Genomic DNA, 56,990 nt, shown 5'->3' with positions numbered 1-56,990 from the left:
AATTCTTTTTTTCTCGTAATATGAGAAACTGTCATTGTCACCGCTTTGGGTGTCCCGAGTTTGGGATGGGCTTTGGGGTGCTTGCTTCCAGTTAGACGGCAGGGTTTGGTTTTTTGTTGTATTTCCACAAAACCAGTGTTGGTGACCGATTGCCAGCGAGAGTTAAAGCAAGTTCTTAAGATAGTTTTGGCTTTAGCTTGCTAATTATCATCCTTGGCAGAGGCGGCTTGGAAAGCCGCTATAAGTGGGTTTTTGTTGTGTATAGCCAACAGGCTGTGTACAAAGATTCACGTTTCCGAAGGGTTTCGTAGTCAAGCGACGGGAATTTTGATGCAATAGCGTTAACTTCCCATCGCGGAGTTAGAAAGAGCAGCAGCACTGTTGTAGTTGGGCTGCTCTGATTTACTCAAATCTACGGAGATTTCTTACATGAAAAAGACTCTGCTCGCTGCTGCTCTGATGGCCGGCTTCGCTGGCGTCGCACACGCAGAAACGTCTGTCACCCTGTACGGTATTCTGGACGGTGGTATCGGTTACCAAAAATTCAAAGGCACTGAAACCTACACCTCGAACGGTAACGGTACTTCTTACGAACAGAAGAAAACCGGTATGATCAACGGCATCCAGTCGGGTAACCGCTGGGGCTTGAAGGGTTCCGAAGATCTGGGCGATGGCCTGCGCGCTGTATTCCAACTGGAAAGCGGCTTTGATCTGTCCACCGGTAATTCCGCTCAAGGTGGTCGTCTGTTCGGTCGTCACGCCACTCTGGGTCTGGCTGGCGACAGCTGGGGTCAATTGGACTTCGGTCGTCAAACTAACATCGCCTCCAAATACTTGCCAGGCGTAGCCGATCCTTTCGGCGGTGGTTTCGATCAAGCTAACATCGGTGGTGCTTTCACATCCGCTAACACCGTTCGTTACGACAACATGGTCATGTACCAAACCCCTAACTTCTCCGGCTTCCAGTTCGGCGTTGGTTACTCCTTCAATACTGGTGGTTCCCAAGAGTACAAGGTTAACGAAGTTAATAACATTAATGATGGTCTGGAGCGCAACCAGCGCGCCGTGACCACCGGTCTGCGTTACGTTAACGGCCCTATCGGTGTTGCTCTGACATACGATCAGTACAAAACTGCTGAAAGCCGTGCTGTTGTGAATGGTCCAGTGAGCGGTGGTGACACTGTTAAGTCCTGGAACATCGGTGGTAGCTACGACTTTGAAGTTGTGAAGGCTTACTTGGCTTTCGGCCAAACCCGTGACGGTTTGTTCGCTGCTCAGTCCTACAGCGGCTTTGGTTTGGGTGATGCAATGGTCTCTAATGGCTTGAGCAGCCTGGACGGCCTGAAAGTTAACTCCTACTTGGTCGGTTTGTCCGCTCCTGTGGGTGCTGGTACTGTGATGGGTTCTTGGACGATGGCTGATCCTCGTTCGGCTCCAGATCAACTGGCTAACTCCGGTGCTTCGTGGGAAATGAAGAAACAGCATACGTTCAGCCTGGGTTACAGCCACCCACTGAGCAAGCGCACGAACGTGTATGCAATTGGTTCCTACGCCAAGAACGTGTACTTCATGCCTGATGCTAAGTCGACTCTGATCGGCGTTGGTCTGCGTCACCAGTTCTAATTGTTTCGCGTAGCTTGTCTACGCGTTGCGAAAGGCAAATTTTCGGATTCGCCTGAACTGCAGAAGTATAAAAAGCCATCCTTCGGGATGGCTTTTTTATTGTCTACTGCTTTTTTGGGGTGTTTGTTTGGGCCTGTTCGGGTTGTAGGGGCTGTGTTTGGTTTTGCTGCTCGTGTTTATGGGTTCGTTGGTATGTGTTGGCTATTGGCGTAAGGTCTGTGAGTTTCCTGGGGTGGTACTCTGTTGTTGTGATGTAGGGGCTGGAGTGCGTGCTAAATCTGTCTAACGACCATTGCGACTACTTGGTCTTGTTTGGCTTGCTTACAAAATAAGCAGGAAAAATCATTTTCTTCTGTTTGGTGGCTGACATTTACCTTACAAAAACGAGTAAGATAGTTGATTGAAGTCTACAATCGCAACCCTTAATAGAATAAATAATCAATAGTTGAAGGGTTTCCAGTCAGGTAGCTGACAGTTTTTGCGGCGTGGGTGCAACACCCGCGCATAGATGTAATGCTTTGGGGTTATCCCCCAAAACTGTGCTCTCAAAATGCTACAATCCAAGAGTTTATTTACTGCGATTGGATGCTTTGCATGAACCTGCAAGAGTACTTTCCCGTTTTGCTATTTATCATCGTTGCCACTGGGATTGGCCTGGCCTTACTTTTGGTCGGTCGAGTGCTCGGTCCTAACCGGCCCGATGCTGAAAAGCTCTCTCCTTACGAATGCGGTTTTGAAGCATTCGGCGACTCGCGCATGAAGGTGGACATTCGTTACTACCTGATCGCGATTCTGTTCATCATGTTCGATCTGGAAATCGCTTTTCTGTTTCCCTGGGCCATGGCCAATGGAACAGTAGGCCTGGTCGGTTTCTGGACCGTTATGGCGTTCCTGGCCGTTTTGACGGTCGGTTTTATCTACGAATGGAAAAAAGGCGCTCTGGACTGGGAATAACCCATCCATAGAGAACCCTGTCGGGGTTTTCGCGTCTGCTGCTGGGCATAAGGGGCATGGGGATGCGTCTTGATGACAGCGGGTTTGGTCAGCAACAGGATAGGCCGGGGCTTCCCAGGCTCTGATCCGGCAAAAGGCAACTACTATGGCTATCGACGGCATTCTCAAAGAAGGTTTTGTGACGACCAGTGCAGACAAGTTTCTGAACTGGGCAAAAACAGGGTCCATGTGGCCCATGACATTTGGTCTGGCCTGTTGTGCAGTGGAAATGATGCACGCTGGTGCGGCTCGTTATGACCTGGACCAATTTGGCATTATTTTCCGTCCCAGCCCTCGTCAATCTGACTTGATGATTGTGGCGGGCACTCTGTGCAACAAGATGGCGCCTGCCTTGCGCAAGGTGTACGACCAGATGGCTGAGCCACGTTGGGTTGTTTCCATGGGCTCCTGTGCCAATGGTGGCGGCTACTACCACTACTCTTACTCGGTGGTGCGCGGCTGTGACCGCATCGTGCCGGTAGACGTGTACGTGCCGGGCTGTCCTCCTACCGCTGAAGCTTTGGTTTACGGTTTGCTCCAAATGCAGAACAAGATCCGTTTGACCAATACCATCGCACGCTGAACGGTTAGAACAGGCTAAACAAGACTATGACACGGCTAGAAACTTTAAAAACCAACTTGCTCTCCATCCTGGGCGAGCAGGCTGCGTTGACGCAAGCGCGCAATGAACTCACTTTGGAAGTGCCGGCTGATGCATGGCTCGATACCTGCACACTGCTGCGTGACCACGCTGACTTGCGCTTTGAGACCTGTATCGACTTGTGCGGGATTGATTATTCCGCCTGGAAAGCGCCTACCTATCAGGCTGCATCGGCTCAGTTTCCTCATCGCTTTGCTGTTGTGTTGCACCTGATGTCCTTGACGCACAACTGGCGCCTGCGTGTGCGCTGCTTTGTGCCCAATGACGATTTCCCAACGCTGCCAACCTTGTTCGAGGTCTGGCCGTCGGTGAACTGGTTCGAGCGCGAGGCGTTTGACCTATATGGCATTGTTTTCGAGAACCACCCTGATCTGCGTCGCATCCTGACCGACTACGGTTTCATCGGCCATCCGTTCCGCAAAGACTTCCCCATCTCCGGCTACGTCGAAATGCGCTATGACACCGAGCAGAAGCGGGTCATTTACCAGCCCGTCACCATCGAGCCGCGTGAGATCACGCCACGTGTGGTGCGCGAGGACGATTACGGAATTGGGCGATAAGCATCATGGCAGAAATTCAAAACTATACCCTGAACTTTGGTCCTCAGCACCCCGCCGCACACGGTGTATTGCGTTTGGTGCTTGAGCTGGACGGCGAAGTCATTCAGCGTGCTGACCCCCATATTGGGCTGTTGCACCGCGCCACCGAAAAACTGGCTGAAAACCGCACTTTCCTGCAAACCCTGCCATACATGGATCGTCTGGACTATGTGTCCATGATGGTCAATGAGCATGCTTACTGTATGGCTGTGGAGCGTCTGGTCGGTGTCGAGGTTCCGTTGCGTGCCCAGTACATCCGCGTCATGTTTGACGAGATCACCCGCATTCTGAACCACCTGATGTCGGTCGGCTCGCATGCGCTGGACGTGGGGGCCATGGCTGTGTTCCTGTACGCCTTCCGTGAACGTGAAGACCTGATGGACTGCTACGAAGCGGTCTCCGGCGCCCGTTTGCACGCGGCCTACTACCGTCCAGGTGGCGTTTACCGCGATCTGCCCGGCACCATGCCTCAGTACAAGGCCAACAAATACCGCTCCGACAAAGAACTGAAAGCCATGAACGAAGCTCGTTCGGGTTCTTTGCTGGATTTCATCGAAGACTTCACCAACCGTTTCCCCACTTGTGTCGACGAATACGAAACCCTGCTGACCGATAACCGTATCTGGAAGCAGCGTCTGGTGGGCGTGGGCGTGGTGGATCCTGATCGCGCCAAGGCGCTGGGCTTTACCGGCCCCATGCTGCGTGGTTCGGGCGTTGAGTGGGATCTGCGCAAGATGCAGCCCTACGAAGTCTATGATCGCGTCGAATTTGATATTCCTGTGGGTCGCAACGGTGACTCTTACGACCGTTATCTGGTTCGTATCGCGGAAATGCGCGAGAGCAACCGCATCATCCGTCAGTGTGTACAGTGGCTGCGCAACAACCCCGGTCCTGTCATCACGGATAACCACAAAGTGGCGCCGCCATCGCGCGAACGCATGAAAACCGGGATGGAGGACTTGATCCACCATTTCAAACTGTTCTCCGAAGGTATGCACGTGCCTACTGGCGAAGTGTATGCCGGTGTGGAGCATCCCAAGGGCGAGTTTGGCATTTATCTGGTATCTGACGGCGGCAACAAGCCTTACCGCATGAAGATCCGTGCTCCGGGCTTCGTCCACTTGCAGGCCCTCGATGAAATGAGCCGCGGTCACATGATTGCCGACGCGGTCACGATCATCGGCACGCAGGACATTGTGTTTGGCGAGATCGACCGTTAAGGTCGCGCCTGGAAAAACGGAACCGAATTATGTTGCTTTCCGAAAAAGCCTACCAACAGATAGATAAGGAACTGAGCAAGTTCCCGGCAGATCAACGTCGCTCTGCCATCATGGCCTCCCTGGCCATTGCCCAGCAGGAAAAAGGCTGGGTATCGCCAGAGATTATCGAGGATGTGGCCCAATATATTGGCGTGGAGCCTATCGCTGTGCAGGAGGTGGCAACCTTCTACAACATGTTCCACACCAAGCCCGTTGGCCGCGTCACCATTTCCGTTTGCACCAACTTGCCCTGTGCGCTGCGTGATGGCGTCAAGGCTGGCGAGTACCTGAAAGAGAAACTGGGTATCGAATACGGTGAAACCACGGCGGACGGCCAGTTCTCCCTGATCATGGGAGAGTGCATGGGCTCATGTGGTGATTCGCCCGTCATGTTGCTGAACAATCAGCACATGTGCGTGCGCATGGAAGCCGAGCGCATTGATGCCATGCTCGAAGAATTGAAGACACACGGAGAATCGGCATGATTGCACCGGACATTCTGCGCAAGTTCGCACAGGGTTTGGAACCCAACCCTGGTGGCGACGTATCGCGCAGCATGATTTTTCATGATCGTCATATTCAGCCACAGATTCTGGCTGGTTTGAACGGCGATAACTGGGGCCTGGAAGAGTACGTCAAGCGTGGTGGCTATGAGGCCCTGCGCAAGGTCTTGACCACCGGCATGAAACCCGAAGACGTGATTGCGGAAGTCAAGACTTCAGCCTTGCGCGGTCGTGGTGGTGCAGGTTTTCCATCGGGTCTGAAGTGGAGCTTCATGCCCCGTAGTTTGCCCGGTCAAAAGTACCTGGTATGTAACTCCGACGAGGGCGAGCCCGGTACCTTTAAAGACCGCGATATTCTGCGTTTTAACCCCCACATCGTGATTGAAGGCATGGCTATTGCTGCCTATGCCATGGGTATTACCGTCGGCTACAACTACATCCACGGTGAAGTGTTTGAAATCTATCAGCGTTTTGAAGAGGCGCTAGAGCAGGCCCGTGCGGCTGGCTTCCTGGGCGATAAGATCCTGGGTTCGGATTTCAGCTTCCAACTGCATGCGTTCCACGGCTACGGCGCCTATATTTGCGGTGAAGAAACTGCATTGCTGGAGTCGCTGGAAGGCAAGAAGGGCCAGCCCCGTTTCAAACCGCCATTCCCGGCCAGTTTTGGTCTGTACGGCAAGCCGACGACCATCAACAACACCGAAACCTTCGCTGCTGTGCCCTGGATTTTGCGCAACAGCGGTCAGGAATACCTGGAAGTAGGTATCCCCAACGCCGGTGGCACCAAGATCTTCTCCATTACGGGTGACGTAGAGCGTCCCGGTAACTACGAAGTGCCTCTGGGGACACCGTTTGCTACCTTGCTGGAACTGGCCGGCGGTATGCGCGATGGTCGCAAACTGAAAGCGGTGATCCCAGGTGGTTCCAGCTCGCCCGTGTTGCCCGCTGACATCATGATGGCCACCAACCTGGACTATGACTCCATTGCCAAGGCAGGTTCCATGCTGGGTTCGGGCGCTGTCATTGTGATGGACGAGACGCGCTGCATGGTCAAGTCCCTGCTGCGCCTGTCCTATTTTTACTATCACGAAAGCTGCGGCCAGTGTACGCCGTGCCGGGAAGGCACAGGCTGGTTGTGGCGTATGGTGCATCGTATCGAGAACGGTCAAGGTCGTCCGGAAGACCTGGATATGCTCGACGACATCGCACATAACATCATGGGTCGCACCATTTGCGCCCTGGGTGATGCTGCGGCCATGCCGGTGCGCAGTTTCGTTAAGCATTTCCGCGACGAGTTCGCACACCACATCGAGCATAAAGGCTGTGTGGTGCCTCAATATTTGTAGGCCAGGACAACGTAATGGTAGAACTCACCATCGATGGCATTAAAGTTGACGCCCCGGAAGGCAGCATGGTCATTCAGGCTGCCCATGACGCCGGGGTCTACGTGCCGCACTTCTGTTATCACAAAAAACTGAGTATTGCCGCCAACTGCCGCATGTGTTTGGTGGACGTGGAAAAAGCGCCCAAGCCTTTGCCTGCTTGCGCCACTCCCGTCACCAACGGCATGGTTGTGCGTACTCGTTCGGAAAAAGCTGTGGCTGCTCAAAAGAGCGTCATGGAATTTCTGCTGATCAACCACCCTCTGGATTGCCCCGTGTGTGACCAGGGCGGTGAGTGTCAGTTGCAGGATCTGGCCGTGGGTTACGGTGGCTCCGAGTCGCGCTACAAGGAAGAAAAGCGCGTCGTGGCTGCCAAGTCCATGGGGCCGCTGATTTCCACCGAAGCCATGCAGCGTTGCATTCACTGCACCCGCTGTGTGCGTACTGGCGAAGAAATTGCCGGTGTGCAAGAGGTTGGTATGCTCAACCGCGGCGAACACGCCGAAATCACTACCTTTGTGGGTCGCGCAGTCGAGTCCGAATTGTCGGGCAACATGATTGACGTTTGCCCCGTCGGTGCCTTGCTCTCCAAACCTTTCCGCTTCAATGCCCGTACCTGGGAACTGGCCCGTCGTCGCAGCGTTAGCCCGCACGACAGCGTGGGTGCCAACCTGGTGCTGCAAGCCAAGATGGACAAGGTACTGCGTGTTGTTCCTTTCGAGAACGACGAAGTCAACGAGTGCTGGATCAGCGACCGTGACCGTTTCTCCTACGAAGGTCTGTACACCGAAGACCGTCTGACTCGCCCCATGGTGCGTGGTGATGACGGCCAGTGGCGTGAAGCCTCCTGGAACGACGCCATGCAAACCATCGTTGCTGGCATGAATGCCGTACGCGAGAAGTTTGGTGCAGATCAACTGGGCTGTATTGGTTCGGCTACCTCCACAACCGAAGAACTGGCTTTGCTGGCTCGTCTAGGTCGTGCCCTGGGTACCGAAAACGTGGACTTCCGTTTGCGTCAGACCGATGCCCGTCTGGATGGCGCCCTGGCCGGTGTACCTTGGTTGGGTATGCCTCTGACCGCCTTGAACGAGCTCGATCGCGTTCTGGTCGTGGGCTCCTTCCTGCGTAAAGATCACCCCTTGATGGCCCAGCGTCTGCGTCAGGCTGTCAAACGTGGCGCTCAAGTTTCCTTTATTGATTCGGCTGCCGATAATCCATTGTTCAATGCGATTGCTGGCCGCATGACGGTTGCTCCCAGCCAGTTGGCCAACTCTCTGGCTCAAGTGCTGGTTGCCGTTGCCAAAGTCAAAGACAGCGCAGTTCCTGCGGGTCTGGAAGGCGTGCAAGTTTCTGCTGAAGCTCAGCAGATTGCTGACAGCCTGGTTTCCGGCGAACGCGTGGCTATCTTGCTGGGCAATATGGCTGTCAACTCGGATCAGGCTAGCGTAATTGCTGCCAACGCCAATGCGATTGCACAGGCTAGCGGTGCCAAGCTGGGCTTCCTGACTGCCGGTGGTAACACCGTGGGTGGTTATTTGGCTAACGCCGTACCGGGCAAGGGCGGTCTGACCGCCGAGCAAATGCTGGCTCAGACCCTGCGTGCCTACCTGGTTCTGAACGTCGAGCCTGCTCTGGACAGCGATCTGGGCGAGCGTGCTGTGGAAACACTGCAGTCCGCCACCTTCTCGGTCGCGCTGACTTCCTATCGTTCCGCTGCCGAGCAGTGGGCCGATGTGATGCTGCCCGTCTCTCCGTTCACTGAAACCTCCGGCACCTTTGTGAACGCCGAAGGCCGTGTACAAAGCTTCAAGGGTGCTGCCGCTCCCGTGGGCGATACCCGTCCGGCCTGGAAGGTTCTGCGCGTACTGGGCAATTTGTTCCAACTGGATGGTTTTGACGACGAAACCTCTGAATCGGTGCGTGACTCTGTCATGGCTGCTGGTGTGGAATCACGCCTGTCCAACCAGATCAATCTGGCTGCCAGCGTTCTGCCTGCCGCTAGCGGTCTGGAGCGTGTGGCTGATGTACCTATTTATCGTAGCGATGCGCTGGTGCGCCGTTCGGCTCCTTTGCAGGAAACACCTGCTTCGGCCGCTCCTACGGCTCGCATGGCCGCCGCCACGCTGACCCAACTGGGCTTGGCCGACGGCGATCTGGTGAAGGTTCGTTCTTCGCAAGGCGAAGTCAGCTTGCCAGCTCAGCTGGATGACACCGTGGCATTGAACTCGGTGCGTGTTGCCACCGCTTTTTCTGAAACTGCCGCTTTGGGTAGCGCATTCGGTCAATTGACAGTGGAGCGTGCATAACATGGAATTTCTCTCTGCCATCAATAGCTACGGTTCGGACCTGCTGGGTCCGAGTGCATGGTATGTGGTGTGGACGCTGCTGAAGATTGTCGCTATCGCGGTGCCCGTCATTCTGTGTGTTGCTTACCTGACCTACTGGGAACGCAAGATGATCGGCTTCATGCACGTTCGTCTGGGACCAACCCGTGTTGGTTACCGCGGCTTGCTGCAGCCTTTCGCTGACGTTTTCAAACTGCTGACCAAAGAGCTGATCGTTCCAGCCAAGTCCAACAAGGTTCTGTACCTGTTGGCTCCGGTTGTGACGCTGATGCCTGCTTTGGCCGCCTGGGCGGTGATTCCTTTCAGCCCCGATGTGGTTCTGTCTGACGTGAACGCCGGTCTGCTGTACATTCTGGCGATTACTTCGCTGGGTGTGTACGGTGTGATCGTGGCCGGTTGGGCTTCCAACTCCAAGTACGCCTTGCTGGGTGGTCTGCGTGCAGCCGCTCAGGTGTTGTCCTACGAACTGGCCATCGGCTTTGTTCTGATTACCGTACTGCTGGTTTCCGGTACGCTGAATCTGTCGGGCATCGTGGTTGGTCAGACTCAGGGTTACTTTGCGGACAAGGGCTTGAACTTCCTGTCCTGGAACTGGCTGCCACTGCTGCCACTGTTTGTGATCTACGTGATTTCCGCCGTTGCTGAAACCAACCGTCACCCGTTTGACGTGGTGGAAGGCGAATCGGAAATTGTGGCCGGTCCCATGGTGGAGTACTCCGGTACTGGTTTCGCTCTGTTCTTCCTGGGCGAATACGCCAACATGATTTTCCTGTCGGCTCTGGCGTCCATCATGTTCTTGGGTGGCTGGACTCCCATTGTCGAGTTCGCTCCCTTTACCTGGATTCCGGGGTGGCTGTGGCTGGGTCTGAAGACCTTTGTCGTGGTCTCCATGTTCATCTGGTTCCGTGCAACGTTCCCACGTTACCGCTATGACCAGATCATGCGTTTGGGCTGGAAAGTATTTATCCCGCTGACCGGTGTTTGGCTGGTTATTGTGGCGATCTGGATGCAGACGCCCTGGAACATCTGGCATTAAGGCTAAGGGGCAAGATTATGGAAGCAATCAAAGATTTCTTTGGCAGCCTGATGCTGTCCGAGATGCTCAAAGGCATGCGCCTGACGGGGAAGTATTTCTTCAAGCGCAAGGTAACGCTGCGTTATCCCGTTGAAACCACGCCCGCTTCGCCACGTTTTCGCGGTCTGCACGCCTTGCGTCGCTACGAAAACGGCGAAGAGCGTTGCATCGCGTGCAAACTGTGCGAGGCCGTATGTCCCGCCATGGCCATCTCGATCGAATCGGCTGAACGTGAGGACGGCACCCGCCGCACCACGCGTTACGACATCGATCTGGCCAAGTGTATTTTCTGTGGTTTCTGTGAAGAAAGCTGCCCGGTCGATTCGATCGTGGAAACGCACATTCACGAGTACCACGGTGAAAAACGCGGCGATTTGTACTACACCAAGGACATGCTGCTGGCTATTGGTGACCGCTACGAAGACGAGATTGCTCGTCGTCGTGCCGCAGATGCACCTTATCGCTAAGGCCGGAGCTCTACACTCATGTTATTTACTACTGTTCTGTTTTATGTGCTGGCGCTGGTGATGGTGGTGGCCGCGTATCGCGTGATCGCTGCCAAAAACCCGGTTACGGCCGTATTGCACTTGATTCTGGTGTTCTTCACGGCCGCCATGATGTGGATCACAATGGGCGCCGAGTTCCTGGGCCTCTTGCTGGTGGTGGTCTATGTGGGCGCGGTGATGGTGATGTTCCTGTTCGTCATCATGATGCTGGACGTTCGTCAGGAATCTGCGGCCAAGAAATTCAAGGCTCATGTGCCGATGGGGCTGTTGATCGGTGCCATCATGGTTCTGGAAATGGGCTTTGTGTTGACCAAGCTGTGGTTTACTACGGCACCTGCTGCCGCGGTGGCTGCGGACTACAACAATACCCGCGTCATTGGCGAGTTGATGTACTCCCAGTACGTACTGGCGGTGTTGCTGGGTGGCATTGTGTTGCTGGTTGGCATGATCGCGGCCATTGCACTGACTCTGCGTAAACGTGAAGGTGTCAAACGCACCGTCTCCGGCGAACAGGTCAAGGTTCGCGCTAAAGACCGTCTGCGCATGGTTTCCATTCCTTCTCAAACCGAAAAGCCGTCGGCGTCCAGTTCGGCTGACGCTGTCGTGCCAGGAGACAAATGATGATGACGCTGACGCTTGCGCACTATTTGGTCCTGGGCGCTGTGCTGTTCACGATCGGCCTGTTTGGCTTTTTCCTGAACCGTCGCAACCTGATTATCCTGCTCATGTCTGTTGAGCTGATTCTTTTGTCGGCCAATATGAACTTTGTGGCCTTCTCAACGTGGATGGGCAACGAGGCAGGTCAGGTGTTTGTCTTTTTCGTCCTGACGGTCGCGGCGGCCGAGGCGGCCATTGGTCTTGCAATTTTGGTTCTGTTGTTCCGTAACCTTAATTCGATCAATGTCCAGGATCTCGACCAGCTCAAGGGTTGATGGGATAGCACACTAATGAACTCCATAAATCTTTACTTAACGATTGCGCTTGCCCCCTTGGTGGGCTCGGCGCTAGCCGGTTTGTTTGGTACCGGCTTCCTGGGTCGATTTATCGGCAAGACAGGCGCTCACCTGATCACGATCGCGGGCGTGTTGCTGTCTTTCGTCGGCTCGGTCATGGTCATGTTTCAGGTTCTGGATGGTCAGACCTTTAACGGTCCGGTCTACACTTGGATCACCATCGGCAGTATTCAGTGGGATATCGGTTTCCTGATCGACAAGCTGACGGCCCTGATGATGGTGGTGGTGACGTCCGTGTCGCTGATGGTGCATATCTACACCATTGGCTACATGAAAGACGATCCGGGCTACCAGCGCTTTTTCTCCTACATCTCGCTGTTTACCTTCTCGATGCTGATGCTGGTCATGTCCAACAACATGCTGCAACTGTTCTTCGGTTGGGAAGCAGTGGGTCTGGTGTCTTACCTGCTGATCGGTTTTTGGTACGAACGCAAGACTGCAATTTTTGCCAACATGAAGGCCTTCCTGGTCAACCGTGTGGGTGACTTCGGTTTTGCTTTGGGTATTGGCTTGCTCTACGCCTACACCGGCTCCATGAACTACAGTGACGTGTTCGCCAAGGTTCAGGAACTGAGCACCCTGACATTCCCCGGTACCGACTGGCAATTGCTGACCGTTGCTGCTCTGGCCCTGTTTGTGGGTGCCATGGGTAAATCGGCTCAGGTTCCTTTGCACAGTTGGCTGCCTGACTCCATGGAAGGTCCTACTCCTATCTCGGCGCTGATTCACGCCGCGACCATGGTGACGGCCGGTATCTTCATGGTGGCTCGTTTCTCGCCTGTGTTTGAGCAGTCGACAACGGCCTTGTCCTTCATCATCGTGATCGGTGCTACCGGTGCCTTGTTCCTGGGCTTGTTGGGTATTATCCAGAACGACGTCAAGCGTGTGGTGGCTTACTCCACTTTGTCGCAGTTGGGTTATATGACGGTGGCTTTAGGGGCTTCGGCTTATTCGGCTGCGGTGTTCCACCTGATGACGCACGCTTTCTTCAAAGCCTTGCTGTTCCTGGGCGCCGGTTCGGTGATTATCGGTATGCACCACGATCAGGACATCCGCAATATGGGTGGTCTGCGCAAGTACATGCCTATTACCTGGCTGACCTTCCTGATCGGTACGCTGGCTCTGGTGGGTACGCCGTTCTTCTCGGGTTTCTACTCGAAGGAACACATCATCGAGGCCGCAGGCGAAGCTGGTATTTGGGGTTCGACCTACGCTTACTACGCCACACTGATCGGTGTGTTCGTCACCTCGCTGTACTCCTTCCGTCTGTACTTCCTGGTGTTCCACGGTAAAGAACGTTTCCGTGATGTCAAGCACGACGAATTGCATGGTCACGACGACCATCACGCTCACGGTGGCGATCCTCACGAGTCGCCCTGGGTAGTGACGCTGCCTCTGGTGCTGCTGGCTATTCCATCGATCTTCGCTGGTATCTGGTTTGTGGATCCGTTGCTGTTCGGTGGCTACTTTGACGGCATTGTGACGGTTCTGCCCGACCATCCTGCCATGGCAAATCTGGCTGCCCATTGGACTGATTGGATGGCATATGCCTTGCACGGTTTTGTGACGGTGCCATTCTGGCTGGTTGTAGCCGGTGCTGTGGTGGCCTGGTACATGTATCTGGTTAATCCGGCCTTGCCTGCCGCTATCAAGAAGAACTGCTCTTTTATCTACCGTATCCTGGAGAACAAGTACTACGTTGACTGGTTCAACGAGCAAGTGCTGTCTCGTGGCGTTCGCTGCCTGGGTACGGGCCTCTGGAAAGGTGCTGACCGCGGTCTGATTGACGGCCTGGTGGTCAACGGTAGTGCGCGCGTAGTGGGCTGGGTGGCTGCAATCAGCCGTCATATCCAGTCCGGCTACGTCTATCACTACGCCTTTGCCATGATCCTCGGGATCCTGGCGCTCTTATCCTTTTTTGTACTGACGGTTCGGTAATGGCTAGCGATATGGCGTCTTCTACTCTTCCTTGGTTAACGCTGGCGATTTTCGTACCCATCGTCGCTGGCCTGTTGGTGCTGGCTCTGGGACGTGATGATCGTCCCACCTTCACCCGCTGGCTGGCTCTGCTGGGTTCGATTGCCGGTCTTGTTGTCACTATTCCTCTGTATACCGGCTTCAATCCCGGTACAGCCGACATGCAGTTTGTCGAGCTGGCCCCCTGGATTGATGCCTTCAAGGTGAATTACCACCTTGGCGTGGACGGTATTTCCATGTGGTTTGTTCTGCTGACCGCTTTCATCACGGTGATCGTGGTGCTGGCGGGCTGGCAGGTGATTACCAGCCGCGTGGCGCAATATATGGGTGCCTTCCTGATCCTGTCGGGTCTGATGGTTGGCGTGTTTGCCGCTTTGGATGGCTTGCTGTTCTACGTGTTCTTTGAAGCCACGCTGATCCCGATGTATCTGATCATCGGTATCTGGGGTGGTCCAAATCGCGTGTATGCATCGGTCAAGTTCTTCCTCTACACCCTGATGGGCTCCCTGCTGACGCTGGTTGCTTTCATCTACCTGTGGAACGTGTCCGGCGGCACCTTCGATATTCTGACCTGGCACAAAGTCCCCTTGGACTACACCACGCAGGTGCTGATCTTTGTGGCGCTGTTCATGGCGTTTGCAGTGAAAGTGCCTATGTGGCCTGTCCACACCTGGTTGCCAGATGCCCACGTGGAAGCACCTACGGGTGGTTCCGTGGTGCTGGCTGCCATCATGTTGAAGCTGGGTGCTTACGGTTTCCTGCGCTTTTCCCTGCCCATCGCTCCTGATGCCTCGCAAGGACTGGCCGGAATCATCATTGCCTTGTCCCTGGTCGCGGTGATCTACATTGGTCTGGTCGCCATTGTTCAGGACGACATGAAAAAGCTGGTGGCGTACTCCTCTGTGGCTCATATGGGTTTTGTCACCCTGGGCTTTTTCGTGTTCAACACGACGGGTATGGAAGGCGCGATCATGCAAATGATCTCGCACGGTTTTGTGTCCGGCGCCATGTTCCTGTGTATCGGTGTTCTGTACGACCGTCTGCACAGCCGCCAGATCGCCGATTACGGTGGTGTGGTCAAGGTTATGCCTCGTTTCGTCACCTTCTTTGTGCTGTTCTCGATGGCCAACAGCGGTTTGCCAGGTACCAGCGGCTTTATCGGTGAGTTCACCGTCATCATGGGCGCGGTTGAGTACAACTTCTGGATTGGTCTGTTGACAGCAACGGCGCTGATTACCGGTGCGTCTTACTCGCTGTGGATGCTCAAGCGCGTGGCCTTTGGCCCTGTCGGCAATGACAAGGTTGCTGGCATGAGCGATCTGAGTGGCCGTGAGTTCTTCGTTCTTGGCGTAATGGCGATTGCGGTGCTGGGCATGGGGGTCTATCCCAAGCCATTCACCGAGGTCATGCACGTTTCGGTTGAAGCGTTGCTGCAACACGTCTCCATCTCGAAACTGTAGGCCGAATCACTATGGATACTACCTTTAACTTTTCTCTGGCTTTGCCCGAGATCCTGCTCCTGGTTCTGGCTTCGTGTGTGCTGATTTTTGATGCATTCAGTACACACAAACAGCGCCATTCGACGTTTGTTTTCAGCCTGCTGACGCTTGCCGTGGTTGCGGCCAGCGTAGCCTGGCAGTGGTCCAAGGGCGTGAGCGGTGTCTCCTTTGGTGGCCTGTTCGTCGTGGACGAAATGGCTCACTTCCTGAAGCTGCTCTCGTGTGCAGCCGTGGCCGCCACCCTGATCTACGGTCGTGAATACGCTGAGCAGCGTGACATGATGGAGCGTGGTGGCGAACTGTACACCCTGACTTTGATGGCTCTGCTGGGCCAGATGATCATGATTTCGGCCAACAGCATGTTGACCGCTTATCTGGGTGTGGAGCTGATGTCCTTTGCGCTGTACGCACTGGTTGCGCTGCGTCGTGAACATCGCCAGTCCATCGAAGCGGCTCTGAAGTACTTCGTACTGGGTGCCTTGGCATCGGGTATCTTGCTGTACGGTATGTCCATGATCTTTGGCGCTACCGGCCATCTGGAATTCCCGCTCATCGCTGAAGTCATCTCCAACGGTCAAGCCGAGCGTCTGGCGCTGGTCTTCGGTGTGGTGTTTGTGGTGGCTGGTCTGGCCTTCAAGTTGACGGCGGCTCCTTTCCACATGTGGACACCGGACGTCTACCAAGGCGCCCCAACTACCGTCACCCTGATCATCGGTGCGGCTCCCAAACTGGCTGCTTTTGCCGTGACCATGCGCTTCCTGATTGAAGCCCTGCACGGTATTGCCGTGGACTGGCAGCCCATGCTGCTGATCATGGCCGTGCTGTCGCTGGCTCTGGGTAACCTGACGGCGATCATGCAAAAGAATCTCAAGCGTATGCTTGCGTATTCGACCATCTCGCACATGGGTTTTATTTTCCTGGGCTTGCTGGCTGGCGTGTTCAATGGCGAGACTCACTCTCAAGCCTACGGTGCTTCGCTGTTCTACGTGGTGATCTATGTTCTGACCACACTGAGTACCTTCGGTCTGATCCTGGTTTTGAGCCGTCGTGGTTTTGAATGTGAAAACATCAGCGACCTGAAGGGTTTGAACCGTCGCAACCCTGGCTTGGCTTTGGTCTGGCTGCTGTCCATGTTCTCCCTGGCTGGTATTCCTCCGCTGTCCGGCTTTGCCGCCAAGCTGAGTGTTCTGCAAGCCGTGGTGGGCGCGGGCTATGTCTGGCTGGCCGTGTTTGCCGTGATCATGTCCTTGATCGGTGCTTTCTACTATCTGCGTGTCGTGAAGGTTGTTTACTTCGACGAACCCGAAGGTGAAGAGCATCCTGTGGCAACGGGCTTGCTGACCAAGTTGGTCATGCTGGTGAACGGTGTTCTGATTATCGGCCTGGGCTTGTTGCCGGGTGGTTTGATGGATACCTGCATCCGCGTGATTCAGTCGTCCTTGCAGTTTTAAGTAGGTAGCACTATGGACCAAAGCCTTTCCATCTGGGTCTTGATTGTTCTTTCCGTGATGACGGCAAACCTGCCGTTTCTGGTGGAAAAGCCCTTGCTGGTTTTGCCTTGGTCCTTGCCGGGCGAACGTTCAGGGCTCTCGCCTTGGTTGCAGTTGCTTGTCGGCCTTGTGTACCTGGCCGTGCTGGCTGCACTGGGTCTGGGAATCTACACGATGATTGCCTCCAGTTCCGGCCTGAACTCCTTGCCCGTCATGTTGGGCAAGCTGCTTTTGGGTCTGGTGTTGGTGGGGGCCATGTTTTACTTTCCGGCTTGGCGTTCGCGCCACCAGAAAATCTCCAAAGGCTTTTTTCCTCGCCTTTTGGAAGTCTGTGCGTTTTACGGAATTGTGGGGGCGTTCGGCTTTGCGTTTGAAGCCAGCATCGGTAACCCGTTTAAGCAGACCTGGGTGTTCTATACCATTACCTTTGCCTTGTTTCTGGTGATGGCCTATCCCGGCTTTGTGTATCGCTATTTGATGCGCCACCCCAAGGGCAAGTTTGAGTAGTCGTGCTATTGAATAAAAAAACCTCGCAAATCAATTTGCGAGGTTTTTTTATGGCTGGCTGTTCCAAGGTCAAAAAAACTGTTTTGTACCTTTCTCGGTGCGCCAGTCTTAAAGCATTGCTGTCCTGATTATTATCGCTCCTGGATGGGTTCGATCGCGGTCTGTTGAAGGTCGTTGAGCTAGACTCACTACTTTCGCCAGTCTAGCCACAAGCAGCCCGCAGAGTCGATCAAGGTTTGTCCAAGGGGGCATGGGTAGCACCAGCCACTCCTAGGCGTTTGCATACGCCCTGAGCCTCTTGAGCCAGTACCAGTGTCAGTTGCTCGGCCGGCAGGGCACGGCCCAAGGCAGCACTTTGTCCGCTCCAAAGGGAACTGAATTCGGTACGGCCTTGTTTTTCGGCTTCGATACGCAGCGGGCTGAGTGCAGAACCTGCATGGGGGAATACCGGGGCACTGCTGCTTAAAGGGCCGATTTCATCCATCAGGCGGGTGCGAATACTGCGTGCGGGGCGGCCGGAAAACAGATTGGTCAGCGCTGTGCCGTCCGAACAACTATTGGCCAGGGCTTCTCGATGCAGCGGGGTGATCTTGGACTCAGGGCAGAACAAGTACGCGGTGCCAATTTGAGCCGCGCTGGCACCCAAAGCCAGGGCAGCGGCAATACCGCGCCCATCGGCAATACCACCGGCAGCAATGACAGGAATGCTGACGGCATCAGCAATTTGGGGAACCAAGGACAGGGTGCTGACTTGTGTATGTACTTTATCGTCCAGGAACATGCCACGGTGGCCGCCGGCTTCCAGCCCCTGGGCGATGATGATGTCGGCGCCGTGCTCCTGCAGCCAGACTGCTTCGGCTGTGGTGGTGGCACTGGACATGACCAGAGTGCCGGCCTTTTTCACGCGTTCAAGCAGCTCGGGGGAGGGCAGGCCAAAGTGGAAGCTGACGACTTCAGGTTTCAGTTCCTCGACCAATTCAGCATGTGGGTTGGAGAACGGTGCGCGTGCTGCTTTGGGTAGTTCCTGGTTCGGATCCAGGCCGTATTCCTGGTAATAGGGTATTAATCGCAACCGCCACTCTTGCAGGGCCTCCGGCTCCAGGCGCAAATCTTCGTGACAAAAGAAGTTCAGATTAATAGGAGCCGACACAGCTTGCCGGAACAAGCCTACTTGTTCCCGAATCTGTTCTGGGCTGAGCATGGCGCAGGCCAGAGATCCCAAACCGCCCGCACGTGCTACGGCAATAGCCAGTTCGCTGTCTTGGGCTCCGGCCATAGGGGCTTGAATGATGGGTTGCTCGATGTGAAGCAGATCCAGCAACGTATTGTTGGGCCAGATGTACATGAAAGGCGTCCTCGTCATTTCGCGATAGCGTTTATCGTAGCAGGATGAGTTCAGGCTGGAAACTGACATCGTCGTGTACAGCTTGGGGTGCGCTGGGCCCGTGGCAGGCTACAATAATTGTCTTTTGGCACAGTGGCTGTGTCGTATTTTCTTGCTTTGTGGACGATCTGATGTCTCATCTCATTCTTCAAGGGCCGCGCCTGGATAGCGCCATCATCGAAAAAATTGCGGCAGTGGTGCAGGCCGATGGAGTGCAGGAGCTAGGTCCTACCGCTGTACGTCTGCTGGGCGCGGATGCCAGCCAGCGCGCTGAGGTGCAGACCCTGTGCAAGACCGGTGCGATGGACTTTGCCTTTTTGGAGCAGATTGATCGCCTGAAAGAAATGCGCGTGTTGGCCATGGACATGGATTCCACGCTGATCAATATCGAGTGTATTGACGAGATTGCCGATATGGCCGGTCGCAAGGAACAGGTTGCCACGATTACCGAAGCGGCCATGCGCGGGGAGATCAAGGATTTCACCGAAAGCCTGAATCGCCGTGTCGCGTTCCTGGAAGGTGTTCCCGTTAGTGATTTGACTCGCGTCTATGAAGAGCGCCTGCAGCCTAATCTGGGTGCGGACCGCCTGATTGCGACGGCTCATGCCCATGGCGTGAAAACCTTGCTGGTGTCCGGAGGCTTCACCTTCTTTACCGAACGCATGAAAGACCGCTTCAGCTTGAGCTATGCCTACTCCAATACCTTGGAGGTGGTGGACGGCAAGCTGACTGGCAAGGTGTTGGGTGCCATTGTGGATGGTCAGGCCAAAGCCCGTTTCCTGCAGGAGCTGGCGGCTGAATTGGGGGTTGGCCCAGAGCAATGTATTGCGATTGGCGACGGTGCCAATGACTTGCCCATGATGTCCAAGGCCAAATATTCGGTGGCTTACCGAGCCAAGCCGGTGGTGCAGGAACAGGCCCGCTTTGCCTTGAATCACTCACCGCTGGATGCTGTATTGAACTGGTTCCGCCTGGACGTTTGATGTTGGGGGATCTTCTGCGTAGTTTGGCAGTACATAATGAAGCCAAGCAGGAAGCCAGGCGTCGCAAACGCAAGGGCGATAAGCTAAGGCAGCAAGGGGAACGGAGTGACCTGTCTGTCGTCTTGTCGCAATCAGGATACTCTGCTTGAGTCTGGGATTGGTTTTGTTTTCAGCCAAACAATGCGATGGTTCGGTCTGTATGTAGAACATCCGGTTTTCCAGAATAAACGCATAAGTAATAAGCCTTATTGTCCAAAAGAAAAGATCGCTGTCAGTGGCAGCGATCTTTTTATGTCCAGCCTTGTTGTTAAGGCTTACTTCTCTTTGCGCAAGCTGTTCAACACATTACGCACGGCTTGAATGCGGTTCTTGATTTCCTCGCCTTTGCTAATTTCAAGCCTCAGCTTGTCCGGGCCAGCCAGGCGTACCTGTTTGTTTTTCTGCACCAGTTCAATAATGCTGACGGCGTCTACATTCGGTTTGGCAGAAAACTGAATCGTTGCCTGAGTTTCGCTGGCATCGATTTTCACAATCCCCAGTGGCTCGGCCTTGATGCGCAAACGATGCACGGCCAGCAGGTTTTCACCGGCCTCTGGCAGCAGGCCGTAGCGGTCGATCAGTTCCTCATGGATATGGATCAGGTCGTCTTCGGTACGGGCGTGTGACAGGGCCTTGTAGTGACCCAGACGGGCGTTCACGTCCGGGCAGTAATCGGCTGGTAGCAGGGCAGAGGTATGCAAGTTCACTTCACACTGCAAGGCAAAGGGCGAATCCAGGTCAGGCTCTTCACCCGCTTTCAGGGCTTTGACGGCGGTGTTGAGCATATCCGCATACATGGAATAGCCCACCTCCTGAATGTCACCGGATTGGGATTCTCCTAGCACTTCACCGGCACCCCGAATTTCCAGATCGTGCATGGCCAGAAAAAAGCCTGCACCCAGCTCTTCCATGGCTTGAATAGCTTCCAGGCGTTTTTTCGCATTGCTGGTGATGGCGTCTTCGCCAGGGGTCAGCAGATAGGCATAGGCCTGGTGGTGAGAGCGGCCCACGCGTCCGCGCAACTGGTGGAGCTGAGCCAGACCCAGGCGGTCTGCACGGTGGATGACGATGGTATTGGCCGTGGGCACGTCAATGCCGGTTTCAATAATCGTGGTGCACAGCAGCACGTTGTAGCGTTTCTGATAGAAGCCCTTCATGACGGCTTCCAGTTCGCGCTCCGGCATTTGGCCATGTGCTACGGCAATACTGGCTTCCGGCACCAGCTCTTCCAGACGGGCACGGCGGTTGTGAATGGTCTCGACTTCGTTGTGCAGGAAGTAGACCTGGCCACCGCGTTTCAATTCGCGCAGCAGGGCCTCACGTATGGTGCTGCCATCTTCACGACGTACAAAGGTTTTGATTGCCAGACGTTTTTGTGGTGCCGTGGCAATCACGGAGAAATCCCGTATCCCTTCCAGGGACATGCCCAAGGTACGGGGGATCGGTGTGGCAGTCAGGGTCAGGATATCGACTTCGGCACGTAGCTGTTTTAAGGCTTCTTTCTGACGCACGCCAAAGCGGTGTTCCTCGTCGATGATGACCAGACCCAATTGCTTGAAACGCACATCCGAGGACAGGATTTTGTGTGTGCCAATCACAATATCGACGCTGCCGTCGTGCAGGCCCGCAATGGCAGCCTGGGTTTCTTTGGTGGAGCGGAAACGGGACAGTTCGGCAACACGGATGGGCCAGTCGGCGAAACGGTCCGAGAAGGTCTGCGCGTGTTGCTCGGCCAGCAGGGTGGTCGGGCACAGCAAGGCCACTTGTTTGCCGTTGGCAACCGCCAGGAAGGCGGCACGCAGGGCGACTTCGGTTTTCCCAAAACCGACATCCCCGCAGACCAGACGGTCCATAGGCTGGCCGGAAGTCATGTCGTTCACGACGGCTTCAATGGCAGCGGCCTGATCCGGAGTCTCTTCAAAGCCGAAACCCTCGGAAAAGGCCTGATAGTCGTTCAGTGGCAGCTTGAATTTGAAGCCTGCACGGGCAGCGCGCTGAGCGTACAGGGCTAACAATTCAGCGGCACTGTCGCGCGCTTGCTTGGCGGCACGGCGGCGGGCTTTATCCCATTGGCCGGAGCCTAGTTGGTGTAGAGGTGCATGCTCGGGGTCGGCTCCGCTGTAGCGGGCAATCACGTGCAGTTGGGCCACAGGCACATACAAGGTGCTGCCCTTGGCGTACTCCAGGTGCAGGAACTCGACCGGGCCTTCGCCCAGGTCCATTTCTTTCAGACCGCAATAGCGACCAATTCCATGTTCGGCGTGAACGACAGGGTCGCCTTCGCGCAGTTCGGACAGATCCCGCACCATGGCTTCCACATCGCTGCTGCGCTCGTTGCGGCGACGGCTGCTTTGGGTGCGTGTCTGGGTGGGGTAAAGGTCATTCTCAGTCAGCAGGCTCAGACTGTCGTGCACCAGTGCAAAGCCACGTGACAGGGGGGCGACAATCAGGGCAAACGCGGCGTCTGATTCCAGAAAATCGGTCAGATTCTGGCAATCTGCCGCGGGCGACAAATCGTGCTCACGCAGCATTTGCAGTAGCGTTTCCCGACGGCCTGCCGAATCGGCACACAGTACGGTCCGGTTTTTTGGGTCCAGTACTTCTTGCCGTAATTGAGCTAAAGGATCCTTGTCACGTCGGTTAACCGCCACCACAGGTAAAGCTTCAAAGTCCGGGTGGGCAATGGGCTGATCGTCAGCCTGCGTGTTCAGGCTGAGGCGGCTAAAGGGTTTGATGCCATTGAAGAACTGCTCGTCTGACAGAAACAGCTTTTCTGGTGGCAGAATTGGACGCTCACGATCGTTCTTCAGGAAGGAAAAACGGCTGTGGGTATCGCCCTGAAAGCGGCCAATCGCGGTTTGGGCGTCCCCGTGAGTAATGACCAGGCTGCCTTGGGGCACGTAGTCCATTAAGGTTGCTGTTTTTTCAAAGAACAGCGGCAGATAGTATTCAATACCGGCAAAGGCAATGCCGTTGCCTACATCTTTATAGGGCAGGGCGCGTGACGGATCGCCCTCAAAGAACTCGCGGAAACGCGCCCGGAATTGCGTGCGCGCCTCTTCGTCCATGGGGAATTCACGGCCGGGCAAGAGCTGGATTTCCTTGACCGGATACAGGCTGCGCTGGGTATCGATATCAAAGCTGCGTATGCTTTCGATCTCGTTGTCGAACAGGTCCAGACGGTAGGGCAGCACGGAACCCATAGGGAACAGGTCAATCAGGCCACCGCGAATGCTGAACTCGCCCGGAGCACTGACCTGAGCCATGTGGGTGTAGTTCGCCAGCATTAGCTGTGCGCGCAGTTGCGTTTCGTCCAGTTCATCGCCCTGGCGGAAGGAGAAGGTGTAGGCAGCCAGAAAAGAAGGCGGGGCCAGACGATACAGGGCCGTGGTGACGGGGACCGTCAGCACATCGACCTCGTGCATGGTCAGGGCATGCAAGGTGCGCAGGCGCTCGGAGATCAGATCCTGGTGAGGAGAGAAGCTGTCATAGGGTAGCGTTTCCCAGTCCGGCAACTGGCGTACGCGCAGGGTGGGGCCAAACAGCAGGATTTCCTCGGCCAGCCTTTGAGCGGTCAAGGGATCGGCGCAGAGCACCAGAATAGGCGCTGTATGCTGGCGGGCCAGGTCGGCAATCAAGCAGGCATCGCCCGAGCCAGGAGGCATGGGCTGCGAGTAGCGTTGACCGGGGCGTAAGGCAGCCAGCACATCTTGGGTGCTGGGCAAGGATAGGGAGTGCTGTTTTTCGGTTTCCATCAGGATTGTCATTATAAAATCACCCACCTATGAAGACTACCTTGATTGCAATTGTTCCAGCCGCCGGTATCGGCTCGCGCGCCCTGGATTCTGCCACGAAGGCGCAAGGCTTGCCCAAGCAATACCGTTTGCTGGGCGGGCAACCCATGTTGCGCCGCTCGGTACAGGCTTTGCTGGCCGATGAGCGTATCAGTCAGGTGCGTGTGGCGATAGCCCCTGGTGATACCTGGGCCGCCACCGTACTGGAAGGTTTGCCGCGCACGGTCTGCCTGCCTTGTGGTGGGGAAACGCGGGCTGAAACGGTGCTCAATACCTTGCAGAGCCTGGATAAGGACGAACAAGCCTGGGTTCTGGTTCACGATGCCGCTCGCCCCGGTTTGCCCAAACAAGCCCTGGCGCGGCTGATTGATGCCTGCTTGCAGACGCAACGCGGTGGCTTGCTGGCTTTGCCCGTGGCTGATACCGTCAAGCGCGCAACGCCTGCCGAGCCGGTGGCGGTGCAGGAAACGGTGGACCGAGACGGCCTGTGGTTGGCGCAGACTCCCCAACTGTTTCCTGCCCATGTCTTACGTGAGGCCTTGCAAGTGGCTAAAGAACAGGGTTTTGCGGTGACGGATGAGGCCAGCGCCATGGAGTTGGCGGGCAGCCAACCTTTACTCATATTGGGTTCGGCGCGTAATTTTAAAGTCACTTGGCCTGAGGATTTTGAATTGATGGAGAAATGGTTATGAGCATGCCGATTCGCGTAGGACAAGGTTTTGATGTGCATGTGCTGTGCGAAGGCCGACCTTTGATCTTGGGCGGCGTCACCATTGCGCATACGCATGGCCTGATGGGGCATTCGGATGCCGATGCCTTGCTGCATGCCATTACCGATGCGATTTTGGGAGCGGCAGGCCTGGGGGATATTGGTCGTCACTTTCCGGATACGGACCCCAAATACAAGGGGGCCGATAGTCGAGTGCTGCTGCGTCATGCTTATGAGCAGGTTCGCGCGGCGGGCTGGTTGGTAGGCAATGTGGATGCCACGATTCATGCACAAAAACCCAAGATTGCACCACATGCTCCGGCGATGGTGGCCAATATCGAAGCTGATCTGCAATTGGAACCCGGCAGTGTGAATATCAAGGGCAAGACAAACGAGGCGATTGGCTTTGTGGGGCGTCAGGAAGGAATTGCGGTTACCTCGGTGGCTTTGCTGTATCGAGCCTGAGCGGTTTGGGTTTGAGACTGGCCTTGGGCAGGGAAAAATCCCTGCCCAAGCTTGATTCTGCTTAGGAGGCTTTGTTGTCCTTATCGGCCTGGTTGCCAGGCACATTGCGGCTGGCACGGATACGTGGCAATTGAATGCGAGCAGTCAGGCCTTCGGATGGAGCACTGACCAGTTCAAAGTGACCTCCGACCTGTCCCAGTAAACGTTCCACAATCGCCAGTCCCAAACCGGCGCCACTGACACCTGTTCGGGCCGAGACACCACGGGAGAAGGGACGTAGCAGGCGCTGGATATCGCTTTTTGCAATCCCTGCGCCCTGATCCTTGACGGCAATGATCAGGATATTGCCATGCTGGTGCGCCGACAGCTCAATGCGCGCCCGATCATCTTCAGGGCTGCGCCCATAGCGACGGGCATTTTCGATCAGGTTGGAGACGATACGCTTCAAATCGTGTGCGCTGATGCGGGCATACAGATTGGGCTCGACGGAGGCCGTCAAAATGCCACCCAGCGATTCAGTATGCGTGCGTTCACGCTCGTAGACATCATTGAGCACGGCAGAAACATCAATACCATGTTCAGGGACGGCGGCAGCAGGACGGGCATATTCCATCAACTGACCAATACTGTGATCAATTTGGGCCAGGTCCTCGTCAATGGCGGCACGGGTCTCGTCCGAGACCTGGCTTAATTCAATTTCCAGACGCATGCGGGCCAATGGCGTGCGCAAATCGTGTGAAATGCCAGCCAGCATGATTTCCCGATCCGCCTCTGTCTGGCGAATGTCGCGCGCCATGCGGTTAAAGGCGATATTCATGTCGCGGATTTCAACCGGGCCTTTTTCGGGCAGGGTGCTGGGAGTCTCGCCACGGGCCAGTTGCTGAGCCACTTTGGCCAGTTGCGCCAAAGGCCGGTTTACAAAGCGCACACTGACTGCGGCACCAATCAAGGCCAGCAGCAAGGCGGTAGCGCCCCAGCCCAGCCATTCCACGCCGGCCGTCAGACTTAATTGTTCGCGGTCAAAGACCAGCCAATACTGATCTTCATTGATATCGAAAGACACCCAGATGCCAGGAACGCTGTTGACCGACCACATGATGAGGGTCTGACTACCCAAAGCGCCACGCACTTCGGTGGAGACGTGTTGCCAGTAGTTGGAGCGCGGCAGGGGCTCAAGCTCGTCCGTGTTCTCGCGTGGCTGCACGCGCAGACTTTCCTTGGTGGCCAGATCCAATAGCAGGGCAGGGCGTACCGCCGGGGGCGCGTACACCAGAGCCGACCGGGTGATGCTGACAATGGACGCCACGCGCTGCGCCATCTGGGCTGCGCGTGGGCCTTCTTCCATACTGAAGAATACTTGCAGCCAGGCACCCAGGCTGACGAGCATTAACGCGGCGAGCAATAAAAAAGACCGGCTGAATAAACCCAGCCGGATACTTGAGTTTTTGCTTGCTCGGCGTTGGGCGGCCACGGCGGGCCGCCCGTCTTGCTGACCGGAAGACAAGGTCAGTTACCGCCGTCTGGAACAAACACGTAGCCCAGGCCCCAGACCGTTTGAATGAACACGGGCTTGGAGGCATTGGGTTCGATCAGCTTGCGCAGACGCGAAATCTGTACGTCCAAGCTGCGGTCAAAGGCTTCGTATTCACGGCCACGCGCCAATTCCATCAGTTTGTCGCGCGACAAGGGGATCTTGGGATGACGGGCAAACACTTTCAGCACGGAGAACTCGCCCGTTGTAATGGGAACGACTTCGTTATTGCGTGTCAGTGTTCGAGTGGACAGGTTCAGCACATAAGGGCCGAACTCGATCGATTCATTTTCCTGACTAGGTGCGCCGGGGTGTTCCTCGGTACCACGGCGTCGCAAGATAGCGTTGACACGGGCCAGCAGTTCGCGGGGGTTGAAAGGCTTGATGAGGTAGTCATCGGCACCCATCTCCAGGCCCACGATACGGTCGATTTCTTCGGCCTTGGCAGTAAGCATGATGATAGGGGTGTTGTCGTGACCGCCGCGCAGCCGGCGACAGATGGATAGGCCATCCTCGCCTGGCAGCATCAGATCCAGTACCAGCAGATCGAAATGCTCGCGTTGCCAGAGTTTGGCCATTTCTTTACCGTCTTCGGCAACGAAGACGTTGAATCCTTGTTCAGACAAGTAGCGACGCAATAAATCGCGCAGCCGAGGATCGTCGTCAACGACAAGAATTTTGCGGGTGAGGGGGGGGGTCGGCGTATTCATAGCGAAAATGTAACAGGCATCAGAAAGCGCGTATAGGGGGGCGTAGAAAAATATTACACATTAAGTGTTTTGTACTATTTATGCGCCTTGCAGCGGATTTGGGCTGTTTTCAAGCGTGATTGTATGGTGGCAAATAGTCTGATTGGCCGGTTTGATTCAGGCCAAAAAAAAGAGCAGCCAGGGACGAAATGCTTTTTGGGTTCCGCTGTGGAGCACTTTGTCCTTGTCTGATCCCAGGGAGCTGCCTATTTTGAGCCTGCTTAAACTAAAATAGCGCGATGGATGCACATATTCTTGCCTTGGAAACTTCCTCCAATCTCTGTGAACTGACCTTGCTGTCTCGCACGCAAGCCGGTATTTCGCTTGTAGAGCTAAGCCACGAAGGTAGCGGCGACCATGCCGAACGCCTTTTGCCCATGGCCGAGCAACTGCTGGAGCAAGCGGGGGTGGATAGACACGCCTTGACTGCGATTGCGTTTGGGCAAGGCCCAGGTGGATTTACGGGACTGCGCGTGGCCTGTGGTGTGGCTCAAGGCATGGCTTTTGCCCTGGACTTGCCAGTGCTGCCGGTCTCGTCCCTGTTGGCGGCGGCTGCTTGTGGTAAGCCTGTGGAGGGCACGGCCTATGTGGTGGCACAGGATGCACGCATGCAAGAGGTCTACGCGGCTGTGTACTGTTGGACCGCCGAGAAATCCTGGTCTGTGTTGCAAAGCCCAGTCTTGCTTGATGCCGCCCAGGTCACGACCTGGATTGTCCGTTTGCAAGCGGAAGGCTTGATTGCACAGCAGCAGCCTATTCAAGTTGTGGGCGATGCGCTGGAGCAGTTTCCTGATCTGGCGCCTGCTGTTCTGGCGCAGGGCTGGGAAGTGGGTCAGGCATGGCGTGCAACGGGTGCCAGCGTGGCATATTTGGCTTTGCATGATCTGGACGAAGGGCGCGGTGTCTCTCCGGATCTAGCCATGCCATTGTACGTGCGTGAGAAAGTTGCCTACACCATTCAGGAGCGTGAGCAGGGCTTGGGGGGAAATCCCGCCGCTCTGGATCAGCCCTTGCAAATTGAAACCATGCAGGCAGGCCATGTATCCGCTGTGCTGGATATTGAGCGTCGTGTGGAAAGCCACCCTTGGACGGCAGGCAACTTTACAGATGCTTTGGCTAATAGCGCATATTGCTCCCGAATCATCCACAAGCAAGGTCAGGTGCAAGGCTACGCCATTTGGCTGCAGGCCCCCGACATGATCGAGCTCCTGCTGATTGGGGTGGCCCCCGAACAGCAGCGGCGCGGTCTGGCTTGGCAGTTATTGGACGATGGCCTGGAGTTGGCTCGTCAGCATCAACTGGAGCGTGTGGTTCTGGAAGTGCGGGCCTCGAATACGTCCGCTATTGGCCTGTATCAGAAGTACGGTTTCAAGGCAGATGGTCTACGTAAAAACTACTACCCGCTTAGCGATGGGCGGCGTGAGGACGCGGTCTTGATGAGTCTGAGCCTGGTCAGCAAGGCAGGGGCATGATCGATTTTCAGCCTATTTCTCCGCTGCAGCGCACCTGGCTTTTGGAGTTGGGGCTGGAGCGTGCTTTCTTGGCACGTCTGCCGCAAGCTCAGCCTGTGGTGTCATCCGCAGCCGTTGCGGCCAAGGCGCGAGAGGAATTGGCGCCATCGCAGACGACTGAGCGTGCAGGGCAGCACCTGGATGATACGGGTAGTTCTTCCCCCGTTTCAGCACCTGCTGTGGCAACTGATGCCAGGTCAGCCCGAGATCAGGCGCTGTCTGTCTTGCGTAAATCCGGTGCCAGACCCGTGGCGACAGCGCCTGTCGAAGAAGAGGTCCAGCGGCCTGCCGTGCTGATTCAGCCTGACAAAGCACCGGATATGGCCAGCTTGCTGGAGCAGGTGCAGGCTTGCCAGGAGTGCGGTCTGCATACGGGCCGTGCTCAAGTGGTCTTTGGTTCCGAACTCTTGTCCGAGCCGGACTGGATGATTATTGGTGAAGCACCGGGTACCAGCGATGATCGAAGTGCCAAGCCTTTTGATGGTAAGGCGGGCCTGCTCTTGCAAGCCATGCTCAATAGCGCAATTCCCAATGCGTCGGTTTATAAAACGCATCTGGTGAAGTGTCGTCCCCTGGGTAATCGTCCCCCGACCCAGGACGAATTGGCGGCGTGTCGGGCCTTTTTGGACGCGCAAATTCGCTTGGTACAGCCACGTCGCTTGCTGGCCGTCGGCCATTTGGCAGCGGTGGCACTAAGTGGTCGTGATGAGGATTTGGAAGTTTTGCGGGGTCAGGCCCTGACGTATACCGATGCCCAGGGTCGCAGCCTGCCTTTGGTAGTGACGTATCACCCCGCTTCGCTCTTGTTGCGCCCACAGCACAAAGCCAATGCCTGGCGAGATTTAACCCTGCTGCGCGAGTTGCAAAACCAGCCCTGAGACGCGGGCCCCCGGAAAAAAGCCCCCCCTTTTTGTGAGCAGTTCAAACCGCAGACGCAGTGTGGGGGTGTTGTTATCGCCGGGCCGTCCCAAGGCTCGGCGCCCCCGATAAAAAGCGCCCCCCTTGGGGATGAGCCGGGACACACAGTAGTCCATTGCGGACTGCTGTGTGCCAGACGAATCCGAGCGGCATGCAGGCCGCGAGGTGGGGCGCAAGCCGCAGGCGCAGCGTGGGGGGTATTTTTATCGCCGGGCCGTCCCAAGATAAAAAGCGCCCCCCTTGGGGGGGCAGCAAGCCGCAGGCGCAGCGTGGGGGGTATTTCTTATTTGGCCGCCAAGGCCTGCCCATGTCCTTCTTGTCCAATGCAGGCTTCCAGCTTGGGATGGGTGCGCAGATTGCTATTTTTCCAGATAATGAATACGGTCATCAAAGACGCCACCATCAGGCCAAAGAACACAATGATGTAGTTGATGGGCAAACGCAGCCACAGTAGCAGGCTGTACAGCGCCAGCATGAACAGAATGTTCAGTTGTTCATTGAAGTTCTGGACGGCAATGGAGTGGCCGGCCGACAACATGACGTGGCCGCGATGCTGTAGCAGGGCATTCATGGGGACAACGAAAAAGCCGGACAAACCGCCAATACCCATCAGCAGGGTGTAGACCGCCCATTTCTCGTGTACCAAAGGCATGAGCAGAACCACAAAGCCCATTGCCACGCCCACGGGCAGAACGGCCAGGGATTTTTTCAAGGGAACACGGGCGGCAAAGACGGCGCCAAAGACGGTTCCCAGGGCTGCGACTCCCATTAGCACCGAAGCCTGATCCAGGCGGTAGCCCAGATGCTGGGCGCCCCACTCGATCACAATGAATTGCAGCGTGGCGCCGGCCCCCCAGAACAGGGTGGTGACGGCCAGCGAGATTTGGCCCAGCTTGTCCTGCCACAAAATGCACACGTAGGTGCGGAATTCCTTGAGCAGCAAAATGGGGTTCTTTTGTTGGGGTGGGTAGTCAATATTGGTGCGTGGAATCAGTAGATTGCACAAAGCTGCCGATAGATAAATAAAGGAAATCAGCAAGATAGCGACTTCGGCACGCGTCTGGGCCAACGGCGCAATCAGCGGGTGTTCGGCCAGCGCGCTTGCGATTGATGGGTTGATCAGGATACCGCCCAACACGGTCCCGCCGATGATGGACAGAACGGTCAGTCCTTCAATCCAACTATTGCCTTTGACGAGCAATTCGGGCTTGAGCATTTCCGTGACGATGCCGTATTTGGCGGGGGAGTAGGCGGCAGCACCGATACCAACCAGGGTATAGGAGACAAAGACCAGACCCAATTGCTGGGAGTCGCTCATGCCAAAGTACTGATGGCAAAACATCAGCATACAGCCGATCAGCTTGATGGCATTGGTGGCAAACATGACTCGGCCCTTAGGGTACGAGTCAGCAAACGCGCCTACAAATGCGGCCAATAGGACGTAAGACAGCGCAAACCACCATTTCATCATAGGGACCATCCAGATAGGTCCGTGCAGATCTGCAATCAGGGCGATAGCGGCAATCAGCAAGGCATTGTCAGCAACTGATGACAATGCCTGCGCGGCCATGACCAGATAAAATCCTTTATTCAAAATACATTCCGAATGCGTGTGCTTTCTGAAAACAGTATGGTGGCTGCAAAGCACGAATCTAGGCCAAGTATCAGGCAGGACGAGCTGGCCAGGGGCTGCTCACCACGGTTTTCCTGAAAAACCTGTACCGGTGCGAAATTTACGAACAGAGATGGGGAGCAAGAATAACAGGGACTGCGGGAGCAGTGGTATCAGAAATTCATTGCATATGTTTGTCTGCTCGAATTTTTGGGTCGGGCGGGTGCCGCCAAAACCTGATTGTAAAGGGCTTGTCTGACACGGCGGCCTTGCTTGCTACGCAGGGTAAACAGGGCTTGACGATCAGAGGGAGTTTACTGCCTTATCATCTCAGTGGCCGGGCCGTGGTTTTCATTTGTTTTTTGGCGTGTTTTGCTGTGGGTGCCGGGTGCTGCGGTATCATACGACTCGCGGTGCCAGGCAGATCAAGATGCGCCTGCGCGCCTGTTCAAATTGGTCTTTTCTGAGCTGATTTCTACCCTGTGCGTCTAACCCAGATCAAACTTGCTGGTTTCAAATCCTTTGTGGACCCGACCTCCATTCCAACTCCCAGTCAGTTGGTGGGCGTTGTCGGGCCTAATGGCTGTGGGAAATCGAACATCATCGATGCGGTGCGCTGGGTGCTGGGCGAGAGCAAAGCTTCCGAGCTGCGTGGCGAGTCCATGCAGGACGTGATTTTCAATGGCTCTTCGCAACGCAAACCGGCGGGGCGGGCATCGGTTGAGCTGGTTTTCGATAATTCTGAGGGGCGGGCCTCGGGCCAGTGGAGCACCTATGCCGAGATCTCGGTACGGCGTGTCCTGAGCCGGGACGGAACCAGCAGCTATTTTCTGAATAATCAGGCCGTGCGTCGGCGCGACATTCACGACATTTTTTTAGGCACGGGCCTGGGGGCGCGTGGTTATGCCATCATTGGGCAGGGCATGATCAACCGCCTGATCGAGGCCAAGCCCGAAGAACTGCGCGTGTTTCTGGAAGAGGCGGCAGGTGTATCGCGTTACAAGGAGCGTCGCCGCGAAACAGAAAGCCGCTTGCGCGATACCCGCGAAAACCTGCTGCGTGTGGAGGACATACAAAGAGAACTGGATGCGCAATTGGAGAAATTGCAGGCGCAGGCCGAAGTAGCGCGTCAGTATCGCGATTTGCAGCAAGATGGCGAACTCAAGCAAAACCTGCTGTGGCTGCTGAAAGAGTCCAATGCGCAGGGCGATCAAAAAACCCGTTTCCTGGCGATTGAGCAAGCTCAGACCAAACTGGAAGAATCGATTGCCGGCTTGCGGCATACCGAGTCTGCATTGGAGTCGCAGCGACAAGCGCATTTGCAGGCCGGGGATGCTTTGCATCAGGCGCAAAGCCAGTTATATGAGGCCGGTTCCCAAGTGTCCAGCCTGGAGGCGGAAATCCGCCACGTGCTGGATTCGCGCAGCCGCATGGCGCAGCGCCGTGAGCAACTGGAACAACAGCAACAGGACTGGATTGAACAACAAGAGCATTGCCAGCAAGAACTGGAAAACAGTGAGCAGCAGCGCGAAGAAGCGGCAGTAAAGCTGGAAGAGTTACAGATTCTGCTGGAAGAGGCGCAAGGAGCCTTGCCCGATCTGGAGCAGCGTGTACGTGAACACGCCCAGCGGCGGGACGAAATGCGGATGGCCTTGGCGCGGCTGGAGCAGAACCTGGCCTTGGCTGCGCAATCGCAACGTGATGCCGACCGCCAGATTCAAAGCGTGGAGCAACGTCAGGAACGTTTAAAACAGGAACTGCGTGAACTCAATGCTCCGGACCCGGACAACCTGGAACGCTTGCAGGGCGATTTAAACATGCTGCAAAGCCAGTTGCAGCAAGCCCAGGAACATTTGCAGCACCTGGAAGCCCAGCTTCCTCGACTGGAAGAAGATCGCAGGAAAGCGCAGGAACAAGCCTTGCAAGGCGGGCAGGATATGGCTCGCCTGGAAGCGCGCCATCAGGCCTTGAGTCGTTTGCAGGAAGACGTGGCGCGCAAGGGAACGCTGGAACCCTGGCTGGCCAAGCACGGGCTGGAGAGCATGAAGCGTCTTTGGCAAGGCCTGGACGTGGAAAAGGGCTGGGAAACCGCCCTGGAAGCCGTGCTGCGCGAGCGCATGACGGCTTTGGAGCTGCGTCGTCTGGATATGGCAGCCGCTTTTGCCAGCGATGTACCGCCTGCCCGTTTAAGTTTTTATCAGTTGCCCGACGCGGGGGCGCCGGCCAAGCCTGCCCTGGATTTGCCCTTGCTGAGCTCGGTGCTGCGACAGCAGGAAGGTGGCTTGCGCCGCTTGCTGGACGACTGGTTGCACCAGGTCTATGTTTGCCAAGACTTGAAGCAGGCCCTGAGCCTGCGCGAGCAACTGACCGATCAAATGGCGATTGTGGTGCGTGACGGCCATTTGGTGGACAAGCACAGCATTCGTTTTTATGCGCCGGACTCTGAGCAAGCCGGGATGCTGGCCCGTCAGCAGGAAATTGCTCATCTGGAGCGAGAGCTGCGTGGTGCTCAACTGATTGTGGATGAGCTGGGGCATACCAGTACCCAGGCCGAAATGGCCTTGCAACACGTGCGTAACGGTCTGGTTCCCGCCCGAGCTCGGGTGGGCGAACTGACGGCTCGTATGCATGATGTGCAACTGGAGCACTCCAAGCTGGCTCAGCAAGCGCAGCAATCGCAAGAGCGCGGTAGCCGCATCAACGAAGAGCTGGAAGAACTGGCAGTACAGCGCGAAGAGCTGCAGGCAAACCGCGAGGAATTCGAGGCCCGCTTTGAAACGCTGGACGAAGAACTGGCCGAGCATCAGGGGGTATTTGCCCAAGCGCAGATGGAAGGCGAGAAGGGCGCCGAGCTGGCCGAACAAGCCCGTCGCACTGTCCACGAGCGCGAACGTGCTGTGCACGATGCCCAGTTTGCCGAACGCGCCTTGGTGCAGCGTATGGCCGAACTGGAGCGCAATCTGACCCTGGCACAGGAGCAGGCACAGCGCACAGCAGGTCAGTTGGAGGGACTGCAAGGCGAGTTGCTGGACCTGGATGCATCCGCCGCGCAAGCGGGTTTGCAAGATGCGCTGGAATTGCGTGCTGAACGCGAAGAAGCGGTCCGTTTGGCAAAGATCCAGCTCGATACACTGGCCGCGCAATTGCGCGAGCATGAACAGGCCCGTGTCGAGCACGAAAAGAATCTGGGGCCCTTGCGCGAACAAGTCACCCAGTTACAGTTGCAGGAACAAGCGTCGCGTCTGGCGGTCGAACAGTTTGCTGAACAGTTGGACAGCAGAAAGGTAAATCGCGCTGAACTGTGGAGCTTGTTACAGGAAAAAACACCGGAGTGGCAGCGCGTGGGTTGGTTGCAGTCCGAAGTGCAGCGTATCTCGCGCCAGATCGAAAGCTTGGGGCCGGTGAATCTGGCGGCCCTTGAAGAGCTGACGACCGCGCAGGAACGCAAGACTTATCTGGATGCCCAGCATACAGATTTGAGTGATGCCATTGAAACCCTGGAAGATGCGATTCGCAAGATTGATCGCGAGACGCGTCAGTTGCTCATGGAAACATTCAACATCGTTAATCAGCATTTTGGCGAGCTTTTTCCAAGGCTATTTGGTGGTGGAGAGGCTAAACTGACGATGGTGGGCGATGAAGTGCTGGAAGCTGGGGTGCAGGTCATGGCTCAGCCACCAGGAAAACGCAATAGCACGATTCATTTGCTCTCTGGTGGTGAAAAAGCATTGACGGCGACGGCGCTGGTTTTTGCCTTCTTCAAACTGAATCCTGCCCCTTTTTGTTTGCTGGACGAGGTGGATGCACCACTGGATGATGCAAATACCGAACGCTATGCCAATCTGGTGGCCAGCATGAGCGACCAAACCCAGTTTTTGTTTATTTCTCACAATAAAATTGCCATGCAAATGGCCAAACAACTGATCGGGGTCACGATGCAAGAGCAAGGTGTATCCCGAATTGTGGCAGTGGACGTAGACGCTGCCATGCAAATGAGCAGCGTGTAAGCCTGTTTTTTTTAATCCGCTAGTGTTGATTCGACGGAACTGACAATGAGTGATTTGCAAATCGCACTGATTCTATTGGGCATTTTGCTCATCTTGCTCGTGGTGGTCTTTAACTGGTGGCAAGACCGCCGAGTGCGCCAGCAGATGCAAAGCCAATTTCCAGATGGGGATACGGATCCCTTGATGAACCAGCTCACCGAGCTGGAGCGTCGAGAGCCCAGCATGACGCGCGGCGGTGACTCTACGGCTGCTGCTGGCAGCGAGCACGATGCCGCCGAGGCCGACTGCACCACCGAGGCGGTCATTGACCTTGGTTTCAGCCAGCCGGTGGATGCTCAGGACCTGGCCCAGGCCTTGCAGTCTATCTCGCGTACCGGCGCCAAGCCTGTGCGCTATTTTGCTGAATGTGAGGGGGGCGGGCATCGTGCGCGTTTGCGTTCGGGCGAGTCCTACGCCAGCATGCAGATTGCTGTTTTGCTCGCTAATCGCAGCGGTCCCTTGTCGGCAATCGAGTGGTCTCAGGTCTGGATGGCTGCGCAAGCGTTGGCACAACAATTTGATGGTTCGGTGGAAGGGCCTGAACAGGATGACGTGCTGCGTCGTGCGGCGGCTCTGGACAATACTTGCGCCGATCTGGATGCGTTGGTGGGGGTGTCAGTGCGTTTGCCTGGCCCCATGCCGGCTGCATCCGTGATCCAGATGGTCAAGGATGCTGGTTTTCTGCCCTTTGGCCGGCAACTGGCCTGGCTGGCGGATTCGGGCCAACCCCGTTTCACTGCCATGTTTGATGGCGTCCAACCCAATGAGATCCAGTCGGCCAGTATTGAGCGTATCGACTTGCTGCTGGACTTGCCCAACAGCCCGGCGGACGATCATGCCTTTAGCCGTATGGCAACGGTGGCCCGTGATCTGGCCAGCCGTCTGGACGGTGTCGTGCTGGATGACCAGGGGCGCCCCTTGCCTGAGAGCACCGATCAAAACATTGATGAGCAACTAAGCAATCTGTACGAACGCCTGGAGCAGGCCGGCTTTACGGCAGGCCAGGAACGTACAGGCAGGATTTTTTCGTGAGTTTGAAGCGAGTACAGCAGTTACATGAGGAACTGGCCCAGCATAACTGGGCCTATTACGTTCAGGATGCGCCCAGCATTTCGGACGCACAATACGACGCATTGATGAACGAGCTGCTGGCGCTGGAAGCCGAGCACCCGGAATGGATTACCCCAGACTCACCCACGCAGCGCGTGGGTGCAGCGCCTCTGGATGGCTTTGACACGGTTCAGCACGCGGTTCCCATGCTGTCCCTGGGTAATGCCTTTGATGACGAGGAAGTGCAGGCTTTCGATAAACGTGTCGCCGATACCCTGGTCGACGCGGGTGTGGTCGGGCTGGACCGCCGGGTAGATTATCTGGCCGAGTACAAGTTTGATGGTTTGGCGATCAGCCTGCGCTATGAACAAGGTCTGTTGGTACAGGCATCGACGCGTGGTGATGGCACCACGGGCGAGGACGTCACCAGCAATATTCGTACTATCAAATCCATTCCTTTGCGCTTGCGCGGCGATGCGGCACAATTGCCCGCCGTGCTGGAAGTGCGAGGCGAGGTTCTGATGAATCGGGCAGACTTTGAACGCCTGAACGAGAACCAGACCAAGCGTGGCGAAAAGGTATTTGTGAATCCGCGCAATGCGGCTGCAGGCAGCTTGCGTCAGTTGGACCCCAAAATTACCGCGAAACGGCCCTTGCGCTTTTTTGCCTATGGCTGGGGTGAGGTCAGCCCTCTGCCAGCCGTGAATCAGCCGCAAAGTATCTTGTTTGCAGAGCCTACTGGTGATGCGCTGCCCCGTGATACCCAATCGGGCATGATGGACTGGCTGGAAAGCCTGGGCATGCCCTTGAGCCGCGACCGCAAAGTCGTCAAGGGCGTGCAGGGTCTGCTGGATTTCTATGGTGAAACTCAGCAACGTCGTCCCGGTTTGCCCTTTGAAATTGACGGTGTGGTGTACAAGGTCAACTCCCTGGCCGCGCAACGTGTCCTGGGCTATGTGGCCCGAGCGCCGCGCTTTGCCGTTGCTCATAAATTCCCCGCGCAGGAAGAAATGACGCGTGTGGAAAGCATCGAGTTTCAAGTGGGCCGCACGGGTGTGGTCACGCCAGTTGCGCGTTTGAAGCCGGTCTTTGTGGGCGGTGTCACGGTCACCAATGCTACCTTGCACAACGAAGACGAAGTACGTCGCAAAGATGTACGCGCAGGCGATACCGTTGTTGTTCGTCGTGCCGGTGATGTGATCCCTGAGGTGGTCGCCGTGGTACTGGAGCAGCGCCCTGAAGGCAGTGTGCCTTTCGAGATGGTCAAGGAGTGCCCCGCTTGTCACTCTGCTCTGGAGCGTCTGGAAGGGGAGTCTGCCTGGCGTTGTACGGGTGGTCTGATTTGTCCTGCCCAGCGCAAGCAAACCCTGATTCACGCCGCCAGTCGTAAGGCTCTGGATATTGAGGGGTTAGGTGAAAAACTGGTGGATCAGCTCGTGGAGACAGGGCTGGTCCATACCTTGGCCGACATCTTCAAACTGAAAGTCGAAAAACTGGTGCTGCTCGAGCGCATGGGGCGCAAGTCGGCAGAGAACTTGATCGAGGCGATCGACAAAGTGCGTGAGCCAGCCTTGAATCGCCTGATTTATGCCCTGGGTATTCGTCATGTAGGCGAGACCACGGCACGCGATCTGGCGCAGCATTTTGGCTCCTTGCAGGCTTTGGAGCAGGCGGAGGAAGAGGCGCTGTTGCAAGTCAATGAGGTAGGCCCGGTTGTAGCCGCTTCTGTACGCCACTTCTTTCAGGAGCCGCATAATCGTGAAGCCCTGGATGATTTGCTGGCGGCTGGGGTGACACCTCAACAGGCGCAAGCCCGTGCCAATAACGCTAATTTACCGCTGGCGGGCAAAACGGTCGTCATCACGGGTACCTTACCCAGCATGAGCCGTGACGAAGCTACGCGCCGTGTATTGGAGGCAGGGGGCAAGGCCAGTGGCTCGGTCTCCAAAAAGACCGCTTATGTACTGGCGGGGGCAGAGGCCGGCTCCAAGCTGAGCAAGGCGCAGGAATTAGGCGTGACTATTTTGGACGAAGCCCAGTTTCTGGCTTTATTGGCGGGTGAATAGCACCGAGTGAGAAGTGAAGTCCTGGTGGCTTGCTGCAGGCTTAACTTTGTTGCCAAGGGGCCATGATTGAGCAGGACATTTGACTTAATCGCTGTTTTTAGCTTTTTAGGCGCTGCGTTAAGCACACACGGCTTTTTTAAATGTGTGTTGAATGGTTCTGGTAGTGATTTGGTAGTGATTCGGCAGTGATCTGGGCTGTTAATCACCGCATGAACGACCGTTAGTGAACGATCTTCACGATAAACAAATAGGGCGCCCTTGAGGCGCCCTATTTGTTTTTCTGGAAGGTAGGCCGTTTTATCAAGCAGATAACGCAGCCTTCAACACCATTACTTGATGTTGGCTTCTTTCAGGATTTTCTGTTGGTACTCGGCCAGCTTGCGCTGACGCATCATTTCTTCCAACTGAGGCTTGACTTCAGCCATGGCCGGGAAGGTAACAGGACGAGCATCGTCCACCTGGATGATGTGCCAGCCAAACTGCGACTGTACAGGGGCGGCGCTCAGCTCGCCTTTTTTCATTTTTTCTACAGCCTGAGCGAACTCAGGTACGTAGGTGGAGCTAGGCGCCCAGCCCAGATCGCCGCCTTGCTGGCCGCTACCGGTGTCGATGGAGTCTTTCTTGGCGGCATCCGCAAAGCTGACTTTCTTGGACTTGATCTTGGCCAGCAGGTCTTTGGCAGCGGCTTCGTCCTTGACCAGAATGTGGCGCACCTTGTATTCCTGCTGACCTTCTTCCATCGCCTTGATGGTGTTGTATTCCTTGGTCAGGTCGGCGTCGGTAACCGGGTTCTTTTTCAGGTAATCAGCCATCAAGGCACGGACCAGAATGCTCTGGCGGGCCAGTTCCAGCTCTTGCTGGACCTGATTGGTCTTGTCGATACCGGCTTTTTCTGCGGCTTGCACCACGGCCAGACGGTTGACCATTTCCTGTTTGACTTGCTCACGCAGCTCGGGCGAATCCTTGGCGCCTTGCTCGACCAGAACGGCGACGAACTGATCCAGGTCTTTTTGCGTGAGGTTTTTGCCGTTTACGGTGGCAATCGTCTGTGCATAGACGGGAGCAGCCATAGCGCAGGTCAGGGCAAATGCGGCAATACGTTTCATGAGCATCCTTAAGCGGTGATTTTGGCTTGAATAGCCAAGGCGTGAATCGGGAAAGGCATTAGATCGTGGACGCGATCATACACAAGTCTGTGTCGTGCCAGTGTTGAAATTCCATCAAATTGTTTCGAGGCGATAATCACCCGAAAGTGACTGGCGCCCCCTTGAGCGCCAGCGTGACCAGCATGCAGATGGGATTCATTGATGATGTCCAGTTCCGAGGGTTCCAGTGTCTGGAGCCGTTCGTGAATCAGGGAAGCAAGTGCGTCTGTCATGGCGAAATCAAGATTTTGGGGGAGTGGGGTTGTCGGAAGAGTCTTGCAGGTAGCGGCCCAGCCACAAGGATTGGGCAACGACAAACACCAGCATCAAACCCAGCAGGCCAAAGGCCTTGAAGTTGACCCATTGGGATTCGGTAAAGTGGCCCGAGAAGGCGACGTACAGATTGACCAGGCCCATGGCGACGAAAAAGCTTGCCCAGACCAGGTTTAATTTGTCCCAAACATGGCCGGGCAATACCAGATGGGTACCCATGAATTTTTGCATCAGGTTGCGATGCATCAGATAGCGTCCGCCCAGCAGCACCAGCGCAAAGATCCAGTACAGCACCGTGGGTTTCCAGCGGATGAAGACATCATTGTGGAAAAACAGGGTGGCACCGCCAAAGACCACAATGACGGCCAGATTGATCCAGTGCGAGGTCTCGATTGCCTTGCTGGTGAGTTTTAACCAGAGTATCTGCAATACCGAGGCGGCCATGGCCACGCCGGTTGCCACATAGATGTCGGAGAAGCGAAACGCCAGAAAAAACAGAACGAGCGGGAACAGATCAAATAAAAGCTTCTTCATGCGTCAGGTTCAAAGGTCATGGATAAGGAGTTAATGCAATATCGTAGCCCAGTGGGTGGGGGGCCGTCTTCAAAGACGTGGCCCAAATGAGCATCGCAGACATTGCACAGCACTTCGGTGCGGCGCATGCCGTGGCTGGTATCCAGTTCCTCGCGCACATTGTCCGGGTTCAGGGGGGTGAAGTAGCTGGGCCAGCCGCAACCGGCGTCAAACTTGGTGTCTGAGGCAAACAGGGGGGTGCCGCAGCCCACACAGCGATAAATGCCGGGTGTGGTGGTATCCCAGTAGCGGCCGGTAAAGGCGCGTTCTGTCCCTTTCTGACGCGTGACATAGAATTCTTCGGGGCTGAGTTGGGCGCGCCACTCGGCTTCGGTTTTACGTACTTTTTCCACGTGTGCTGCCTTATGAAAAACAGATCAATGCCTACAAGAGGCGCAGTCCTACATAGTAATCGACAATTAGAGTGCGTTTGGAACAGAGGGTTCCAAAGTGCTGCTTGTCCTGACGGCCCAGTCAAGAAAACAGGGGGGCAGGGCACATACTTAGTGAGCTATCACTTTAGTTAGTGCACTATTTAAACTTTTAATATTTAAGGTAAACACCAATATCTGAAATTCGCGTGACTTGATACGTTTCTGGTATCTGCTGGTGATTATCTGTATTACGATTTTTTTGACCGTGAAGTCGGTCCACAACAACGAACAAATATTGGGAGAAAAGGATGAACTGCATTACTACTGGTCGTCTGACGACATTGGCTGCAGCCCTGGCTTTGAGTCTGCCCGTAGCCGTGTCTGCGCAGATCAAAGTGGGTGTGACGGTGGCAGCGACAGGACCGGCGGCCTCGCTGGGTATTCCCGAGCGCAATACAGTCAGCCTGTTGCCTACTGAAGTGGCCGGCCAGAAAATCGAATACATCGTTCTGGACGATGCCACCGATACCACGGTGGCCGTACGCAATATGCGCAAGCTGATTACGGACGACAAAGTGGATGTGGTGATCGGCACGTCCGTGACACCGGGTTCTTTGGCCATGGTAGACGTTGCGGGCGAAACCAAGACACCCATGATCAGCGTGGCTGCCAACGCCAAGATTGTTGAGCCTGTTGAAGGTGCTCGTACCTGGGTATTCAAAACTCCCCAGAACGACCAGTTGATGGCCGGTGCCTTGGCAGAGGCCATGGTCAAGCAAAACGTCAAGACCCTGGGCTTTATTGGCTATAACGACGCCTACGGCGATGGCTGGCTGAATGTGATTACCGAGGCGGCTCAAGCCAAGGGCATTAAAGTGCTGGGCGCCGAGCGTTATGGCCGTAACGACACCAGTGTGACCGGTCAGGTCCTCAAGCTGCTGGGCACCAAGCCTGACGCCATTTTGATCGCTGGTTCCGGCACGCCGGTGGCCTTGCCTCAGCGTGAACTGAAAGGCCGTGGCTACGCCGGCATCATTTACCAGACACACGGTGCGGCCAACAGCGACGTGCTGCGTGTATGTGGCAAAGACTGTAACGACATGATCTTGCCAGCCGGTCCTTTGCTGGTTGCCGAGCAACTGCCTGACAGCAGCACGGTGAAAAAGACCGCCATGGAGTACAAGGAAAAATACGAAGCCAAGTATGGTGCTGGCTCCATCAACACCTTCGGCGGTCATATGTGGGATGCTGGTTTGCTCGTGACCGAAGCCATTCCAGAAGCCCTGAAGTCCGGTGCCAAACCAGGTACTCCCGAGTTTCGTGCCGCTTTGCGTGACGCTCTGGAGCAGACCAAAGAGCTGGCCGCGTCCCAAGGTGTGTTCAATATGTCTGCCACGGACCACGCAGGTTTGGACAAACGTGCCCACGTGATTGTGAAAGTGGTTGACGGTAAATGGACATATCAGCCTGATCTGTAATATCTGACAGGCAAAAACCGGCTCCCAAGCCGGTTTTTTCCAAGGCGGGTGCCTGAGGACCCTGGTGCCCGTTCCCGCTACAGGCCTGCGTTTGCCGTAAGCCCTTTGCCCTTTTTGTTGTACAGGATGTTGTCCGACATGGATACCACCATTGCTTTGATTTTGTTGCAGGATGGCATATTGAATGGCGCCATCTATGCTTTGCTCGGGCTCGCCCTGGTTCTGGTTTTCCTGGTTACCCGCGTCATTTTTATTCCACAAGGTGAGTTTGTTACCTTTGGCGCCTTGACCTTGGCCTTCGTGGTCAATGGCCGCATGCCGGGAACCGTTATTTTGTTATTGATCGCCGGTGCTCTGGTGTTCTTGCTGGAGCTGCTCTCTGCTTTGCGCAGCCGCAGCCTGGCAGGTATGCCACGCAAGTTTCTGGTCAATATCGTGATTCCCGTCGCGGTTTATTTTGCCGCTCCAGCCATTGTCAGCTCGGAGCTGCCTTTGTGGGTGGCCGTGCTCTTCTCGCTGGCGGTTGTGATTCCTCTAGGCCCTATGGTCTATCGCCTGGTCTACCAACCTATCGCCGAAGCCAGTGTGTTGGTGCTGCTGATTACCTCGGTCGCCGTGCACTTTGCGCTGACGGGTTTGGGTCTGGTGTTCTTCGGTCCGGAAGGCTGGCGTACGCCTCCCTTCATGGAAGGGGAAGTGTCCCTGGGCGCAGTAAGCTGGTCCGCACAGACCTTCTTTGTGATGGGCGCTTGCGTGCTGCTGATTCTGGCCTTGTGGGGCTTTTTCGGTAAGACCCTGTATGGTCGCGCCTTGCGTGCAACAGCGGTGAACCGTCGTGGTGCCCGTCTGGTGGGTATCAGCACCAATATGTCCGGTTCTCTGACCTTCACCCTGGCGGCAGCGATTGGCGCCTTGTCCGGCATGCTGATCGCTCCTGTGACGACCATCTACTACGACACCGGCTTTTTGATCGGCTTGAAAGGGTTTGTGGCGGCGATTTTCGGTGGTTTGATCAGTTACCCCGTCACGCTGCTGGGCGCCTTGTTCCTGGGGGTTCTGGAAGCGTTTTCCTCTTTCTGGGCCAGTGCCTACAAAGAAGTTATTGTATTTACCATGGTGATACCGGTGTTGTTGTGGCGCTCCTTCGGTAGCAAGCACGTGGATGATGAGGAGTAAATCACATGAGACACTGGCTGACGCTATTGTTTATTGCGGTTCTATTGGTTTTGCCGCAGTTGGGCGCAACGCCCGAATTCTGGATTACCCAGCTTAACTATATTGGCCTGACCAGTCTGGTTGTTCTGGGTCTGGTGCTGTTGACTGGCGTGGGTGGTTTGACTTCGTTTGGTCAGGCTGCATTTGTGGGCCTGGGTGCCTACACCACGGCGTACCTGACGGCTCGCCTGGGCTGGTCGCCCTGGTTCAATCTGTTGATTGGTATCGCCATTACCATGATGGTGGCCTACATTCTGGGTGCGATCACACTACGCTTGTCGGGTCACTTCCTGCCCCTGTGTACCTTGGCCTGGGGGCTGGCCTTGTACTACCTGTTCGGCAACCTGGAGTTCCTGGGGCAGTACGATGGTATTTCCGGTATTGCTCCTTTGGAGTTCTTCGGTATGTCTCTGTCCTCGGGCCGGGATATTTACTACCTGATCTGGGCCTTTGCCTTGCTGGCCATGTGGGGGACACGCAATTTGCTGAACTCCCGTCCAGGACGTGCCATTCGCGCTCTGAAACACGGCAGTGGCATGGCTGAGTCCTTTGGCGTGAACATGGCCAATTACAAGGTCATCGTGTTTGTTTACGCTGCCTTGCTGGCTTGCGTGTCGGGCTGGTTGTACGCCCACTACCAACGCGCGGTCTCTCCCAGCCCATTTGGTCTGAACTACGGTATTGAATACCTGTTCATGGCCGTGCTGGGTGGGGCAGGCAGTGTGTGGGGTGCTGTGTTGGGTTCGGCTCTGGTGCTGAGCCTGAAAGACCAGTTGCAGAACTGGTTGCCCAAGTTGCTCAATACCGACATCAACTTCGAGCTGATCGTTTTCGGTATCTTGATGGTGCTGATTCTGCAATACGCTCGCGACGGTCTGTGGCCCATTTTGCACAAGGCTTGGGAACAGGTCTTCGGTGCACAGAAGCGCAAACAGGCGGCTCCTGCGCAAGCCGAGGCCCTGCCTCAGCGCGAGCGTCCCCAGGCCGGTTCGCTGGTTCTGGAAGTGAACAAGATCCGTAAGGAGTTCGGTGGTCTGGTGGCCGTGAACGACATCAGTTTCACCTTGAATGCAGGTCAGATCATGGGCCTGATCGGTCCTAACGGCGCGGGCAAGAGCACGACCTTCAACCTGATTACGGGCGTGCTGTCGGCCACCAGCGGTCAAGTCAGCTTTCTGGGTCAACGGATTGATGGCAAACCTGCACGCGAGATTTCTCGTCTGGGCGTGGGCCGTACCTTCCAGCACGTACAGTTGCTGCCTACGATGACGGTTCTGGAAAACGTGGCGTTGGGCGCGCACTTGCGTCGCAATGTCGGTGTGGTGTCCGCCGTCCTGCATACCGAGCGTCGTAGCGAAGCCGAGCTGTTGCACGAAGCGGCTGTTCAACTGCAGCGCGTGGGCCTGGGTGATTACCTGTACGAAGAAGCCGGCAATCTGGCTCTGGGTCAGCAGCGTATTCTGGAAATTGCCCGTGCGCTGGCTTCCGATCCGCTGCTCTTGCTGCTGGACGAGCCGGCGGCTGGCTTGCGCTACAAGGAAAAGCAGGAGCTGGCCAAGGTGCTGGATCAGTTGCGTAGCGAAGGCATGAGCATTTTGCTGGTTGAGCATGACATGGACTTTGTCATGAATTTGACGGACAAGCTGGTTGTCATGGATTTTGGCACCAAGTTGGCCGAAGGTTTGCCCAAGGAAATTCAGGAAAATCCAGCCGTGCTGGAAGCCTACCTGGGTGGTATTGATGACGACCTGGATCTGGATCCGGTCAATGAGCCCGCCTCGGCAGGAGCAGCGTTATGAGTTCGGCACAATCGAAAGACATCATCCTGAAAGTAGACAATCTGGCCGCTCAGTACGGCAAAGTCACCGCCGTGACGGGAGCCAGCCTGGACGTTCGGGCGGGCAGCATTGTAACGGTGATCGGCGCCAACGGCGCAGGCAAGTCCACTTTGCTCAATTCCATGATGGGCTCTTTGCCCAGCGTGGGCCGCAGCACAGGCTCGGTGCAGTACGAAGGGCAGGAGATCAGTCACTGGGAAGTGGAGCGTCGCGTGGCGGCCGGTATTTCCCTGGTGCCAGAACGCCGCGAGCTGTTTGGCAGCATGACGGTGGAAGATAATCTGCTGCTGGGCGGTTTCCGCCTGTATCGTGCCCGCCACCCCGGTTGGCGCGACACCATGGACAAGGTCTATACCTTGTTTCCACGCTTGAAAGAGCGTCGTACGCAGTTGGCAGGGACCTTGTCAGGTGGGGAGCGGCAGATGCTGGCCGTAGGCCGTGCCTTGATGGCGCAACCCAAAGTGCTGATGCTCGATGAACCCAGTCTGGGTCTGGCGCCGCGTGTGGTGCGGGAGATCTTCATGATCATCGCCCGACTGCGCAGTACCGGTGTGGCTATCTTGCTGGTCGAGCAAAATGCACGCGCCGCTTTACAAGTGGCTGATTACGGTTATGTGCTGGAGACGGGGGATGTGGTGCTGCAAGGGCCCGCGTCTGACCTGGCTCATAATCCCCGAGTGATAGAAAGCTATCTGGGCTTGGGGCAGGGCAAACGCGAGCAGGAAGAGGCGACGGCTTAGAAGCGGTAGCCGACCCCGATGGTGGCAACCACGGGGTCCAGCTTGGCTTTGCCAATGGACTGACCGTTCAGTTTCACGTCTGGGCGGATGCTGATGTAGCGTACATCGGCATTCAGGAACCAGTTCTTGTCCAGTTTGTAATCTACGCCGACCTGGGCGGCAAAACCCCAACTGTTTTTCAGCTTCAGGTCGGAACCCGCCAGAGCACCGCGCGATTCGGTATCGAAGAACATGGTGTAGTTCACGCCTACGCCCACATAGGGTTGGAAGTCGCTGTCAGGCAGGAAATGGTATTGCAGACTCAGGGTTGGGGGCAGGTGCTTGGTCTTGCCGATACGGCCCAGGTTGCTGTCGATATTGTGTTGGAAGGGGAAAGCGCCCAGCAGTTCAATACCGATATTGCGTGTCGCCATGTAAGTCAGCGAGAAGCTGGGGCGGGCATTATTACCGACGTCCAAATCCACGGTGCCATTGGCAACCGAACCGTTATTGGATTTTGGAGAGACCCAGGTCACACCACCTTTAAGCAAGAAATCGCCCGCTTCGTGTGTTTGGCCTTGAGGCGCGTACAAAACAGCAGCCAGTCCTACCGCGAGCAAGGACAGGTGTAGACCGGGAAACAAGTGGCGGGCTTTCATAGTGACTCCGTAGGGGGGGTGTAAAGTCTACAGAGTGCATGAGGGCTGGGCCCGCAGATTTGATCCAAAGCAAGCTTCAGAGGTAGTTGGCCGCCTGACCTTGTTGTAGATCAAGTAAGCAGACTTCATGCCGGGTGAATTTCGGCACTATGTCTGTTTTTTGCATCACCTGGTAACAGTCCGGAAATGGAAAACCTTGGAGCTTGTCCGGGTATTTCAGAGCGGTTTCGTCGTCTTCGGAAAGTCGGCTTATGTGGATCCTGCGCCTGCCGACAAGGACAGGCAGGGGGAGCAAGCAGATTTGGCACTTGAAGAGTCACAAAGCCTCATACATTCAAGAGTGCGTGCAGAGCCTCGTATTTATGGCTTAATTCACGACGATCGAATCGCTCGATAATTTGCCCTTGTTCCAGTACATGAAACTGATCGCTAAATTCTGCCGAGAACGGCGTGCATTGCTCGGCCAGCACAATGGTGTAGCCCTCATTGCGCAGCGTGCAGATCAATTTGCTTAGTGTCTGGGCCTGCACTGGGGCCAGGCCCTCGGATACCTTGTCCAGAAGCAGCAGATTCACACCCGTGCGCAGCAAGCGTGCAATGGCCAGTATTTTTTGCTCGCCAGTGGAGAGCTGGGTGGCCATGTGGTGACGCCGTTGCTCCAGGCTGGGTAAAAGCTCATAGATCTGCACCAGCGACATACCGCCACCCAGGGCGGTGCCTATGGCGGGTGGCAGCAGGAGGTTTTCCTCGCAGCTCAGACCGGTAAAAATGCTTTGTTCGTAAGGGCTGTAGCCCACCCCCAGGTCTGCTAGCTGGTGTTGGTTCAGGTGTATGGTTTCAGTACCTTGAATACGGATGGAACCGCGGCGGCTATCCGTCAAACCCACGATGGCGCGTAGCATGGCGCTGCGGCCGGCCCGGTTGCGGCTCAGCACGGTGCAGATCTCGCCCGCAGCAACCTGCAAATTCAATCCACGCAAGAGCGGAAACTCTCGTTGCCAAGCGTACAGATTCTCAATATCCAGGGCAGCCCGTGTCATGAGAATACTCCTTGTCGTAAGGCGTCAATATGGGCCTGTACGTTGGCTGGTCGGCGCAGGCACCCGTTACGCGTCCTTTACCACTGACTGCGGTGCTTCCGCCGCCAGCAAACTTGAGGCAGAGTCCTTCATGCGTTTCAGTATGGAAGCGCCGACCAAGCAAGACTATGCGGGTTTGTCATAGGATGGTTCGGTTTAATGCACTGTTTAGTAAACAAATGTTGTTAAACCGGGTATGTGTTACTTAAGTGTTAACGGTTTTCGGTTTGAAGTCGCACAAATCTGAAATTCCACACTGGGGGCACTTGGGTTTGCGGGCGACACAGATGTAGCGACCATGCAAAATCAGCCAGTGGTGAGCGTCCAGCAAAAAGGGCTTGGGGATCACTTTCTCCAGCTTCTTTTCCACTTCAACCACGTTTTTGCCTGGGGCAATGCCGGTGCGATTGGCAACGCGGAAAATATGGGTATCCACGGCAATGGTGGGCAGGCCAAAAGCGGTGTTCAAAACCACGTTGGCAGTTTTGCGTCCTACCCCTGGAAGGGCCTCCAGTGCTGCGCGGTCACAGGGGACCTGGCCTTGATGCTGTTCCAGCAAAATACGACAGGTCTTGATGACGTTGGCCGCTTTGGTCTTGTACAGGCCAATGGTCTTGATGGCTTCTCGCAGACCCTCCTCACCCATGGCCAGAATCCCTTCCGGCGTGCCATGTTCCGGGAAGAAACGGGCGGTAGCCAGATTCACGGAACGGTCTGTGGCCTGGGCCGACAGGATCACTGCAATCAGCAGTTGAAAGGTATCGGCGTATTCCAGTTCGGTCGTGGGCTTGGGGTTGGCGGCCTGAAAACGGCTGAAAATCTCGTGGCGCTTGGCAGCGTTCATGGCGTGGTTTCGCTTGTAGTCTTGCTGGCGCGTCGCGCACGGGCGCGGGCCAGGGCAGAGGCAATGGATGCCTCGCGTTTATCGGCCTGATCGGCCGAGTTGGCCAGGACGGGTTTATTCGCCAGGGTACGGGCAGCCAGATCCGAGCTTTCCTGGTGTCGGGCCAGCAGGCGGTCGCGGCGTTGTTCTGTGTCCAGGCGAGCCTGTATGGCCTGCTCGCCGCTCCACTCATCGGTAGGGATCATGCTGATGCAGTCCACCGGACAGGGCGGCACGCAGAGCTCGCAGCCAGTGCAGCGGTCGGCCAGTACGGTGTGCATCAGCTTGTTGGCACCAATAATGGCATCCACCGGACAGGCCTGGATACAGAGCGTGCAACCAATACAGTGTTCTTCAATGATTACTGCGCGGCTGGGGCCGGTAAATTCCCCACAGGACGGGTCCAGGGGCAGGGCCTCACGACCCAGCAGTTCGGCCAGGGCCTGGACGCCTTGCTGACCGCCGGGCGGGCAGCGGTTGATCGCCTCGCCTTCAAGCGCAATGGCTTGGGCGTAGGGCAGACAGGCATCGTAACCACAGCGGGTGCACTGGGTTTGAGGGAGCAGGGCGTCAATGCGCCGTATGAGGGTGTCGGACATGAATGCAAAAACGGGGCCATCTGGCCCCGTCAGAAACGGCGTAAGCCAAATATCAGTTGTGCTGACGGATGAAGTCCCTGATTTTAGGACAGATCAGCGTGCGCCAGCGGCTTCCGGAGAAAATCCCGTAATGGCCACAGTTGGGCGCGGTGAATTGCTGCTTGAGCTCAGGGGCGATTTTTGAGCACAGTCCTTGAGCCGAGTGGGTCTGACCCTGGCCGGAGATATCGTCCAGTTCGCCCTCAATGGTAAACAAGGCCACGCCATCAATATCCTGGGGGCGGACTTGTTTGCCATGCACGTGCCATTGGCCTTTGGGCAGGCGGTGTTCCTGGAACACAATGCGAATGGTGTCCAGATAGAACTCGGCAGGCATGTCCAGCACGGCATTGTATTCGTCGTAGAAGCGGCGATGTGCTTGGGCGTCGTCATCATCACCCTTGATCAGGTGCTGATAAAAGTCGTAGTGCGAGCTGACGTGACGATCCGGATTCATGGCTACAAAACCAGCATGCTGCAAAAAGCCGGGGTACACACGACGGTGAGCACCGGGGTATTTGGTTGGCACGCGATGAATCAGATTGTTCTCAAACCAGGAGTAGGACTTGGTGGTGGCCAGACGGTTCACCTCGGTAGGCGATTGACGGGTGTCGATGGGGCCACCCATCATGATCATGCTGCGCGGCATCACGGCCGAGCGACGGCTTGCCATCAGCGATACGGCAGCCAATACTGGCACCGTGGGCTGGCAAACCGACATGACGTGCACTTTTGGGCCCAGCACCTGGATGAATTCCTGCACATACAGGACATAGTCGTCCAGATGGAAGGGGCCAGCCGAGCGGGGCACCATGCGGGCATCAATCCAGTCGGTGACATAAACCGAGTGATCGGGCAGCAGCGCACGTACGGTTTCACGCAGCAAGGTGGCGTGGTGGCCGGACAGGGGGGCGACTAGCAAGATCGTGGGGTCCTGATCGGCTTTGGGATGATCACGCTTGAAGTGGATCAGCCTACAGAAAGGTTTGCTCAGGTGTTCGACCTCCTGTACAGCGACGGTCTGGCCGTCAATCTGGGTTTCGCCAAGCCCCCAGGCCGGCTTTTCGTAATCCTTGCCGATACGGTGTACCAGTTCAGAGGCCGCCGCCAGTTGGCGCGACAGGGGGGTATAGGCCAGTGGACTGTAGGGGTTGGAGAACCATTGAGAGCTGGTGCCGGTAAAGGCAGCCAGCGGGGCCAGAAAGGACCGCTGAAGTTCGTGCAGATCGTAAAGCATAGAGTGCGCCTTGGTGTTGCCTGATTTGATATACAGAGGAATGTATAGGCTTATTTCCTTGTGGGAAACAATACGATGTTTGCTGTTCCTCTGGTCTTGGGATTTTCCCTTGCTGCGATGCGGCAGGTTTTTTTATCAAAAGGCGAGATTGGGCGCAAGAGTGGCTGGGTAGAATCGCAGCCACTGGGTCGGGCCTGTATAGAGTGAGCTAAGGACTTAGCGCTCCAGATACTGTAGTTTGTTCTCCACACCGTTCCAGTCGTCCGCCTCTTCCAGCGGTTTCTTGGAGCGGTTGATGCTGCCAAAGACAGGGGTCAGTTCAGCATTCAGTTCGATGAAGTGAACTTGATCCTGCGGTACATCTTCTTCAGCAAAAATGGCATTGGCCGGGCATTCGGGAATACAGACGGCGCAGTCAATGCACTCGTCCGGGTCAATCACCAGAAAGTTCGGGCCTTCACGAAAACAGTCGACGGGGCACACATCCACACAATCGGTGAATTTGCACTTGATACAGTTTTCGGTGACGACGTGGGTCATTTCAGTAACACTCCTGCGGTATCGCTAAGGCGGTCAGTCACGGCAAAGGGCCGTGGAGGGGGTGCGCGACAACGCACAGGGCCTGAACGATAGAAATGGGATTTAAATCGAATCTTTCGATTTTAACGAATATTCAGCATCTTGCTTATTGAGATGGCGCAATAGCTCACTTGCTAGATAGCGGTACGCAAGAACTGACGCCCGTGCTATGGTTGCGCAATCAAAATCGGTAGGTTTGTGATGATCATTACCTCTTTACTTGATACAGACCTGTACAAGTTTTCCATGATGCAGGTTGTCTTGCATCATTTCCCGGCTGCGCACGTGGAGTATCGCTATAAATGCCGCACTCCCAATATTAATTTAAGCCAGTATCTGGACGAGATCCGGGCGGAAATTCATGCGCTGTGCCAGTTGCGTTTTTCAGACGCCGAACTGGATTATCTGCGCAGCCTGCGTTTTATCAAAAGCGATTTCGTCGATTTTCTGGGCCTGTTTCATCTGCCCGAGCGTTGTATCCAGGTGCAGGCCGGGGCTGTACCCGGCGAGATCGAAATTTCGGTCCAAGGCCCCTGGCTGCACACGATTCTGTTCGAGATCCCGGTGCTGGCCATTGTGAACGAGGTCTACTTTCGCAATGAATGTCCACAGCCACAATGGGCGGAAGGACGCGAGCGTCTGCAGTCCAAGATGCGTCTGGTGGTGGATGATCCGGCCCTGAGCGACTTCCGTGTGGCGGATTACGGCACGCGCCGCCGCTTTTCCAAGCAGTGGCACGAAGAAGTGGTCACCACCATGATCGAGCAGATGAAGCCACACTTTGCGGGCACCAGCAACGTCTGGCTGGCCATGAAGTATGGGGTGACGCCGCTGGGCACCATGGGTCACGAATACTTGCAGGCTTGTCAGGCCTTGGGTCCTCGTTTGCGTGATTCGCAGATTTTTGCCCTGGAAGTATGGGCTAAGGAATATCGCGGTGATCTGGGCATTGCCTTGTCGGATGTTTACGGCATGGATGCCTTTCTGCGCGACTTTGATATGTACTTTTGCAAGCTGTTTGACGGTGCTCGTCACGACTCGGGCGATCCTTTCATCTGGGGCGAACGCTTGCTGGCGCACTATCAGGCCAACCGTACCGATCCGCGTACCAAGACTTTGGTGTTCTCTGATGGCTTGACTATTCCCAAGGCCATAGAGCTGGCCTTGCGTTTTGCCGGCCGCTGCAAGGTGTCCTTCGGGATTGGCACCAACCTGACCAATGACCTGGGCCATGAGCCCTTGCAGATCGTCATGAAGATGGTGCGTTGCAATGGGCAGCCCGTTGCAAAAGTGTCCGATGCTCCGGAAAAGACCATGTGTGATGATCCGGCGTATCTGGCGTATTTGCGGCAGGTTTTTCAGTTGCCGCCGGCGTAAGAGCCGGGTATTTCTTTCTGGATTACCTTGCTGCTTGAGCCAAGTGGTAGTCAGGGGCCAAGGGTGCTGTAGTCAGTGAAGCGCGTGATTTCAGGTGTCCAGTATGGCTTTAAAGCGACAAAGCCGTAGCACAAAAAGTTGAATGAAAGCCCTTTGCACACGCAAAGGGCTTTTTCATAGACACAGCAGTGCCGCCAGATGCCCACCGGCTTCCCGAGCCTGGGCCATTTGCTCTTCGTTCAAGGTCTTGGGTGCCAGAATGCTTTCTGGCGTCTGGGCGTGGAAATTGAAGATCCGGGTCGGGGCGGCCAGCTCCAGCCGCCAGCCGGTACAAATCCGCTCCAGTTGCCGTTGCGCACCTTGTCCGTCGCTGCCCGCGCTGATCAAGGCAGAGTAGGGGCGGCCATTGAGTTGATCCAGCACTTCGTAGTAGTTTCGGTCCAGACACTCTTTCATGGCGCCGCTCAGGCTGGCCAGATTCTCGGGGGCGCAGAACAGATACGCGTGGGAATTGCGCAAATCCTGTGCTTGTACCTGATCGCAATGCAAGCGTTTGATACAGACACGCTCTGTCTCGCCCAGCTCTTTGAGCACCTCCTGCGCACCTTCTTCGGCCTGTTCGGCCAATTGCCGGGCTGCGCCGGTACGGGAGTGCCAAATCAACAGAAGCTGGCGGCATGTGTTCAGACTCATAGGCTCTTACTCGCGGTGATAGACTAGCGTTTACAGTATAGAGAGCCACCTCAGTGCTGAGTGGCCACATCGACGTAATTCACATGAATCACACCGCTTCTCCCCCTATGGCCGAGTCGGCCTTCAATCCTCAATGGTTCGCGCAAGCCAGCCACGGACTGGATGAAGCAGGGCGTACGCTATTGCAGGCGGCTGCCGACTGGGCGGGGCCTATTTTGCTGGATCTGGCCGGAAGTACCGGTGAACCCTTGGATAGCCATTGTGCTCAGGTAGCACTTATTTTGGCTGGCTTGGGTGTGGACGCACAAACCCGTGCCAGCGCCTTGCTGGCCGTCACCCCTGCCCCCGGGCCGGAGGTCAAGCAGGACCCGGTTCAAAAGGCCTTTGGGGCCGAAGTCATGACGCTGGTGCGTGGCTCACGTGCCTTGTACCGTCTGGGCTCGCTGACAGGTCAGGCCAAGGAGCAGACGGGCGGGGGCGATCAGAAAGAAATGAAGCGCAAGATGCTGCTGGCAATGGCGGCCGATTTGCGCATCGTACTGATGCGTCTGGCCTCGCGCCTGCAGTCCTTGCGCTGGTACCGGCAGTCCAAGAATGTCTGCCCGGTAGAGTTCGCGCGCGAAACGCTGGAGTTGTATACGCCGCTGGCGAACCGCTTGGGGATTTGGCAGATCAAGTGGGAAATGGAGGATCTGGCTTTTCGTTTTCTGAATCCCGAGGTTTACAAACGTATTGCCAGTCAGTTGGAAGACAAGCGCGTGGAGCGTGAAACCCTGATCAGTCAGGTGCGCGACCAGTTGCTGGCGGCCTTGAAACGCGAGCATATCGTGGCCGAGGTCTCTGGCCGGCCCAAGCATATCTTCAGCATCTGGAACAAGATGCGCAACAAGCATCTGGATTTCGATCAGTTATTTGATCTGAGGGCCTTGCGCGTCATTGTTGAGGATGAGCGCAGTTGCTATCACACGCTGGCTGTGGTGCATTCCTTGTGGACGCCGGTGCCCGAGGAGTTTGACGATTACATCTCCCGCCCTAAACCCAACGGTTATCGTTCCTTGCATACCGTCATTGCGGATGCGCAGGGGCGTTGCTTTGAAATCCAGATCCGTACGCGTGATATGCACCAGTTTGCGGAGTACGGGATGGCCGCTCACTGGCGTTACAAGGAGGCCGGTGCGCAAGGCGGTCAGCAGACAGCCGATGGTGAGGATGACAGAAAGATTGCCTGGATGCGTCAGTTGCTGGCCTGGGACAGGGAGGCGTCCACCTCGAATGCGACTGACTCCGGCCCGCGAGTAGACAGCAGCAAGGATACCGCCTCGCAAGTGGCAGCGGAGACTGTTGTCAGCAAAAAGCCGTCTGTTGCTCGCCCTTTGAAGGCGCAGGAAGACGAGCATATTTATGTGCTGACGCCGCAGGCCCGGGTTATTGAATTGCCTGTGGGGGCGACGCCGGTGGACTTTGCCTACTATCTGCATACCGATCTGGGCCACCGTTGTCGGGGGGCACGGGTTGACGGGCAGATGGTGCCTTTGTCCACGCGTTTGTCGACCGGCCAGACTGTCGAGATTGTGGCGGCCAAATCCGGCGGACCATCGCGTGACTGGTTGAATGTGCAGTTGGGCTTTTTGGCCAGCCCGCGCTCGCGCTCCAAGGTGCGCGCCTGGTTCAACGCGATTGAACTGCAGCAGCGTATCTCCCAGGGCCAGAGCATGGTCGAAAAAGAGTTGCAACGCTTGGGCCGCACGGCCGTGAACCTGGAGCAGATGGCGCAACAGTTGGGCTTTGCCAAGGCGGATGACTTGTACGTCGCCGTAGCCAAGGATGAGTTCAGCCTGCGTCAGGTGGATGCCCTGTTCCGCGAGGACGTGCAGGAAGAAGAACCTGTACAGCGCGTGTTTGGTGCGGCTAGGGAAAGTGTTTCCAAAACCGGCAAGAGCGGCGTGCTGGTGGTGGGTGTGGATTCCTTGATGACACAATTGGCCCGTTGCTGTCGCCCCGCACCGCCTGATCTGATTGCCGGTTTTGTGACTCGTGGCCGGGGTGTGTCCATACACCGTGCCGACTGCAAGTCCTACCAGGAGCTGGCTAACCGACAGCCTGAAAGGGCTATTAGCGTTGATTGGGGCGATACAGGGGATACTCAATATCCGGTGGATCTGGCGATTGAGGCTCAGGAGCATCCCAGCCTGTTGCGAGATCTGTCCGAGGTATTTGCCCGCCTGCGCTTGAACGTAACGGGTATCAACACCTTGAGTCGCCGCTCGCTGACGCGCATGATATTTACCATTGAGGTGCGTGATGGCGAGCAAATTCAAAAGGCTTTAGCGGCCTTGAACGAGTTATCGGGCGTTAGCGCCCGCCGCTATGCGTCCTGAACTGCTAAAATCGGTAAACCTAAACCTCGCGGGCGCTGTGCCCGCGATTGTTCTTGTCAATCAAGAGAGCGAGCTTTGAAAACCTATACCTTGCCCGACCCGGATGGACATTTTGGTCAGTTTGGTGGTTCGTTTGTCGCTGAAACGCTGGTCCACGCCCTGGACGAGTTGAAAGCGGCCTATGAACAGTATCGGAACGATCCTGAGTTTCTGCGCGAGTTTCACTACGAACTCAAGCATTTTGTCGGTCGTCCCAGCCCCGTGTACCATGCCCGTCGATGGTCGGAACAACTAGGTGGAGCTCAGATCTGGTTCAAGCGCGAAGATCTCAATCACACTGGCGCACACAAGATCAACAACTGTATCGGTCAGATTTTGCTGGCTCGCCGTATGGGCAAGCCACGCATCATTGCTGAAACCGGTGCAGGCCAGCACGGCGTGGCAACAGCGACGGTCGCCGCCCGTTATGGTCTGGAATGTGTGGTCTACATGGGTAGCGAGGACGTGCGTCGTCAGGCTTCCAACGTGTACCGCATGAAGTTGCTGGGTGCAACGGTTGTGCCCGTGGAATCCGGTTCGCGCACCCTGAAAGACGCGCTGAACGAAGCCATGCGCGACTGGGTCACCAATATCAGCAATACCTTCTACATCATTGGCACGGTGGCTGGTCCTCATCCTTACCCGATGATGGTGCGCGACTTCCAATGCGTGATCGGTGACGAGTGCGTGGAGCAAATGCCTCAGGACGCCGGTCGTCAGCCTGACTACGTCTTGGCGTCGGTGGGCGGTGGTTCCAATGCCATGGGCATTTTCTACCCCTACATCGAGCACAAGGATGTGGAGTTGATCGGTGTGGAAGCGGCTGGCCGCGGTCTGGATACGCTGGAGCACTCGGCCTCCCTGAACAAGGGCCTGGTGGGTGTGCTGCACGGTAACCGTACCTATGTGCTGCAGGACGATGACGGCAACGTCATGCCTACGCACTCGGTGTCGGCTGGCCTGGATTACCCAGGTGTGGGTCCCGAGCACGCCTGGCTGAAAGATTGTGGCCGCGCGCAATACGCCACCTGCACCGATGAAGACGCCCTGAAAGCGTTTCACGATTGCTGCCGCATTGAAGGCATCATGCCCGCGCTGGAGTCCTCGCACGCGCTGGCTCATGCAGTTCGTATGGCTCCGACTTTGCCCAAGGATAAAATCATCCTGGTTAGCTTGTCCGGTCGTGGCGACAAGGACATGCACACGGTCGCCGAGTACGGCGGCTTGACTCTGTAAGCAATCGGGAACTGATATGTCGAGTAATGTGCGTCTGAAAAAGACGTTTGAAGGTTTGAACGGGCGCTGTGCCCTGGTGCCTTATATTACGGCCGGTGACCCTTCGGTGCCCGCTACCGTAGCCTTGATGCATGCCTTGCGACAGGCCGGGGCAGATGTCATTGAATTGGGTGTACCGTTTTCTGATCCCACGGCCGATGGCCCGGTGATTCAGCAAGCCGCTGAACGGGCTATCAGCCGTGGTGTGGGCCTGCGTAAAGTGCTGGAGATTGTGCAGCAGTTTCG

At 56.0% G+C, this 56,990-nt stretch carries 49 protein-coding genes (1 of these 49 cut by a window edge); 33 read left to right on the top strand and 16 right to left on the bottom strand.

The window, feature by feature from the left end; genetic code table 11:
• Window positions 1–429: 429 nt before the first annotated feature.
• The 16 genes from ACDI13_RS03180 (at window position 430) to ACDI13_RS03105 (ending at window position 17,435) form a co-directional block, all read left to right on the top strand.
• Complete coding sequence (locus tag ACDI13_RS03180) at window positions 430–1,623, top strand: porin (protein ID WP_316988809.1); 1,194 nt, start codon at window positions 430–432, stop codon at window positions 1,621–1,623.
• 594 nt (window positions 1,624–2,217) lie between these two features.
• Window positions 2,218–2,577 (top strand): NADH-quinone oxidoreductase subunit A, encoded by a 360-nt coding sequence (locus ACDI13_RS03175; RefSeq protein ID WP_003801061.1) that lies wholly within the window; start codon window positions 2,218–2,220, stop codon window positions 2,575–2,577.
• Window positions 2,578–2,722: 145 nt separating this feature from the next.
• On the top strand, window positions 2,723–3,199 hold the full coding sequence (locus tag ACDI13_RS03170) for an NADH-quinone oxidoreductase subunit B family protein (protein WP_003801059.1): 477 nt from the start codon (window positions 2,723–2,725) through the stop codon (window positions 3,197–3,199).
• A gap of 26 nt (window positions 3,200–3,225) precedes the next feature.
• Window positions 3,226–3,837, top strand: coding sequence for an NADH-quinone oxidoreductase subunit C (locus tag ACDI13_RS03165; RefSeq protein ID WP_316988810.1), 612 nt, complete (start codon window positions 3,226–3,228; stop codon window positions 3,835–3,837).
• 5 nt (window positions 3,838–3,842) lie between these two features.
• Complete coding sequence (locus tag ACDI13_RS03160; protein WP_316988811.1) at window positions 3,843–5,096, top strand: NADH-quinone oxidoreductase subunit D; 1,254 nt, start codon at window positions 3,843–3,845, stop codon at window positions 5,094–5,096.
• Window positions 5,097–5,125: 29 nt separating this feature from the next.
• Entirely contained in the window at window positions 5,126–5,620 is a 495-nt protein-coding gene (gene nuoE, locus ACDI13_RS03155) for an NADH-quinone oxidoreductase subunit NuoE (protein WP_026483139.1), read from the top strand.
• Entirely contained in the window at window positions 5,617–6,984 is a 1,368-nt protein-coding gene (gene nuoF, locus ACDI13_RS03150) for an NADH-quinone oxidoreductase subunit NuoF (RefSeq protein WP_316988812.1), read from the top strand. The genes nuoE and nuoF overlap by 4 nt, the downstream gene beginning before the upstream one ends.
• A gap of 14 nt (window positions 6,985–6,998) precedes the next feature.
• On the top strand, window positions 6,999–9,329 hold the full coding sequence (gene nuoG, locus ACDI13_RS03145; protein ID WP_316988813.1) for an NADH-quinone oxidoreductase subunit NuoG: 2,331 nt from the start codon (window positions 6,999–7,001) through the stop codon (window positions 9,327–9,329).
• A 1-nt stretch (window position 9,330) separates the two neighbouring features.
• The gene (gene nuoH / locus ACDI13_RS03140; RefSeq protein ID WP_222653510.1) at window positions 9,331–10,404 is read left to right on the top strand and encodes an NADH-quinone oxidoreductase subunit NuoH; all 1,074 of its coding nucleotides are present in this window, start codon (window positions 9,331–9,333) and stop codon (window positions 10,402–10,404) included.
• Window positions 10,405–10,421: 17 nt separating this feature from the next.
• A complete protein-coding gene (gene nuoI, locus ACDI13_RS03135) occupies window positions 10,422–10,910 on the top strand; it encodes an NADH-quinone oxidoreductase subunit NuoI (RefSeq protein ID WP_003801051.1) in 489 nt (162 codons plus the stop codon).
• An 18-nt stretch (window positions 10,911–10,928) separates the two neighbouring features.
• Window positions 10,929–11,570, top strand: a complete 642-nt coding sequence (locus tag ACDI13_RS03130) for an NADH-quinone oxidoreductase subunit J (protein WP_316988814.1) — start codon at window positions 10,929–10,931, stop codon at window positions 11,568–11,570.
• Window positions 11,571–11,572: 2 nt separating this feature from the next.
• Window positions 11,573–11,881: an NADH-quinone oxidoreductase subunit NuoK gene (gene nuoK / locus ACDI13_RS03125; RefSeq protein ID WP_026483136.1), complete on the top strand. Its 309-nt coding sequence runs from the start codon at window positions 11,573–11,575 to the stop codon at window positions 11,879–11,881.
• A 15-nt stretch (window positions 11,882–11,896) separates the two neighbouring features.
• The gene (nuoL, locus tag ACDI13_RS03120; RefSeq protein ID WP_316988815.1) at window positions 11,897–13,900 is read left to right on the top strand and encodes an NADH-quinone oxidoreductase subunit L; all 2,004 of its coding nucleotides are present in this window, start codon (window positions 11,897–11,899) and stop codon (window positions 13,898–13,900) included.
• Window positions 13,901–13,911: 11 nt separating this feature from the next.
• Complete coding sequence (locus ACDI13_RS03115) at window positions 13,912–15,399, top strand: NADH-quinone oxidoreductase subunit M (RefSeq protein ID WP_162496904.1); 1,488 nt, start codon at window positions 13,912–13,914, stop codon at window positions 15,397–15,399.
• 11 nt (window positions 15,400–15,410) lie between these two features.
• Window positions 15,411–16,889 (top strand): NADH-quinone oxidoreductase subunit NuoN, encoded by a 1,479-nt coding sequence (nuoN, locus tag ACDI13_RS03110; RefSeq protein WP_316988816.1) that lies wholly within the window; start codon window positions 15,411–15,413, stop codon window positions 16,887–16,889.
• 12 nt (window positions 16,890–16,901) lie between these two features.
• A complete protein-coding gene (locus tag ACDI13_RS03105; protein WP_316988817.1) occupies window positions 16,902–17,435 on the top strand; it encodes a DUF2818 family protein in 534 nt (177 codons plus the stop codon).
• A 229-nt stretch (window positions 17,436–17,664) separates the two neighbouring features.
• Here ACDI13_RS03105 and ACDI13_RS03100 read toward each other — a convergent pair whose 3' ends face one another.
• Window positions 17,665–18,780, bottom strand: coding sequence for a nitronate monooxygenase (locus ACDI13_RS03100; protein WP_316988818.1), 1,116 nt, complete (start codon window positions 18,778–18,780; stop codon window positions 17,665–17,667).
• Window positions 18,781–18,950: 170 nt separating this feature from the next.
• Between ACDI13_RS03100 and serB the strand changes: the two genes are divergently transcribed.
• Window positions 18,951–19,802, top strand: a complete 852-nt coding sequence (gene serB / locus ACDI13_RS03095; protein ID WP_316988819.1) for a phosphoserine phosphatase SerB — start codon at window positions 18,951–18,953, stop codon at window positions 19,800–19,802.
• Between the two features lie 314 nt (window positions 19,803–20,116).
• Here serB and mfd read toward each other — a convergent pair whose 3' ends face one another.
• Entirely contained in the window at window positions 20,117–23,596 is a 3,480-nt protein-coding gene (gene mfd / locus ACDI13_RS03090) for a transcription-repair coupling factor (RefSeq protein WP_372372684.1), read from the bottom strand.
• A 29-nt stretch (window positions 23,597–23,625) separates the two neighbouring features.
• Between mfd and ispD the strand changes: the two genes are divergently transcribed.
• Complete coding sequence (ispD, locus tag ACDI13_RS03085; protein ID WP_316988821.1) at window positions 23,626–24,327, top strand: 2-C-methyl-D-erythritol 4-phosphate cytidylyltransferase; 702 nt, start codon at window positions 23,626–23,628, stop codon at window positions 24,325–24,327.
• Window positions 24,324–24,809, top strand: coding sequence for a 2-C-methyl-D-erythritol 2,4-cyclodiphosphate synthase (ispF, locus tag ACDI13_RS03080; RefSeq protein WP_316988822.1), 486 nt, complete (start codon window positions 24,324–24,326; stop codon window positions 24,807–24,809). The genes ispD and ispF overlap by 4 nt, the downstream gene beginning before the upstream one ends.
• Before the next feature lie 61 nt (window positions 24,810–24,870).
• Here ispF and ACDI13_RS03075 read toward each other — a convergent pair whose 3' ends face one another.
• A complete protein-coding gene (locus tag ACDI13_RS03075) occupies window positions 24,871–26,196 on the bottom strand; it encodes an ATP-binding protein (protein ID WP_372372682.1) in 1,326 nt (441 codons plus the stop codon).
• Window positions 26,197–26,315: 119 nt separating this feature from the next.
• The gene (gene ompR, locus ACDI13_RS03070; protein WP_003801024.1) at window positions 26,316–27,050 is read right to left on the bottom strand and encodes a two-component system response regulator OmpR; all 735 of its coding nucleotides are present in this window, start codon (window positions 27,048–27,050) and stop codon (window positions 26,316–26,318) included.
• 278 nt (window positions 27,051–27,328) lie between these two features.
• Here ompR and tsaB point away from each other — a divergent pair, with 278 nt between their 5' ends.
• The gene (tsaB, locus tag ACDI13_RS03065; protein ID WP_316988823.1) at window positions 27,329–28,561 is read left to right on the top strand and encodes a tRNA (adenosine(37)-N6)-threonylcarbamoyltransferase complex dimerization subunit type 1 TsaB; all 1,233 of its coding nucleotides are present in this window, start codon (window positions 27,329–27,331) and stop codon (window positions 28,559–28,561) included.
• A complete protein-coding gene (locus ACDI13_RS03060; protein ID WP_316988824.1) occupies window positions 28,558–29,478 on the top strand; it encodes a uracil-DNA glycosylase in 921 nt (306 codons plus the stop codon). Before tsaB ends, ACDI13_RS03060 begins: the two co-directional genes overlap by 4 nt.
• Before the next feature lie 323 nt (window positions 29,479–29,801).
• Here the strand turns inward: ACDI13_RS03060 and lplT are convergent, their stop codons facing one another.
• Window positions 29,802–31,112: a lysophospholipid transporter LplT gene (gene lplT, locus ACDI13_RS03055; protein WP_316988825.1), complete on the bottom strand. Its 1,311-nt coding sequence runs from the start codon at window positions 31,110–31,112 to the stop codon at window positions 29,802–29,804.
• A gap of 500 nt (window positions 31,113–31,612) precedes the next feature.
• On the opposite strand from lplT, the gene smc reads away from it, so the two are divergent.
• Genes smc through ligA form a run of 3 tightly spaced genes read left to right on the top strand, consistent with a single transcriptional unit; the run spans window position 31,613 to window position 38,292 of the window.
• Window positions 31,613–35,137 (top strand): chromosome segregation protein SMC, encoded by a 3,525-nt coding sequence (gene smc / locus ACDI13_RS03050; RefSeq protein ID WP_316988826.1) that lies wholly within the window; start codon window positions 31,613–31,615, stop codon window positions 35,135–35,137.
• Between the two features lie 45 nt (window positions 35,138–35,182).
• Entirely contained in the window at window positions 35,183–36,208 is a 1,026-nt protein-coding gene (locus ACDI13_RS03045) for a cell division protein ZipA C-terminal FtsZ-binding domain-containing protein (RefSeq protein ID WP_316988827.1), read from the top strand.
• Window positions 36,205–38,292 carry an NAD-dependent DNA ligase LigA gene (ligA, locus tag ACDI13_RS03040; protein WP_316988828.1) on the top strand — a complete coding sequence of 696 codons (2,088 nt, stop codon included), beginning with the start codon at window positions 36,205–36,207 and terminating at the stop codon, window positions 38,290–38,292. Before ACDI13_RS03045 ends, ligA begins: the two co-directional genes overlap by 4 nt.
• Window positions 38,293–38,621: 329 nt before the next feature.
• Here the strand turns inward: ligA and ACDI13_RS03035 are convergent, their stop codons facing one another.
• From ACDI13_RS03035 to msrB, 4 genes are read right to left on the bottom strand one after another with little or no spacing between them, the layout of a single operon-like run.
• On the bottom strand, window positions 38,622–39,398 hold the full coding sequence (locus tag ACDI13_RS03035) for a peptidylprolyl isomerase (RefSeq protein ID WP_045930241.1): 777 nt from the start codon (window positions 39,396–39,398) through the stop codon (window positions 38,622–38,624).
• Between the two features lie 8 nt (window positions 39,399–39,406).
• Window positions 39,407–39,670 carry a BolA family protein gene (locus tag ACDI13_RS03030; protein ID WP_316988829.1) on the bottom strand — a complete coding sequence of 88 codons (264 nt, stop codon included), beginning with the start codon at window positions 39,668–39,670 and terminating at the stop codon, window positions 39,407–39,409.
• A gap of 7 nt (window positions 39,671–39,677) precedes the next feature.
• Complete coding sequence (locus ACDI13_RS03025) at window positions 39,678–40,244, bottom strand: septation protein A (RefSeq protein ID WP_316988830.1); 567 nt, start codon at window positions 40,242–40,244, stop codon at window positions 39,678–39,680.
• Window positions 40,241–40,636 (bottom strand): peptide-methionine (R)-S-oxide reductase MsrB, encoded by a 396-nt coding sequence (msrB, locus tag ACDI13_RS03020; protein WP_094197335.1) that lies wholly within the window; start codon window positions 40,634–40,636, stop codon window positions 40,241–40,243. Before msrB ends, ACDI13_RS03025 begins: the two co-directional genes overlap by 4 nt.
• Before the next feature lie 329 nt (window positions 40,637–40,965).
• Between msrB and ACDI13_RS03015 the strand changes: the two genes are divergently transcribed.
• From ACDI13_RS03015 to ACDI13_RS03000, 4 genes are all read left to right on the top strand, one after another.
• Window positions 40,966–42,135 (top strand): ABC transporter substrate-binding protein, encoded by a 1,170-nt coding sequence (locus tag ACDI13_RS03015; RefSeq protein ID WP_316988831.1) that lies wholly within the window; start codon window positions 40,966–40,968, stop codon window positions 42,133–42,135.
• Between the two features lie 138 nt (window positions 42,136–42,273).
• Window positions 42,274–43,311 (top strand): branched-chain amino acid ABC transporter permease, encoded by a 1,038-nt coding sequence (locus tag ACDI13_RS03010; RefSeq protein WP_316988832.1) that lies wholly within the window; start codon window positions 42,274–42,276, stop codon window positions 43,309–43,311.
• 5 nt (window positions 43,312–43,316) lie between these two features.
• Entirely contained in the window at window positions 43,317–45,149 is a 1,833-nt protein-coding gene (locus ACDI13_RS03005) for a branched-chain amino acid ABC transporter ATP-binding protein/permease (RefSeq protein ID WP_316988739.1), read from the top strand.
• On the top strand, window positions 45,146–45,928 hold the full coding sequence (locus ACDI13_RS03000) for an ABC transporter ATP-binding protein (protein ID WP_316988740.1): 783 nt from the start codon (window positions 45,146–45,148) through the stop codon (window positions 45,926–45,928). Before ACDI13_RS03005 ends, ACDI13_RS03000 begins: the two co-directional genes overlap by 4 nt.
• Here the strand turns inward: ACDI13_RS03000 and ACDI13_RS02995 are convergent.
• Both ACDI13_RS02995 and ACDI13_RS02990 read right to left on the bottom strand, forming a co-directional pair.
• Entirely contained in the window at window positions 45,925–46,566 is a 642-nt protein-coding gene (locus ACDI13_RS02995) for an OmpW family protein (protein WP_316988741.1), read from the bottom strand. The two genes, ACDI13_RS03000 and ACDI13_RS02995, sit on opposite strands and share 4 nt — an antisense overlap.
• Before the next feature lie 326 nt (window positions 46,567–46,892).
• Complete coding sequence (locus ACDI13_RS02990) at window positions 46,893–47,606, bottom strand: ATP-binding cassette domain-containing protein (RefSeq protein ID WP_316988742.1); 714 nt, start codon at window positions 47,604–47,606, stop codon at window positions 46,893–46,895.
• Here ACDI13_RS02990 and ACDI13_RS02985 point away from each other — a divergent pair.
• Window positions 47,605–47,790: a hypothetical protein gene (locus ACDI13_RS02985; protein WP_316988743.1), complete on the top strand. Its 186-nt coding sequence runs from the start codon at window positions 47,605–47,607 to the stop codon at window positions 47,788–47,790. The genes ACDI13_RS02990 and ACDI13_RS02985 overlap by 2 nt on opposite strands.
• Before the next feature lie 60 nt (window positions 47,791–47,850).
• On the opposite strand, the gene nth is transcribed toward ACDI13_RS02985, so the two are convergent.
• The 4 genes from nth to fdxA form a co-directional block, all read right to left on the bottom strand.
• A complete protein-coding gene (gene nth, locus ACDI13_RS02980; RefSeq protein ID WP_063693033.1) occupies window positions 47,851–48,489 on the bottom strand; it encodes an endonuclease III in 639 nt (212 codons plus the stop codon).
• Window positions 48,486–49,127: an RnfABCDGE type electron transport complex subunit B gene (locus tag ACDI13_RS02975; RefSeq protein ID WP_316988744.1), complete on the bottom strand. Its 642-nt coding sequence runs from the start codon at window positions 49,125–49,127 to the stop codon at window positions 48,486–48,488. The genes nth and ACDI13_RS02975 overlap by 4 nt, the downstream gene beginning before the upstream one ends.
• 52 nt (window positions 49,128–49,179) lie before the next feature.
• Window positions 49,180–50,403, bottom strand: coding sequence for a polyhydroxyalkanoate depolymerase (locus ACDI13_RS02970; RefSeq protein ID WP_316988745.1), 1,224 nt, complete (start codon window positions 50,401–50,403; stop codon window positions 49,180–49,182).
• Between the two features lie 216 nt (window positions 50,404–50,619).
• Entirely contained in the window at window positions 50,620–50,943 is a 324-nt protein-coding gene (fdxA, locus tag ACDI13_RS02965) for a ferredoxin FdxA (RefSeq protein ID WP_316988746.1), read from the bottom strand.
• Window positions 50,944–51,183: 240 nt separating this feature from the next.
• On the opposite strand from fdxA, the gene pncB reads away from it, so the two are divergent.
• Window positions 51,184–52,359, top strand: a complete 1,176-nt coding sequence (gene pncB / locus ACDI13_RS02960; protein WP_094197325.1) for a nicotinate phosphoribosyltransferase — start codon at window positions 51,184–51,186, stop codon at window positions 52,357–52,359.
• 174 nt (window positions 52,360–52,533) lie between these two features.
• Here pncB and ACDI13_RS02955 read toward each other — a convergent pair whose 3' ends face one another.
• Complete coding sequence (locus tag ACDI13_RS02955; RefSeq protein ID WP_316988747.1) at window positions 52,534–53,052, bottom strand: NAD(P)H-dependent oxidoreductase; 519 nt, start codon at window positions 53,050–53,052, stop codon at window positions 52,534–52,536.
• Window positions 53,053–53,135: 83 nt separating this feature from the next.
• On the opposite strand from ACDI13_RS02955, the gene ACDI13_RS02950 reads away from it, so the two are divergent.
• The 3 genes from ACDI13_RS02950 to trpA all read left to right on the top strand — a co-directional run.
• On the top strand, window positions 53,136–55,430 hold the full coding sequence (locus ACDI13_RS02950) for a bifunctional (p)ppGpp synthetase/guanosine-3',5'-bis(diphosphate) 3'-pyrophosphohydrolase (protein WP_372372679.1): 2,295 nt from the start codon (window positions 53,136–53,138) through the stop codon (window positions 55,428–55,430).
• 75 nt (window positions 55,431–55,505) lie between these two features.
• Entirely contained in the window at window positions 55,506–56,705 is a 1,200-nt protein-coding gene (gene trpB, locus ACDI13_RS02945) for a tryptophan synthase subunit beta (RefSeq protein ID WP_316988524.1), read from the top strand.
• Window positions 56,706–56,721: 16 nt separating this feature from the next.
• Window positions 56,722–56,990, top strand: partial view of a tryptophan synthase subunit alpha gene (gene trpA / locus ACDI13_RS02940; RefSeq protein WP_316988523.1) — the 5' portion only. The gene runs 565 nt beyond the window's last position; only the first 269 of its 834 coding nucleotides appear in the window; the start codon lies at window positions 56,722–56,724; its stop codon lies beyond the right edge, outside the window.

Origin of the sequence: Alcaligenes faecalis, assembly GCF_041521385.1 — a bacterium.
GTDB classification, from domain to species: domain Bacteria; phylum Pseudomonadota; class Gammaproteobacteria; order Burkholderiales; family Burkholderiaceae_B; genus Alcaligenes; species Alcaligenes faecalis_E.
The sequence above is the reverse complement of the archived record's forward strand: the minus strand, read 5'-3'. Positions and strand labels throughout refer to the sequence as shown.

Excerpts from the sequence above, each read along its gene's own strand:
- nuoG (WP_316988813.1), top strand. The coding sequence starts at position 6,999 with ATGGTAGAACTCACCATCGATGGCATTAAAGTTGACGCCCCGGAAGGC.
- ACDI13_RS03035 (WP_045930241.1), bottom strand. The coding sequence starts at position 39,398 with ATGAAACGTATTGCCGCATTTGCCCTGACCTGCGCTATGGCTGCTCCC.
- ispF (WP_316988822.1), top strand. The coding sequence starts at position 24,324 with ATGAGCATGCCGATTCGCGTAGGACAAGGTTTTGATGTGCATGTGCTG.
- nuoH (WP_222653510.1), top strand. The coding sequence starts at position 9,331 with ATGGAATTTCTCTCTGCCATCAATAGCTACGGTTCGGACCTGCTGGGT.
- ACDI13_RS03180 (WP_316988809.1), top strand. The coding sequence starts at position 430 with ATGAAAAAGACTCTGCTCGCTGCTGCTCTGATGGCCGGCTTCGCTGGC.
- ACDI13_RS03015 (WP_316988831.1), top strand. The coding sequence starts at position 40,966 with ATGAACTGCATTACTACTGGTCGTCTGACGACATTGGCTGCAGCCCTG.
- ACDI13_RS02950 (WP_372372679.1), top strand. The coding sequence starts at position 53,136 with ATGAATCACACCGCTTCTCCCCCTATGGCCGAGTCGGCCTTCAATCCT.
- ACDI13_RS03060 (WP_316988824.1), top strand. The coding sequence starts at position 28,558 with ATGATCGATTTTCAGCCTATTTCTCCGCTGCAGCGCACCTGGCTTTTG.
- ACDI13_RS03100 (WP_316988818.1), bottom strand. The coding sequence starts at position 18,780 with ATGTACATCTGGCCCAACAATACGTTGCTGGATCTGCTTCACATCGAG.
- ACDI13_RS03105 (WP_316988817.1), top strand. The coding sequence starts at position 16,902 with ATGGACCAAAGCCTTTCCATCTGGGTCTTGATTGTTCTTTCCGTGATG.
- ACDI13_RS03045 (WP_316988827.1), top strand. The coding sequence starts at position 35,183 with ATGAGTGATTTGCAAATCGCACTGATTCTATTGGGCATTTTGCTCATC.
- ACDI13_RS02970 (WP_316988745.1), bottom strand. The coding sequence starts at position 50,403 with ATGCTTTACGATCTGCACGAACTTCAGCGGTCCTTTCTGGCCCCGCTG.
- nth (WP_063693033.1), bottom strand. The coding sequence starts at position 48,489 with ATGAACGCTGCCAAGCGCCACGAGATTTTCAGCCGTTTTCAGGCCGCC.
- ACDI13_RS03170 (WP_003801059.1), top strand. The coding sequence starts at position 2,723 with ATGGCTATCGACGGCATTCTCAAAGAAGGTTTTGTGACGACCAGTGCA.
- ACDI13_RS03030 (WP_316988829.1), bottom strand. The coding sequence starts at position 39,670 with ATGACAGACGCACTTGCTTCCCTGATTCACGAACGGCTCCAGACACTG.
- serB (WP_316988819.1), top strand. The coding sequence starts at position 18,951 with ATGTCTCATCTCATTCTTCAAGGGCCGCGCCTGGATAGCGCCATCATC.
- pncB (WP_094197325.1), top strand. The coding sequence starts at position 51,184 with ATGATCATTACCTCTTTACTTGATACAGACCTGTACAAGTTTTCCATG.
- nuoI (WP_003801051.1), top strand. The coding sequence starts at position 10,422 with ATGGAAGCAATCAAAGATTTCTTTGGCAGCCTGATGCTGTCCGAGATG.
- ACDI13_RS03130 (WP_316988814.1), top strand. The coding sequence starts at position 10,929 with ATGTTATTTACTACTGTTCTGTTTTATGTGCTGGCGCTGGTGATGGTG.
- ompR (WP_003801024.1), bottom strand. The coding sequence starts at position 27,050 with ATGAATACGCCGACCCCCCCCCTCACCCGCAAAATTCTTGTCGTTGAC.
- nuoE (WP_026483139.1), top strand. The coding sequence starts at position 5,126 with ATGTTGCTTTCCGAAAAAGCCTACCAACAGATAGATAAGGAACTGAGC.
- ACDI13_RS03000 (WP_316988740.1), top strand. The coding sequence starts at position 45,146 with ATGAGTTCGGCACAATCGAAAGACATCATCCTGAAAGTAGACAATCTG.
- nuoL (WP_316988815.1), top strand. The coding sequence starts at position 11,897 with ATGAACTCCATAAATCTTTACTTAACGATTGCGCTTGCCCCCTTGGTG.
- nuoF (WP_316988812.1), top strand. The coding sequence starts at position 5,617 with ATGATTGCACCGGACATTCTGCGCAAGTTCGCACAGGGTTTGGAACCC.
- ACDI13_RS02985 (WP_316988743.1), top strand. The coding sequence starts at position 47,605 with ATGAGAATACTCCTTGTCGTAAGGCGTCAATATGGGCCTGTACGTTGG.
- ACDI13_RS03025 (WP_316988830.1), bottom strand. The coding sequence starts at position 40,244 with ATGAAGAAGCTTTTATTTGATCTGTTCCCGCTCGTTCTGTTTTTTCTG.
- ACDI13_RS03010 (WP_316988832.1), top strand. The coding sequence starts at position 42,274 with ATGGATACCACCATTGCTTTGATTTTGTTGCAGGATGGCATATTGAAT.
- tsaB (WP_316988823.1), top strand. The coding sequence starts at position 27,329 with ATGGATGCACATATTCTTGCCTTGGAAACTTCCTCCAATCTCTGTGAA.
- nuoK (WP_026483136.1), top strand. The coding sequence starts at position 11,573 with ATGACGCTGACGCTTGCGCACTATTTGGTCCTGGGCGCTGTGCTGTTC.
- ACDI13_RS03165 (WP_316988810.1), top strand. The coding sequence starts at position 3,226 with ATGACACGGCTAGAAACTTTAAAAACCAACTTGCTCTCCATCCTGGGC.
- ACDI13_RS03075 (WP_372372682.1), bottom strand. The coding sequence starts at position 26,196 with ATGCTCGTCAGCCTGGGTGCCTGGCTGCAAGTATTCTTCAGTATGGAA.
- ACDI13_RS03175 (WP_003801061.1), top strand. The coding sequence starts at position 2,218 with ATGAACCTGCAAGAGTACTTTCCCGTTTTGCTATTTATCATCGTTGCC.
- ACDI13_RS03005 (WP_316988739.1), top strand. The coding sequence starts at position 43,317 with ATGAGACACTGGCTGACGCTATTGTTTATTGCGGTTCTATTGGTTTTG.
- ACDI13_RS03160 (WP_316988811.1), top strand. The coding sequence starts at position 3,843 with ATGGCAGAAATTCAAAACTATACCCTGAACTTTGGTCCTCAGCACCCC.
- ACDI13_RS02990 (WP_316988742.1), bottom strand. The coding sequence starts at position 47,606 with ATGACACGGGCTGCCCTGGATATTGAGAATCTGTACGCTTGGCAACGA.
- ACDI13_RS02995 (WP_316988741.1), bottom strand. The coding sequence starts at position 46,566 with ATGAAAGCCCGCCACTTGTTTCCCGGTCTACACCTGTCCTTGCTCGCG.
- ispD (WP_316988821.1), top strand. The coding sequence starts at position 23,626 with ATGAAGACTACCTTGATTGCAATTGTTCCAGCCGCCGGTATCGGCTCG.
- ACDI13_RS02975 (WP_316988744.1), bottom strand. The coding sequence starts at position 49,127 with ATGTCCGACACCCTCATACGGCGCATTGACGCCCTGCTCCCTCAAACC.
- fdxA (WP_316988746.1), bottom strand. The coding sequence starts at position 50,943 with ATGACCCACGTCGTCACCGAAAACTGTATCAAGTGCAAATTCACCGAT.
- nuoN (WP_316988816.1), top strand. The coding sequence starts at position 15,411 with ATGGATACTACCTTTAACTTTTCTCTGGCTTTGCCCGAGATCCTGCTC.
- ACDI13_RS03115 (WP_162496904.1), top strand. The coding sequence starts at position 13,912 with ATGGCGTCTTCTACTCTTCCTTGGTTAACGCTGGCGATTTTCGTACCC.
- ACDI13_RS02955 (WP_316988747.1), bottom strand. The coding sequence starts at position 53,052 with ATGAGTCTGAACACATGCCGCCAGCTTCTGTTGATTTGGCACTCCCGT.
- mfd (WP_372372684.1), bottom strand. The coding sequence starts at position 23,596 with ATGGAAACCGAAAAACAGCACTCCCTATCCTTGCCCAGCACCCAAGAT.